Raw genomic sequence first — 57428 nt, forward strand, 5'->3', positions numbered from 1 at the left:
GCCCTACCACCACCCGCTGATGGTGGCCGACCGGTGGGTCCTGCTAGACCATTTGACCCGCGGCAGAACGATTTTCGGCACCGGGCCGGGCGCGCTGCCGTCGGATGCCTACATGATGGGCATCGACCCGGTGGAACAGCGTCGGATGATGCAAGAGTCGCTCGAGGCCATCCTCGCCCTGTTCCGGGCTGCACCCGGCGAGCGGGTCGACAGGCACTCCGACTGGTTCACCCTGCGCGACGCCCAGCTGCACATCCGGCCGTACACCTGGCCGTATCCCGAGATCTCCACCGCCGCAATGATTTCCCCCTCAGGGCCGCGGCTGGCGGGTCAGCTCGGCACATCACTGCTGTCACTGTCGATGTCGGTGCCGGGCGGCTACGCGGCCATCGAGGACGCCTGGGCCTTGGTGGCCGATCAAGCCGAGAAGGCCGGCCGTGCCGAGCCCGACCGGCGCGGCTGGCGGGTACTGGGCATCATGCATCTGGCCGACACCCGCGAGCAGGCTCTGGACGACTGCACATACGGACTCGAAGACTTCGTCAACTACTTCGGTGCCGCCGGATTCGTGCCGCTGGCCGAAAGCGTCGAGGGCGCGCGCAGCTCGCGCGAGTTCGTCGAGGAGTACGCGGCCAAGGGCAGCGGCTGCATCGGCACACCCCACGACGCGATCGCCTACATCGAGGATCTGCTGGACCGCTCGGGGGGATTCGGCACGTTCTTGATGCTCGGCCACGACTGGGCGTCACCGCAGGCGACTCACCACTGCTATGAGCTGTTCGCACGCAAGGTCATTCCGCACTTCAAAGGTCAGCTCGAAGCGCCGCGCGCATCGCACGAGTGGGCCAAAGGCATGCGCGACAAGCTGTTCGGCCGCGCAGGCGAGGCGATCGCCAAGGCGATCGGCGAACACGCCGGCGAAATGGAAAATTAGAAGACCTGATGCGCGCCGCTGTACTGCACGACGGCACGATGGTGTGCCGCGACGACGTCGCCGATCCGGTTCCGGGTCCGGGCCAAGTGCTGGTCGACGTTGTGGCGTGCGGAATATGCGGGTCTGACTTGCACTTCGCCAAGCACGGCCGCGAGCTGCTGGGCCTCGCCGGCCAAGTGCGTGGCCTGCCGGTGGAGGGCAACGTCGACCTGTCCCGCGACGTCTACATGGGCCACGAATTCTCGGCCGAAGTGCTCGAGGCCGGACCGCAGACGCAGGCGCCGCCCGTTGGCACGGTCGTCACGTCGCTGCCTGTTCTGCTGTCGCCCAACAGAATCGAGCCGATAGTGTTCAGCAACTCGGTCATCGGCGGATACGCCGAACGCATGCTGCTGTCGGCGGCGCTCCTGTTGCCGGTGCCCAATGGCCTCGATCCCCGCCACGCCGCGCTCACCGAGCCACTGTCCGTCGGTTTGCATGCGGTGAACAAGTCCGGCGTGCAGCCCGGTGAAGCTGCTCTTGTGGTGGGCTGCGGACCCGTGGGCGTGGCCGTCGTCGCCGCGCTGAAACACCGCGGCGTTGGGCACATCACGGCAGCGGACTTCTCGCCCAGACGCCGGGAATTGGCCGAAACCATGGGCGCGCACTTCACCGTCGACCCCGCGCAGGAATCGCCGTACGACGTGGTGACACCCGCGGTGATCTTCGAAGCCGTCGGCATGCCGGGCATCCTCGACGAGGTGCTGCGCATGGCGCCGATGAACAGCCGCGTGGTGTCGATTGGCATGTGCATGCAGCCCGACCCTATCCGGCCGGCCTTCGCGTCGATGAAGGAACTCAGCGTGCAGTTCGTGTTCGGACAGACGCCCGACGAATTCGGCGCCACGCTCCGCGCGATAGCCGAAGGCGACATCGACGTCGCGCCGCTGATCACAGGCTTCGTGGGTCTCGACGACGTGGCTTCGGCGTTCGACGAGCTGGCATCCCCGAACGAGCATTGCAAGATTCTGGTCACTCCGTAACGGGTCGGACCGTAAGGTGCCAGCTATGCCGATGACCGCAAAGATACTGCTGCGCAACGGGATAGTGGCGCTGGCCGCCGCGCTCGCGATGGCCGGGATCTCGGCGTGCGACAGCGATGCCGGCGATTCGCCGCCCGGCGCCAGCCCGAACAGCAGGCAGGTCACCGTCGTCGGCGCCGGAAAGGTGCAAGGGACGCCGGACACGCTGACCGTGAACGCGTCGATCGAGGCCACCGCACCGGACGTCACCGCGGCCTTGAACCAGACCAGCGACCGCACCCGCGCCGTCGTCGACGCGCTGGTGAACAACGCGAAGGTGGACCGCAAGGACATCGCCACCACTTCGGTCAACCTGCAACCGCAATACGGGCCTGATCCGTCGGTGATCACGGGATACCGGGCCGGCAACTCGATCCAGGTGAAGATCCGCGACACCGCGACGGCGTCGCAAACGCTGGCGCTGATCGTCAGCACCGGAGGGGACGCGACCCGGATCAACGGGGTCAACTATTCGATCGACGACGACTCCCAGCTGGTGAAGGACGCCCGGGCGCGGGCGTTCAACGACGCGAAGGCACGCGCCGAGCAGTACGCGCAGCTGTCGGGAGTGAAGCTGGGCAACGTGATCTCGATCTCGGAGACGAGCGGGGCCACGCCGCCGACACCCACGCCGATGCCGCGCGCCATGGCCGAACCCGTGGCATTAGAACCGGGCCAGCAGACCGTCAGCTTCTCGGTGACGGTGATCTGGCAGCTGATCTGACCCAGCGCGGCTAGAGCTCGTAGACGCGGGGGTCCAGCGTCCCGATGTACGGCAGGTCGCGGTAGCGCTCGGCGTAGTCCAGCCCGTAGCCGACGACGAACTCGTTGGGGATGTCGAAGCCGACGAAGTCGATCTGCACGTCCGAGCGCACCGCATCTGGCTTGCGCAGCAGGGTGCACACACTCAGGGAGCGCGGATGCCGGGCAGCGAGGTTGCGCAGCAGCCACGACAGCGTCAGCCCGGAGTCCACGATGTCCTCGACGATCAGCACGTCGCGGTCCTGGATGTCGCGGTCGAGGTCCTTGAGAATGCGGACCACCCCCGACGACGACGTCGCCGAGCCGTACGAACTGACGGCCATGAATTCCAGCTGCGTGGGCAGCGGGATTGCCCGCGCGAGGTCGGTGACGAACATGACCGCGCCTTTGAGCACGGTCACCAGCAGCAGATCGTCACCGCCCTCGCCGATCAGGCCCCGATAGCGCTCCGCGATGGCAGCACCCAACTCGGCCGTGCGGGTATGAATCTGAGTTTCGGTGAGCAACACCGACTTGATGTCGCCCGGATACATGTCGGCTGCCGCTTGCGCTGCCACGCCATCAGGGTGCCATGCCCGCCTCGCGGCGACCACCGCAGTCCGTCACACGGGTTCGCGGTGTAGCCGCAGCCGGCCGTCGCGGCGCGCCGCCACCAGGCGCTGACCGCGCAGTGCTGAACCGACGGCCACGCCACCCTGCCCCCGCCAATTCACCACGAGTTCGTCGACCCGCCGGATCTGACTGTCTGTGAGGTCGGTGGCCCCTCTGGCCAACAGCCATCCGCGAATCACCCTGCGCCGCAATGCATCCGGAAGACAGATCAGCCGCCTGACATCCAGCCCCTGCTCAGTCGAAAGCGCCTCGACTTCGGCGTCGGCCAGATCGTCGAGCAGGTCGCAGTCTTCGCGCAGCGCCGCCGCAGTGCGAGCCAGCGCCTCAGCGACCCCGCCGCCGAGCACCTGCTCAAGCAGCGGCAATACGTCGAGACGCAGCCGCGTGCGGGTGTAGGACCGGTCAGTGTTGTGCGGATCGTGCCACGGCCGCAGCCCGAGTTCGTCGCACGCGGTATGGGTGACAGACCGACGCAGGCCCAGCAGCGGCCGGCCCCACGGCGGTTGATACGGCCGCATGCCGGCCAGCGATCGCGCCCCCGAGCCGCGGCCGAGTCCCAGCAACACCGTCTCGGCCTGGTCGTCCAATGTGTGGCCGAGCAATACCGGCGCCCCCTGGCTGGCTTCCTGCAGAGCCGCGTAGCGCGCCGCGCGGGCCGCGCCTTCCGGTCCGCCGCGCCGTCCCACCACAACCGTCAGCACCTGCGCGTGCGCACAGCCCAACTCCAGGGCCTGAATCTTGGCCGTGTCGGCCACCGCGGCAGAGTCCTCCTGCAAACCGTGGTCGACGATCAGGGCCGTCGTGGGGCGCAGCCTCGCCGCCACGGCTGTCAGCGCCAGCGAGTCAGGTCCGCCGGAAAGACCTACGCACCAACGGGTTTCATCGAGCGGATAACGTTTCACGAAACCCACTACCGCGTTGCGCAGCGCGGCTACAGCACCCGATCGATCCATCGCTGTGGCTCGTCGATCTCGTCGGGCAGCGGCAAGGTGTCCGGTCCCGACCAGATCGCGTTGAACCGTTCCATGCCGACCCGAGACACCACCGCGTCGACGAACGCCTTACCGCGGGTGTACTGACTGATCTTCGCGTCGAAGCCCAGAAGCGCCCGGATCAGCCGCTGCAGCGGCGGCTGGCGGCGCCGGCGGCGTTCGTCGAAGCGGGACCGGATCGTCGCCACCGACGGAACCACCGCCGGACCGACCGCGTCCATCACATGGTCGGCGTGGCCTTCGAGAAGCGTGCCGAGCACCAGCAGTTGGTCCAGTGCGCGGCGCTGGGGCTCCGACTGCAACGCTCGTAGCACCCCGATGATGCCGTCGGAGTTCGGCTCGGCCGGTGTGCCGGCGCGACGGCCACGCACGTAATCGGCGAGCCGCCCCAGTAGGGCGCTCAAGTCGTCGCCGGCCTCCTCGGTGATCAGCGACAGCGCTGAGGACATGTAGTCGGCCAGCCACGGGTTTGCGGTGAACTGCACCCGATGCGTCACCTCGTGCAGGCACACCCATAGCCTGAAATCGCTTGGCACTACCCGCAATTGGCGCTCGACGGCGATGATGTTCGGGTAGATCAGCAGCAGCTTGCCGCTCTGGGCGCCGCCAGTTTCGCTTCCTCCAACAGGTTCGTCCGCAAAGGGGTCGTACTGGCCGAGAATCCCTGAGGCGACGAACGCCAGCACCGCGCCGGTCTGCGCGCCGGTGATCCGCCCACGCAACAGCCCGCTGGGCTTGTCGGTGCCGCCCGTCATCACCCGCATCGACCCCGCCGCCAGCCGGACCCAGTGCGGCCGGTCGACGATCAGCGCGTCGGGCACGTCGCCGTCGGGTGCCAAGCCGGTGACATCGCGCACCGGCACCTCGGCACGCCGCGACGACTCGGCCAGCTCGTCGACGATCTGACGCTGCGTGTAGCCGCTCGCGGGCGGGCCAGGCCGAGCCAGCCATGCCCCGGTGGTGGCCGCGAAGTCCCAGTCGACGACGCGGCCGACGGTCAACTTGTTGTCCGGCCGGGTGGACGTCACGATCCGCATCCGCAGCTGCGTAGCGTCGCCGCCACCGCGTCGATGGCAATGCGCCCGGTCGGGCCGGCGTTGTTGGACATCAACGCAAATGTCAGTACCCGGCCGCTGAGATCGGTGACGATGCCGGCGAGCGTGTTGGTTCCGGTCAGCGAACCGGTCTTGGCGCGCAGCCAGCCGGCTGCGTCGGCGGTCTGGTCGTCGATGTAGCGGTTGGACAGTGTGCCGCTGCCGCCGGCGATGGGCAGCACGTCCAGCAGCGGGCGCATGCCGGGCTGCAGGGGGCCGGCGGCAGTGCCGATCACGTCGTCGAGGGTTTTGGCGGTGAGACGGTCGTCGGCCGAGAGCCCGCTGCCGTCCATGAGCCTGGCTCCGGTCAGGTCGACACCGGCCGATGCGAGCCGGCTGGTGACGGCCTCCACCGCGCCGGCGAAGCTGGCCGGCCGACCCGTCGCGACCGCGACCTCCCGGGCGATGCACTCGGCCATCACGTTGTCGGAATGGTTCATCATCTCGTTGAGCCGGTCCATCAGAGGAGCCGACTGTACGGCGGCGATCTGCCGGGCGTCGCGCGCCGGAACCGTGGCCAACGTGACGGCCTGCGGGTCGACGTTCAGCGCGAGCGCCAGCGCCCGGCCGGCATCGAGCGCCGGGGTGAAGGACCGCACGGATTCCGGGGTCAGCGGCTGGGTGCGCCCACCGTCGACCATCACGGCCTCGATGGGAGCGACGTCGCCGCCCAGGATGTCGGCGGGGTCCCAGCCGGGAGCAAGCGAGGGCCCGCTGAACGCGCTGGTGTCTACCTGGATCGCGCTCACCTTGATCCCGCTGGCCCGCACCTGCGCGGCCAAGTCGGAGATGCGAGCAGCGTTGCGGTACAAGGTTTCCTGGCCGGGCGGTGCCGACGACAGCGTCGGGTCGCCGCCGCCGACGAGCACCACGAGGCCGGGCTCGCGGGTCTGGTCGGGTGCAACCACGGCCGTGGTTTGGCGCGCCTCGCGGTCGAGGGCCAACAACGCGGCTCCGGCGGTCAGCAGCTTGTTCGTGGAGGCCGGGATCATCGGTGTGGTCGCACTCTGCTGCCACAGCTCGGTGCCGGTCTGCGCGTCGGTGACGCGACCGGTGAACGTACCGAGGTCGGGGTTGGCCAGCGGCTGCTTCAACGCGGCAGCCAAGCCGGCCGGCGTGGGCATGGGCGCTACGTCTGACACCGGCTGCACCGCCGGGTTGGCGGTCACGGCGGGTGGGGTGGCCGCCACCGCCGTCGCGCTGCGGCTGGATCCGCCGGTGCCCAGGACCGCAGCCACGGCGACCACCACCACCACCGTCACCAGCACGGCCGCGGCAATCAGCAGATGGAGGCCCCTTCTACTACGGGACCACCGCGCCGGACGCATGTAGTGCAGAGTAGCCCTTGGCTATGGTTATCCCCCGACGTCCGAAACGAAGGGAGCCCCGCGCGTGGAATTCGATGTGACCATCGAGATCCCGAAGGGTCAGCGCAACAAATACGAGGTGGACCACGAGACAGGGCGGGTGCGCCTCGACCGCTACCTCTACACGTCGATGGCTTATCCGACGGACTACGGCTTCATCGAGGACACGCTGGGCGAGGACGGCGATCCGCTGGACGCGCTGGTGTTGCTGCCGCAGTCGGTGTTTCCCGGCGTGATCGTCGAGGCGAGGCCCGTGGGGATGTTCCGGATGACCGACGAGGCCGGCGGCGACGACAAGGTGTTGTGCGTGCCGGCCGGTGACGGCCGCTGGGACCACATCAAGGACATCGGCGACGTGCCGTCCTACGAACTCGAGGCGATCAAGCACTTCTTCGTCCACTACAAGGATCTGGAGCCGGGCAAGTACGTCAAGGCGGCCGACTGGGTGGGGCGCGAGGAAGCCGAAGCCGAAGTGCAGCGGTCGCTGGAGCGGTTCCGCACCGACGGGCACTGATCTTCCCGTTCGCCGGCGCTGCTGCAACCGCCGCGTTAAAGCGTGTTACACGCAAGTCAATTCTCGCGGTTTCTCGTGGCGAGCGGCCTTCGCCGGAGCCGATCATTGGCGGTGACAGCCGCCGGTGAAGGGATTCAAAGATGTTGTTGCATCAGGGAATCGGCCTCGAGGCGTTCAACGAACTGCCCACGCAGAAAGCCGTGCACGCGCTGTACGAGTGCTGCGGCAGCGTGGTGTTGGCGCGCGACCTCGCCGACGGTCGCCCCTACCGCAGCCGCGACGAATTGTTCCGCCGCGCCGACGCTTTGCTCTTCGCGCTCTCCGAGCAGTCGGTGGACATGATTCTGCAGGCCTATCCGCACATCGGCCGACGGCCGCGGAGCGCCAAGTCGCATGCCGAGCAGTGTTCGGTCTGGGACCCGCGGCCCGAGGTGATGGCCGCGCTCGACGATGCGGCACACCGTTACGCGGACCGGTTCGGGTTTGGCTTCGTGATGTTCGTCGACGGCACCGACGCAGAGGGCGTCCTGGCCGTGATCAACGAGCGGCTGCACCACGAGATAGAGACCGAGCGCAAAGTGGTGCGCAACGAGTTGGCCAAGATCAACCGGACCCGGTTGGAGCGCATGCTCGGCCCTGAGGGCGGCTACCAGAACTGGTGACCCCGGCTAGGCGACTTCGTCGGCCGCCTCGTCGTCGCCCTGCTCGGCGTTCACCCGGCGGGTTTTCATCAAGCTCGCGACAGTCGTGACCGTCAGGGTCACGACGATGAACCCGAGGCTGAACAACGTCGGAATCTCCGGCACGTCGAAGGGTTCGCCGTTGTTGAGGAACGGGACGGCGTTCTCGTGCAACGCATGCAGCAGCAGCTTCACGCCGATGAACGTCAGGATCACCGCAAGCCCCGCCGACAGGTACACCAGCCGGTTCAGCATGTCTCCGAGCAAGAAGTACAGCTGTCGCAGGCCCATCAACGCGAACACGTTCGCGGTGAACACCAGATACGGCTCCCGGGTCAGGCCGTAGATCGCCGGAATCGAGTCCAGCGCGAACATGATGTCGGTGGTGCCGAGCGCCACGATGACCAAGAACATCGGGGTCATCAGGCGTTTGTCGCCCTCTTTGACGTAGAGCTTCAGGCCTTCCCAGCGGTCGGTGATGCTGAAGTGCGTCTTGGCGAACCGGACGACGAAGTTGTCGGCGTCGTCGTCGCGGTCCTTGTTCTGGGCAAGGTGGAAGCCGGTGTAGATGAGGAAGGCGCCGAACAGGTAGAAGATCCACGAGAACTTTTCGATGGCGACCGCGCCGAGCGCGATGAACACGCCACGGAACACCAGCGCAAGCACGATGCCGACCAGCAGCGCTTCCTGCTGGTTCTTCTTGGGCACGTTGAAGCTGGCCATGATGAGCAAGAACAAGAACAGGTTGTCGACGGACAGGCTGTACTCGGTGAGCCACCCCGCGAAGAACTCGACCCCGAACTGGCCGCCGTGCACCGCCCAGACGAAGCCGCCGAACGCGACAGCCAGCCCGATGTAGATGGCCAGATAGATGCTGCACTCGAGCGTGCTGGGCTCGTGCGGTCGGCGCGCAACGTAGACGACGTCGAACAACAACACGGCCACCGTCACTGCCAAGGTGATGGCCCACTCGAGCTGACTGACGTTCATGGAATCCTCCGGTCGTCGCGGTCGTCGCGAATTCACCGGAGGTCTCTTCCGCCGCTGCCGCGGCCCACGGGGCCGGTCGTCCAATCATTGGTCGACGTGATGACGACACCGCGGCGAAGGAATACTCCCCTCCGAATCCAGTCTCTCATGCCGAGAAGGCTCGGCCACGGGCCGTATGGTCACTGTGGCTGAGGAGAGGGACTGACCAGCGGATGGAGCGCAGATGAGCCAGGGCCAGCTGCCGGGGGTGTTCGGTGATGTGCAGCCGCTGCTGGAGCACTACGGCTACCTGGCGCTCGGCGGGTTCGTGTTGCTCGAGGACTTCGGTGTGCCGGTGCCGGGCGAGGCCATCCTGATCGCGGCGGCCATCTTCGCCGGCAGCGGCCACATGAACATCGCGCTGGTGATCTTGGTCGCGGTGCTCGGTGCGATTGTCGGTGACAACATCGGCTTCGCGCTCGGCCACTTCGGAGGCCGGCCACTTGTCGAGCGGTTCGGCCGCTTGGTGTTCCTTACCCCTGAGCGGCTGGACCGCGCCGAAGCCTACTTCGACCGGCACGGCGGAAAGATCGTCGTCGTCGCCCGGTTCGTCGAAGGGCTGCGCCAGGTGAACGGCATCTTGGCCGGCACCGCCGGGATGCACTGGTTGAAGTTCTTGGGATTCAATGCCATTGGGGCAGTGCTGTGGGTGTGCATGTGGGCGCTGCTCGGCTTCTTCGCCGGCGAGAACATCAGCGAAATCTATGCCGGCTTCGAACGCTACAAGTGGTATGTGATCGGCGCGGTCGTGGTGGCCGTCGTCGGCTACGCCGCATTCCGTGTCCGACGACGACGGGCCGCCGCGTGACCGACGCAGGCACACCGACGGGGCCGATCACCCGGGGCAGCGTCGCGCGGGTGGGCGTGGCCACGGCGGTGACGGCGCTGTGCGGATATCTGGTGCTGTACCTGGCCGCGAGAGACCTTGACCCGTCCGGGTTTTCGGTGTTCGGGGTGTTCTGGGGTGCCTTCGGGCTTGTCACTGGCGCGGCCAACGGCTTGCTGCAGGAAGCGACACGCGAGGTGAGATCGGCCCGCTACACGGTGATGTCGCCGGGTCCGCAGACGCATCCGCTGCGCGTCGCGGCGGTGCTCGGTGTGGTGGCCGGGCTGGTGATCGCGATGACCGCGCCGCTGTGGGCCGCCCATGTGTTCGCCTCGGAACGGCTGCTCAGTGTGGTGCTGTTGAGCGTCGGTCTGGCGGGGTTCTGTCTGCACGCGACGCTGCTGGGCATGCTGGCCGGCGCTGGTCACTGGACCCAGTACGGCGCGCTGATGGTGACCGACGCATCGATGCGAGTTGTGCTGGCGGCGTTGACATTTGTCCTCAGCTGGGGACTGGTGGGCTACCTGTGGGCGACAGTATGCGGGGCGGTGGCGTGGCTGGTGATGCTGGTGGCGTCGCCGTCGACTCGTGCTGCTGGCGCGCTGGCCGCCTACGGCGACACCGCGACGTTTCTGCGCGGGGCCGCACACGCTATTGCCGCAGCCGGCGCCAGCGCCATCCTGGTCATGGGTTTTCCCGTGCTGCTGAAGGCGACATCGGAAGAGTTGGGCGCGACCGGCGGCGTGGTGATCCTTGCGGTGACGCTGACGCGGGCGCCGTTGTTGGTGCCGCTGACGGCGATGCAGGGCAATCTCATCGCTCACTTCGTCGATCGGCACACCGACCGGTTGCGCGCACTCGCCGGCCCAGCGGTGGTGGTGCTTGCGATCGGATCGGTCGGTGTGGCGGCGGCCGGGCTGGCCGGGCCGTGGCTGCTGCGCGCGGGGTTCGGCGCGGAATACGACGCCGACGGCGCTCTGCTGGCCTGGCTGACGGCGGGTGCGGTGTCGATTGCATTGCTGACGCTGACGGGCGCGGCGGCGGTGGCGGCGGCGCTTCACCGGGCGTACTCGCTGGGCTGGATCGGCGCGACGGTGGCGTCGACGCTGCTGCTGTTGCTGCCGCTGGAGCTGCAGACGCGCACGGTGGTCGCGTTGCTGTGCGGGCCGGTGGTGGGAATGGCGGTGCATCTGGCGGCGCTGCGCATGGTGCCTTCCACCGGCCCGGCACCGCTGCCGCCAACGCTCTGACGTGTATTTTGTGGGCATCGACAGTGGCTACCCGGACGTTTGGATCATCGTCCCCGCGTACAACGAAGCCGCCGTCATCGGCGAAGTGATCGCCGATGTGCGCGCGGTCTTCGACCATGTCGTCTGCGTGGACGACGGCAGCAGCGACGACACCGGCCAGCTGGCGCTGCGGGCCGGGGCCCATCTTGTGCGGCACCCGGTGAATCTCGGCCAGGGCGCGGCGATCCAGACCGGCGTCGAGTACGCGCGTCGGCAGCCCGGGGCCGAGGTGTTCGTCACGTTCGACGCCGACGGCCAGCACCGCGTCAAGGATGTGCTGCGGATGATCGACAAGCTGGCCGCCGAGAACGTCGACATCGTCATCGGCACCCGCTTCGCTGATCACGGAGTGCGCAGTGACGTGCCGTTTCTCAAGCGCGTCGTGTTACGCACCGCGGTGCGGCTGAGTCCGCGCGGCCGACGGCTCAAGCTCACCGACACCCACAACGGGCTGCGAGTCTTCAACCGGAAGGTGGCCGAAGGTTTGGACATCACCATGAGCGGCATGGGGCACGCCAGCGAGATCATGGCGCTGATCGACGAAAACCATTGGCGCGTAACCGAAGAGCCGGTCGAAATTCTGTACACCGATTATTCGAAGTCGAAGGGTCAGCCCCTGTTGAACGGCATCAACATCGTCTTCGACGGACTTCTTGGCGGAAAGAGGCGCCGATGAACTGGATTCAGGTACTGGTGATCGCGGCGGTGATCTCGCTGCTGGTGTTCTTGCTGCGCGCACGCGGGTCGGTGCAAGCGCGGGCGTGGGTGAAGGTGGGTTACGTGGCGTTCGTCGTCGCGGGCATCTATGCGGTGCTGCGGCCCAACGACACGACCGTGCTGGCGCACTGGCTTGGCGTCGGCCGCGGTACCGACTTGATGCTGTACGCGCTCGTCGTTGCCTTCGCGTTCACGTCGTTGACCACCTACCTGCACTTTCGTGACGTCGAGCTGCGCTACACGCGGCTGGCGCGGGCCATCGCGTTGTCGAGCGCACAGCGGCCGCCGGACGCGTCGTAGCTCGCGTTCAAGCGGTCGGCTGGTGGCGGAAGTACTCGACCGTGCGGCGGACACCCTCGTCGATCTTGACGGTGGGACGCCAGCCCAACACCATCTCGGCGAGCCGCACGTCTAGGCAGGACCGCTTGAGGTCGCCGAGCCGTGGCGGGGCGAATTCGGGTTCGTCGGGCGCACCGACCGCCGCCGCCACCAATGAATGCAATTGGCGGTCAGAGGTTTCCACGCCGGTGCCGATGTTGAAGCGCTGGCCACCGCCCTTGGAGCCGGACGCCTTGACGAACGCTTCCACGACGTCGTCGACGTACACGTAGTCGCGAGTGTTGGAGCCGTCGCCGAACACCCTCGTCGGCTTACCGGAGAGCAGGGCCTGGGCGAAAATCGCGACCACTCCGGCTTCGCCGTGCGGGTCTTGACGCGGCCCGTAGACGTTTGCGGGCGCGATGTGCGAGCAGTCAAGGCCGTACAGGTGGCGGAACGTGTTGAGATAGATTTCGCCGGCGACTTTGCCGGCGGCGTACGGCGAGGCCGGGTCGGTGTGGACCGACTCGTTGGTGGGGTACTTGGTGGGTGTGCCGTAGATGGAACCACCCGACGATGTGTGGACGACCTTGCGCGCCTTCGCTTTACGAGCGGCTTCGGCGAGGCGGATGGTGCCGATGACATTTACCTCGGCGTCGTGCTGAGGGTCCGCCACGGAGCGGCGGACGTCGATCTGGGCGGCCAGGTGGAACACGACCTCGGGCTGGTGGCTGGACAGCAAGCTGTCGAGGTCAGCGGTGACGATGTCGTCCTCGACGAATGTGAAGTTTGGGTTCTGTTTGGCCGACTCCAGGTTGCTGACGCGACCCGAGCTCAGATTGTCTAACCCGACGACGTCGTGTCCGTCGGCAAGTAGCCGATCGACGAGCGTCGATCCGATGAAACCGGCAGCCCCGGTGACCAGTGCGCGCACCGGTTCACCATACCGATGGCCGGTTAGGCATCTCGGACGTCTGTGCCACCGGACTCGGGGTAGACGCGAGCGATCGAGTAGGCATTCTCCTGCTCAGTGGCCTTCAGCATGTTCACAGCGGTCTCGGACTCGGCGCGCTGCTCGGGGACGGTGGCCGAGACAGCCGCGGCCCAGGCGTCGGCTTGGCGCTTCTGGGCTTCGGCGACCTTGGCGAGCGCGAGGTCGATCGGCGTGTCTCCGGAGGCCACCGGGACAGGGCCGGGTTTCGCGACACTCTTCACTGTGTCAGCGATGTGCCGGATCTCTTTGAGGGTTTCTTCGGGATCTACCTTGATGTTGCGGTTGTCCACAGCTGAGCCTCCTTGGTGACTTGCCTTGCGGCATAGACGATGTCGGCGTAGTCAGGCAATTCTTGGCGCCACAACGACAGGGCCTCGACAGCGCGGTCGATGTTGTGGTGGGCGCGGTAGAGCTCCGTCGCGCCCGATGTGGCGGAAGGTTCCGTATCGAGGTAGCCGGGCCGCATCCACAGCGACTTGCGGTCGCGCTGAACGTGATTCAGGGCGGTCCATTGCGCGTCGGTCACATCGGTGCCGCCGGCGAGGGCGCCGAAGATTTCGCGGATCACTGGGGCGACCTGGATGAACAGCGGTTCGGCGCCGGCCATCGCTACGCCGACGGCTTCGGCGGTGGCGTCCCAGGCTTGGCGACGCGCCTCATTGGTGTGGTTGGCGAGTTGCTGGTAGGCGTTCGGGTCGATGACGGCGAGGCGGTGGATACGGGATTGGTCGAGTGGCGGAACCGGCTCGTCAGGCGAGAAGGGCGATTGCGTGGAGTCGCAATCCTGGTAGTGCGGGACGCCGGCGCGTCGGGCAGGTAGAACGGTCGAGCCGCCGGGATCGGTGGTGGCGGCGAGTGCGTAGAGGTCATAGTTAGGGTCTTGCGCGAAGCGGTGCGCGGCGTAGGCGACCATCGTGGCGGACGGGTTGACCCAGCCGAACCACTTGGCTTGAAACTCTTTGTCCAGCAATGGATCTGCGAATATGTTCGTGAGTTTGCGAGGCAGGTACACGCCAGGCGGGATGTAGCCGGCGCCGTCGTTGCTGGTGACGAACGTTTCAGTTCCGGACCCGGTCTTGAAGACGGCGACGCACCAGTGCACGCCGGGGTGCAGGCGTGAAGCGTGAAGCAGTTCGTAGGCCTGGCGGACGGCTTGGTCGAGCAACGGGTCCTTGGTCTGGGAGCTGACGATCGCCGCGCCGCTGCCGGTAGCTGCGACGCCGGAAGTGGCGAGCACACCAGGCGATACCGGTCCGGCGCTCGACGAACTCGAGGCGGCCGCGGTCGCCGTGCCGGGCGGCAAGGGGGTGCCGGGGCCGGAAGTCGTGATCGTCGGTGCAGAGGGTGGCGGAGGCGGAGGTGGAGGCGGCGGCGTGGGTGAGCGCGGGACGTCGGAGCCGTAGGGGGTCAGGCTGGCGGGCGGAATCGGAGGCGGGGCGATGAAAGGTGCTGCTTGGGCGGCAGAGGCTTGCGGGGGTGCTGGCGCGACTGGTTGCACTGGTGCGGCTGGTGCGGCGGCCGGGGCGGCCGAGCTCGACGGCGGTGCGGTTGCCGCGGCGGCGTCGGTGACGACGGGCGGTGGGGTGGGTTGGTGAAGCATCGGCTGCGCCGGTGGGACTGGCGGTGTGGCATTGCTGTTGAGGGCCTGGCTTAGGCCACGTGACAAGTCAGAGGTGGGGGCGGTTGGTTGGGGATTCCCGGATATGGGAGCCGGCCCCGCGGAAGTGCCCGCAGCCGGAGTTGGAACAGTTCCGGTCGAGGGCGCTGGTGGCGATGCACCCAACAGCGGTCCCGAGACTTGGCTCACGAAAGGTGATGCGCTCGAAGAAGGTGTTCCGGTAGAAGCCGTCGATCTGGATTGGCCCGGAGAACTACTTGGTGACCAGACCCCCCTCGGGGCCATGCCGGTCAGTTGCTCGGGAGTATCACGCCGATCACCGCTCTTTCCCTGATTGCCCGGAGCTCCGTTGCCGGCAAGGCTTTCGTCTGGATTTCGGGGATTGTGCGGTGAATTCGCTGGTTTGCTAGCTTCTCCCTGGGATCCGGCGGCAGCCGACATCTGTCCTTCGCCTTCACGCGGATCGCCAATTACGGGCCGCTCGTATTCCCCTATTCCTGACGTCGCCGGTGCCTGCCGTATCCCCGAAGAAACAGCCGAATACCGGCGGGGCCCCGTCGCCCCGGTATTGCGATGTTTTTCACCGGTACCGACAGGTTGTTCACCGTAAGATTCCATCTGCGGTGGATGCTCGGATGGCGATAGATCCGTTTGAGACTCAATCTGTAGAGCTGCAGCATTTGACGAATTGCGGGCATCGGTCTTGGCGTTTTCTAGAGCCTTATCGATAGCTTCGTCTCGCAATTCATGCAAGCGTTTGACGATCTCATCGTGCTTTGAGCCAGGAGGAACTGCTGCCTCTAGGGCGGCCGTGAAGCGACGGATCTCTTCAATTTGAGAATGAGCTTTTGCATCAACCGTATCTAACGATCTCTTCAACGTGCTTAGGGCATCACCACAGCACTTCGTGCGTATCGAACTAGCTTCGTAGTACGAGGCGCAGTCCCTTAGCAGATCGCTGGTCCTAAGGTACGTCACATGCATAGCTTCCGCCCACTGACCGTCATTGTGTTCGATCAATGTCCTGGCATGACGCTCGACATCATCAGCGGATCGTCCGACTCGTGTAGCAAAAGTCGATTGACGGTCCGCAACGTCGTACCAATCTGCCGCCTTGGCATGCGGCCAATATTGACCCACAATCGTTCGCGAATACTCGCGCGACGGCATATCGCTTGGAAATTGATTGGAGAGAAAGACAGTATTTGCTGCTACCAAGGAACACCTAACTTTTCACACCTAAATTGTGGACCACTGTAGTCACTGGACGACAGTCGAAAAGTCCACACGCCGACCTCGTCACTAACGGTGTCGCGTTCGACATACAAAACCATGTCGTCTATGAAGCGCTGCACCGTGCGCGTTAAATACCGAGGTGGTTCGGAGTACTTGTTCAACTCGGTTTGCATCCGTCGTGCCCATTGTTCAGTAAAGGTGCGAAAATCGGGAAGCGCAGCAGCCTGCTCCGGCGAGCCTCGTTGATGCTGGCCAAATGACCTAGTTCGGTCATCACCCTCTCTCATCAGTGGGCCGATCGCCTGACACAGCGCACGATCAGCGTCGTCAACGAAGACTTGCTGGGCAGGCGCCGCTGACGCTGGCGGCGGAGGGGGCGGCGACGACGATGCCTCCGGTTTCCGAACTACGGATACCACCAGCGCTGCGCCTGATAGCAGTACGGCGATTACCCCTAAGACGAGGCCGAGACGAGAAGTGCGCCTAAGAGGCGGCGGGTATGGACCCGGTGGCGGAATAGATGGCGCGCTGTGGGTACTAGCGTGCGGAGGCATCTGGTAAGGCCCGTAGCCCGCGCCCGGCGGATTCTGCTGCATTCCGTTAGCTTAAGCGGCGCCCTTGGCCGCCCGTGTCACCAAACGAACCAGAGACTGGCGGCAGGAGGCTCGTACAGTCGAGGAGACTTACTTGCCCGGCGATGGAAGGACCCACAGCAGTCCGTCCGCATCCCCGGGTTGCCGTCGTCGCCGAGCTTCTGATCGCGTCGCAACTCGCCGTGCCATGCCCGCTTTCGGCGGCTATTTCACCAGCATACGGTCCAGCCGCTCAGGAGCTATCACCAAACGGCCTTCACGACCAAGTGATACCTAATTCACTGCAAGTACCAAGTGGACCTCCGGCGTCGATTGACGCCTGAGTCCAGGTGGGCTCATCAAAAGGGTCGACATGACCTGGCTGCACTAGCTTCACATACAGCAGCTTGTCATCGATATAGGCCTGAAGCGTTCGCGTCAGATACCTTGGTGGATTCGCATGTGAATTGAGCACTACTTGCGTTCGCTTCGTCCAATCTTCAATGAATGCGCGATAGCCTGCAATTGCGGAGCCCTGCTCTGGCGAGCCAGGCGCCAGTTTGGCGAACGCTCGGTTCTGGTCCCCAACTTCTCTCATCAGTGGCTGAATCGCTTGGCACAGTGCTCGGTCGGCGTCCGCAACGAAGAGCTGCTGAGCAGGCGCCGCTGGTGGCGGCGGCGCAGGTGGGGGCGACGATGAAACTTCCGGTTTGCGTACGAGCGATACCACTAACGCCGCAGCGGCCAGTGCTACAGCGATTGCACCCAAGACAACGCCTAGCCAAGAAGTGCGCCTCGGCGGCGGTGAGTAAGGCGCAGCAGACATAGGCGCTGACGCCGTGACATACCGACCAAACTGCTGCGACATCTGGTGCGGCCCATAGCCCATTTCCGGTGAGTTTCCATGCATTTCGCTAGCTTAAGCGGCCCACATGCGGCGCCGTACTACCAAACAATCCCGGCGACTTCCCACTCGTCCAGTCGAAGAAATCTGCATGTCCCGCGATTGAAGGACCTACCGCCCTGGCGGTCACGTACAACATTTAGGAACATTTAGGAGCGCACCGGATCGGCCATAGCCAACGTCATAGACAACTACTGCTTCGCTAGGAGGCATCACCGTCAACGCGCCACCGAGAGCTCTCAACCGAGATACCAGCACCCAACGCAGATTCTTGGCCGACCTCAACATCCCCGATCCGGGGCACTAAGCCGAAGGTCCTAACTCGGGTGAGAAGACGGTTTAGCCGGTCGAGAGCTGCTACTAACGGCCTTCATTACCAAGTAATACCTAGCCGTCTACACGTACCTAGCGGACCACCGCCGTCGATCGATGCTTGATTCCAAGTGATCTGATCACCCGGATCAACCCTTCCAGGCTCGGCGAGCTCTACGTACAGCAATTTGTCATCGATATACGCCTGCAGGGTTCTCGTTAAATACCGCGGCGGATTCGCATTCGAGTTAAGGGCTTCCTCAACCCGATCAGCCCACTTTTCGATGAACGACTTATACCCGGGAATCGCAACTCCCTGTTCTGGAGAGCCGGGGGAAAGTTTTGCAAAGGAGTTATTCTGTTCTCCTATTTCTCTCATCAGTGGCTGAATCGCTTGGCACAGCGCTCGGTCGGCGTCCGCAACGAAGACTTGCTGGGCAGGCGCCGCTGGTGGCGGCGGCGCGGGTGGCGGCGACGATGAAACCTCCGGTTTGCGTACGAGCGATACCACTAACGCCGCAGCGGCCAGTGCTACAGCGATTACACCCAAGACAACGCCCAGCCAAGAAGTGCGCCTCGGCGGCGGTGAATAAGGCGCTGCAGCAGACATAGGCGCTGACGGCGTGACATGCCCACCAAACTGCTGCGACATCTGGTGCGGCCCATAACCCATTCCCGGTGAGTTTCCATGCATTTCGCTAGCTTAAGCGGCCCGCACGACCAAACAACCCCGGCGACTTCCGACTCGTCCAGTCGAGGAAGTCTGATTGCACGGCGACGATCACGGCTCAGCTCACCGTCCGGGCCGTCCTGCCTTCCCGCGGCTCCTCCCACACCCGTGGGGCATGGCCTCAGGCGCGGTGGCAGTACAAAGTGTGTAGACATCGAGGTCAACCAACCATCCTGGCGCAGCCTCTTGCCCTTGGTCGAGGGAGGGGAGCCGATTCATGACACGTTCTACGTCGTCGGCTGCAGCACTGGATGCGCGCCCCTTTCGAACGATTGTGATTCCGACACTTCTGACCAGTACTGCAATTGATTCACGCCAAAGTTCGGCGAAGGACCTGCCGAAAGTAGTCGCTGGACTTGGGTGCGTCAGGTTTAACAATCATCTCCAAGTTATTCCCAAATTCCTGCAAGTCCCGAGCGGACCACCGATATCGATTGACGATTGGGCCCACGTATCTCTATCGAACGCATCAACATATCCGGGTTGTACCATTTCCACATACAGGAGTTTGTCATCGATAAATGCTTGTAGCGTCCTCGTGAGATATCTCGGTGGTTCGGCATGCGCATTGAGTAGACCTTGGATCTGCTTGGCCCAATTCTCAATATAATTCTTGTATTGAGGTATGGCGGCACCCTGCTCTGGCGAGCCTGGCGCCAATCTAGCGAATTGCCTATTCTGCTCAATCACACCATTCATCAACGGAGTTATCGCCTGACACAGCGCACGATCAGCGTCGTCAACGAAGACTTGCTGTGCAGGCACCGCTGGCGGCGCCGGCGCAGGCGACGGCGCCGACGACGCCTCCGGTTTACGAACCAGGGAGATCACTAGCGCTGTGCCCGATTAGGAGTGCGCGATGACCGCTAAGACGAGGCTGAGACGAGAAGTGCGTTTCGGAGGCGGCGGGTATGGACCTGGTGGCGAAATATTTGGCGCGGTGTCACCTCCAGCTTGCGGAGGTATCTGATACGGCCCGTAGCCTGCTCCCGGCGGATTCTCCTGCATTTCGTCAGCCTAAGCGGCCCCCTTGCCCTCCCGTATCACCAAACGAGACCCGTGGCACCAGGCTCGTACAGTCGAGGAAGTCCGCATGCCCCGGCGATGAAAGGACCCATGGCAGCCCCCACGGCCCGCATTCCCTGGGTCGCCGTTGTCGCCGGGCTCCTGATCACGGGCCAGCTCATCGTCCGGGCCGTTCTCGCTTTCCGCGGCTACTTCTACTGGGACGACCTCATCCTCATCGGGCGCGCGGGCACGCAGAACATCCTCTCGCCGTCCTACCTGTTCGACGACCACGACGGCCACGTCATGCCTGCGGCGTTCCTCCTCGCCGGCGTCATTACTCGCCTGGCCCCACTTAACTGGACCGGCCCGGCGATCAGCCTCTTCGTGCTGCAACTGCTCGCTTCCCTTGCCCTGCTACGCGCCCTTCACGTCACCCTCGGGTGGCGCCCCGTGCTACTCGTTCCGCTCACGTTCGCGCTGTTCTGCCCTCTCGCCGTCCCGGGCTTCGCGTGGTGGGCCGCCGCGCTCAACTCCCTCCCGATGCTTGCGGCCATGGCATGGGTGTGCGCAGACGCCATCCTCCTCGTCCGGACCGGCAATCAGCGCTACGCCGTCACCGCGCTGCTCGCCTACTTCGGCGGCCTGCTTTTCTTCGAGAAGGCGGCTGTCATACCGTTCGTCGCCTTCACGGTCACTGCCCTCCTGGTGCATGTCACCGGCGGCCGAACGCCCGTCCGCACCGTGTGGCAAAGGGGCAAACGCTTGTGGATCGGCAGTCTCGCGCTGACCGCTGCGTGGGTAATGCTCTACCTCGTCGTCGTAGACCAACAGCGCTGGAGTTCCGACTTACGTATGACGTGGGATCTGCTGCGCCGCTCCATCACTCACGGGATCGTGCCGGGCCTGGTCGGCGGCCCGTGGTCGTGGGCACGCTGGGCACCGGCCTCGCCATGGGCCACACCGTCGACAATCGTCATGGCGATCGGCTGGCTAGCGCTTGCCGCGGTCCTCGCAATCTCGCTGATCCGCAAGCAACGCATAGTCGCCGTCTGGATCGTCGTCGCCGGGTACGCCGTTGCCTGCCAAGTCCCGATCTACCTCATGCGGTCATCCCGTTTCACCGCTCTCGAACTCGCCCAAACACTACGGTATTTCCCCGATCTCGTCGTCGTGATCGTGCTTTGCGCAGCCGTCGCTTTCTGTGCGCCCAACCGCGCGACGTCGACCTGGCTCGACGTATCCCGCACGCGCACAACAGCGGTCGCGGGCATCGGTGCCGCGTTCGTCGGCTCCAGCCTCTACTCCACCGCCACCTTCATGACCAGCTGGCGCGACAACCCCGTCCAGCCCTATATCGAGAACGCGAAAAGCACTCTGGCACAAGCATCTGACGCGCCACTGCTCGACCAGGAAGTCGACCCGTTCATCCTCCAGCGGGTGGCATGGCCGGAAAACCTGGCCAGCCACATGTTCGCACTCCTGAAGCAGCGCCCTGAATTCTCCTCGAGCACAAGTCAATTGAGGATGCTCGACCGGACCGGACGCCTCGTCGGCGCCCGAGTGACCTGGGTGCGGATCATCACCCCCGGCCCAGTCCCGCAGTGCGGATATTTCGCGCAGACCGACGCGCCGGTTCGGATGGCTCTCGACGGTCCACTGCTGCCGGAAAACTGGACAGTCGAGATCAACTACCTCGCCAACACTGAAGGCTCGATGACGATGTCGCTGTCCGAAGGACCGCAAACAAAGGTGCCAATTCATCCAGGTCTCAACCGAGTGTTCGTCCGCCTTCCCGGCGCCGGAGACGCGATCAATGTGCGTATCAACACCGCCGCGACGTCGATGTGCATTTCCTCAGGGCCGGTGGGATTCGTCGCACCTTCGTGAGGGGCTGAGCGGGCGCTGACGTACGGAGTTACCGGCGTGTCGCCGCACAGACACGCACGCTCGCCCAAACAAGTGGAGCCACCTAGGAGAATCGAACTCCTGACCTGCTCATTACGAGTGAGCCGCTCTGCCGACTGAGCTAAGGTGGCGTGCCTTACGGGCGGCCCGAGTCTACGGCAGCGGCCGCGACCGGCCCAAGTCAGTCGCGCAGCGCCTGCCCCAGCGCAGCGACCATCCCGTCAACCGCGAACTTCGGCTTGACGTTGGTGGCCAACGCCTCCCGACACGCCAGCACCGCTTCGATGCACACCAGCAGCCGCTCCGGAGCCGCATGGTCGGCCAACGCTCGCACCCGCTCGGCCATGTCGGGGTGATTCGCCCGCACCTGCGCAGCGCCGCTTGCCACCAACAGCGCATCCCGGAAGTAGTTCGCGAGGTCGATCAATGCGCGGTCCAGGGCGTCACGGGAGGCGCGGGTCTGCCGAGACTTCTGCCGCCGCTCCAAATCTCTGATGGCGCCCGTGGCGCCCCGCAGCGTCGCGGCCGTTCCCTTGCCGGTCCCCCCTGCGCCGAGCGCTGTTCGAAGCTCTTCGGCCTCGGTCTCGTCGCGCTCGGCGGTCAGTGCGCGCGCCTCGGCCTCGGCCGTCGCAACCAGCTCCTCAGCCGCCGCAAAGGCCCGCGACGGCTTCACCGCATCGCGCACCAGCCCCAATGCCCGTTCCCGCCGCTCACGTGCCGCCGGATCCGTCGCCAACCGCCGCGCGCGGCCCACGTGACCGCCGCTCACCGAAGCCGCCCACCGCGCCTCTTCGACGGGCAGCCCGTCGGTGTCGACGAGCACCTGTGCGATCGCGTCGACGCTCGGGGTCAGCAGCGCCACATGCCGGCAGCGCGACCGCAGCGTGATCGCGATGTCCTCCGGATCGACCGACGGCGCGCAAAGCAGAAAGACGGTCGACGGCGGCGGCTCCTCGACCACCTTCAGCAGCGCGTTGGCCGCTCCTTCGGTGAGCCGGTCGGCGTCTTCGATCACGACCACCTGCCAGCGCCCGGTGCTCGGCCGCCGGGAGGCGATCTGCACGATCGAGCGCATCTCGTCGACGCCGATGGAAAGCCCTTCCGGCACGATCCGGCGGACGTCGGCGTGCGTGCCGGCCATGGTGGTGACACAGGCCTTGCACTGGCCGCACCCGGGTTCACCGTCCGCGGTGCACTGCAGCGCGGCAGCAAAGCACAGCGCCGCGATTGACCGGCCCGAACCCGGTGGCCCGGTGATCAGCCACGCGTGTGTCATGGTCCCGGTGCTCGACGCGCTGTGAGCCGAATCACCGCGTGCCGCGCGCGCGGCGGCGATCAGCTCGGCCTCGACGGGCCCCTGACCCACCAACCGCGAAAAAACGCCGCTCATCACCGCCAACCCTAGTGACACGGGCCGACACGACCGGCGAGCTAGCGCTACTCCCTGCCTGCTGGGACCGATACGGTAGTTCCGTGGGAAAAACGGCCAGGACAATCGGGCGGATCAGGGCATTCGCTCGGTGGGTGATCCGTACCCCCTGGCCGGTGTTCACCTTGGGAATGCTTCAAGCCGACATCATCGGCGCGCTGTTTGTCTTGGGATTCCTGCGATTCGGGCTGCCTCCCGAAGACCGCGTGGTGATTCAGGATCTGCCGCAAGCGAATCTGGCGTTGTTCGCGGCAGTTCTGTTCCTGGCCTTCACATTTGGATCACTTATCAGCCTCCGGCTGCTCATGCCGGTGTTCCGCTGGCAACGTCGCGACCGCGACGGCCGGTTGTCCGAAGCCGATCCCGTCGCCACCGAGCAGGCACGTACCCGTGCGCTGAAAATGCCGTTCTATCGGTCGGTCATAAGCGCGATCAACTGGTGCCTGGGCGGCACGATCTTCATGATCGCAATCTGGCCGGTCGCAAGCCACTCCGCGCCGGTGGTGGCCGTCGCCACCGCGCTGGGCGCCACGGCAACGTCGATCATCGGCTACCTGCAAGCCGAGCGGGTACTGCGGCCGGTCGCCGTAGCGGCGCTGCGACAGGGCGTGCCGGAGCAGATTCACGCTCCGGGCGTGATCCTGCGGACGCTGCTGACGTGGGTGCTGTCCACCGCGGTGCCGATTATCGCGATCATCGCCGCGATTGTGGCGACCAAGCTGTCGATCCTGCACGCGTCCGCCGACGAACTGTTCATGCCGATCCTCCTGCTCGCGGTCGCCGCGCTGGTGATCGGGCTGGCGGGCACCGTACTCACGGCGATGTCCATCGCCGACCCGCTGCGCCAGTTGCGCTGGGCGCTCGGAGAGGTGCAGCGCGGCAACTACAACGCTCACGTCCAGATCTATGACGCCAGCGAACTCGGCCTGTTGCAGGCCGGATTCAACGACATGGTCCGCGACCTGTCGGAGCGGCAGCGACTGCGCGATCTGTTCGGCCGCTACGTCGGCGAGGACGTCGCCCGCCGCGCCTTGGAGAGCCGCCCCGAGCTCGGCGGCGAAGAGCGTGACGTCGCAGTGTTGTTCGTCGATCTGGTCGGCTCCACGCAGCTGGCGGCGACCCGTCCGCCCGCCGAGGTCGTCGGCCTGCTCAACGAGTTCTTCCGCATCGTCGTCGAAACGGTCAACCGCCACGGCGGCTTCGTCAACAAGTTCCAGGGCGATGCGGCGCTGGCGATCTTCGGCGCGCCGCTGGAGCACCCGGACGCCTACGGAGCCGCGCTGGCCGCCGCGCGGTCATTGCACGACGAACTGATAAAAGTGTTGGGCGCCAACGAATTCGGCATCGGGGTGTCCGCCGGCCGCGCGATCGCCGGGCACATCGGCGCGCAGGCCCGCTTCGAGTACACGGTCATCGGCGACCCGGTCAACGAAGCCGCTCGGCTCACCGAGCTCGCCAAGCTCGAGGAGGGCCACGTGCTCGCGTCTGCGATCGCGGTGAGCGGAGCCTTGGACTCCGAGGCGTTGTGCTGGGACGTCGGTGAGATCGTCGAACTCCGCGGGCGCACGGCGCCGACACAGCTGGCCCGCCCGGTCAAGCTCAACGTGCCGTCCAAGGTGTAGGTCTTCACCGCCGAGACGGTAACTACCGCGGCGAAGTGCGAGAAAGGCCCGCGCGGAGTACCGTTTCGGCGTCTGGCGCGGAGGCGCCTAGGCCTTTTTAGCAGCCGACTTGCGGGCGCCCTTCTTGGCGGCGCTCTTGCGTGTGGCCTTGCGCTTCACCGGCCCGCGGGCGCGGCGTTCGGCAAGCAGCTCGGCGGCGCGCTCGTCGGTGATCGTCAACACGTCGTCGCCCTTGCGCAGGCTGGCGTTCGTCTCACCGTCGGTCACGTAGGGGCCGAACCGCCCGTCCTTGATCACCATCGGCTTGCCCGTCGCGGGATCGTTACCGAGCTCACGCAGTGGCGGCAGCGAAGCTGCTTGTCGCCCACGGCGTTTCGGCTCCGCATAGATCTTCAGCGCCTCGTCGAGCGTGATCGTGAACAGCTGCTCTTCAGAGGCCAGCGAGCGAGAGTCGTTGCCGCGCTTGAGGTATGGCCCATAGCGGCCGTTCTGCGCGGTGATCTCCTCGCCGGTCGACGGGTCGACGCCCACCACCCGCGGCAGCGACAGCAGCTTCAGCGCATCCTCCAGGGTGACCGTCTCCAGATCCATCGACCGCAGCAGCGACGCGGTACGCGGCTTGGGGCCGGTCGGCTTCTTGCGGGACTTCGCATTGGTGCCGTCGCCATCGTCGTCTTCGTCGTCGGAGGATGGCAGCACCTCGGTGACGTATGGCCCGTATCGGCCGTCCTTGGCGACGATCTCGTGCCCGGTCTGCGGGTCCACACCCAGCGAGCGGCCCTCTTGTGGTGTCGCGAAGAGCTTTTCGGCCAACTCCAACGTCAGCTCGTCGGGTGTGATCGCATCAGACAGGTTGGCTCGCTGCGGTGTCGGCTCCCCGTCGGGGCCTTCGACCATGCGCTCCAAATAGGGCCCATTCTTACCCACCCGCACATAGATCGGGCGGCCCTGCTCGTCGTCAAAAAGCTTGATGGAGTTGACTTCTCGTGCGTCGATGCCCTCGAGATTGACACCGACCAGCTTCTTCAGGCCGCCGGCGCGGGCAATCGACTCCGGCACTCCGTGCTCGCCGCCGAAGTAGAAGTTGCTCAGCCAGGTGGTGCGCTGCTCTTGGCCGTTGGCGATCTCGTCGAGCTCGTCTTCCATCGCGGCCGTAAAGTCGTAGTCGACGAGCCGGCCGAAGTGCTGCTCCAAAAGCCCCGTCACCGCGAACGCCACCCACGACGGCACCAACGCGCTGCCCTTCTTCTGGACGTAGCCGCGGTCCTGGATGGTCTTGATGATCGACGAGTACGTCGACGGCCGGCCGATGCCGAGGTCTTCGAGCGCCTTGATCAGCGACGCCTCGGTGTAGCGCGGCGGCGGGTTGGTGGTGTGCCCGTCGGCGGTGAGCTCGTTGGCGGTGACGTGCTGGCCCTGCACAAGCTGCGGCAGGCGGCTCTCCGCGTCGTCGGCCTCTCCGCCGGCCAGTTCGTCGATGCTCTCGACGTAGGCGGCCAGGAAGCCCGGGAAGGTGATCGTGCGGCCGCTGGCCGTGAAGACGACGCGCCGGCCGTCGTCAGCCGCGCCGGTGATGCGCAGGCTCAGCGTGGTGCCGCGCGCGTCTGCCATCTGCGAGGCCACCGTGCGCTGCCAGATCAGCTCGTAGAGCCGGAACTCGTCGTTGTCGAGCACACCGTGCAGCTGACCGGGGGTGGCGAACGAGTCACCGGCGGGCCGGATCGCCTCGTGGGCCTCCTGCGCGTTCTTGACCTTGCGGTTGTATTGGCGCGGGCTGGGGTGGACGTACTCGTCGCCGTACAGTTCGCGGGCCTGGCGGCGCGCCGCGTCGATGGCCGACTGCGACAGCGTGGTCGAGTCGGTACGCATATAGGTGATGTAGCCGTTCTCGTACAGCCGCTGGGCGACGCTCATCGTGCGCTCCGAGCTGAATCGCAGCTTGCGGGCGGCCTCCTGCTGCAGCGTCGACGTCATGAACGGCGCGTAGGGCCTGCGCGTATAGGGCTTCTGCTCGACCGACGAGACCGTCAGCTCCGCGCCACGCAACCCCCGCGCCAGCGACTGTGCCTGCTCGGCATCGAGCACCAGCACGTCGTCGTTGCGCAGCTGACCCAGCGAGTCGAAGTCACGGCCGGTGGCGACGCGGCGGTCGTCGACGTTGACCAGCCGGGCGCTGAATGTGCGCGGGGTGGCCTCGGCGCCGGCATCCAGCTCGGCGACGACGTCCCAGTAGCTGGCGCTGCGGAACGCCATCCGGTCGCGTTCCCGCTGGACGATGATCCGGGTGGCCACCGACTGCACGCGGCCCGCCGAAAGCTTGGGCGCGACCTTCTTCCACAGCACCGGGCTGACTTCGTAGCCGTACAGCCGGTCCAGGATGCGGCGGGTCTCCTGCGCGTCGACCAGGTCGTTGTCCAGATCCCGCGGATGCTCGGCGGCCGCGCGGATGGCCGGTTCGGTGATCTCGTGGAAGACCATCCGCTTCACGGGGATGCGCGGCTTGAGGGTCTCGAGCAGGTGCCAGGCGATGGCCTCACCCTCGCGGTCGCCGTCAGTGGCCAGGTACAGCTCGTCGACGTCTTTGAGCTTGCTCTTGAGCTCGCTGACCGTGCTCTTCTTGTCCGGGCTGATGATGTACAGCGGCTCGAAATTGTGTTCGACGTTGACGCCCAGCCGCGCCCACGGCTCGGATTTGTACTTGGCCGGCACGTCTGCGGCGTTTCTCGGCAGGTCGCGGATGTGGCCGCGGGACGACTCGACGATGTAGTTCGACCCGAGGTAACCCGCTAGTTTGCGCGCTTTGGTCGGCGACTCGACGATGACGAGCCGCCGCACTTTCTTGTTTCCGTTGCCGCCGGTGCGACCGTCGTCAGCCAACTGCGCTTTTGCTCCACTTCTTCCTGCCGATCGGCGCCCTGCGGCCCTGTCAGCAATTGACAAGATGACACCCCGGACCGCACCTGCGCAAACCGACTTCCCCGTCGACTCCCCTCAGACGTGGGGCCATTGCGACAACGCCTCCACGTCGGCGGGTGGTTCCCCCACGTTCTCTACCAGCCGCGATAGCCGACGACGGCCGCTTATCCGTAGCGCCGGGCGGGCTCCGCGGGTCCCGATCAGAGTCGGCGCGATTCCGACTCTCATCAGGGCCGACGCCAGCGGTGAATGGGTATCCGGCGCGCGGGGGTCCAAGCCGAGCAGGTAGCGGTCGGCTTCCCGACTGCCTGCCGCGAGCACCCAGGCCCGCAGTTCACGGGGGCCTGGCAGCCAGTTGCGCGGTACGGTCTTGACCGCCCCGCGGGTCCACTCGTCGGCGATGATTCGCAGACGCGGGTCCACCGCTGTGCGCACCAGAGGCGTGTCTTCGTCGGTGCGGGTGATTTCGGCGTCCAATCCGGCCTCGTCGATCATCTCGGCCAGTGCCTGCGCCCGCCACGGCCGATCGACGACCACGGACAGCCGCGCACCTGTGCCGACCACGACGACCTGGCCGGGGGCAGCCAGCACGCCGGTCAAGTCGGTGACCGCGGGCGGCACCGACTCGGCCGAGAAGAACGACAGCTGGCTCACGACACGACAGTAAGCCCGCTCGGAACGGCGCGAGAGTGCACTCTTGTGCGGTTCCGTCGGCGTGTCGGTGCGCAGACACGCACGTTCGCGGGGAGAGAAACGAAAACCCCCGCCGTCGCGAACGACTGCGGGGGTTCCGTAAGTTCGGTTACTCAGATGGAACGCACACCTGTGGCCTGCGGCCCCTTGGGGCTCTGCCCGACCTCGAACTCGACTCGTTGGTTCTCTTCCAGGGTGCGAAACCCGCTGCCTTGAATCTCCGTGTAGTGGACGAACACGTCAGCAGAGCCGTCCTCCGGCGCGATGAAGCCGAAGCCCTTTTCTGCGTTGAACCACTTCACAGTTCCCTGTGGCATTTCCTGCTTACTTCCTTCTCTGTTACAGGGTTGCGGTGCACCGTCTTTCGATACACCGGGCCTGTCACGACCGCCATCCTTCGTGGTGCCACCGGGGTGAAACCGGCCTCTCATCCTCGCAGGAACTGCGATCGCAACGTCGATCCTGCGAGTGCAAACACACGAACACAGAAGCTGCGACCGTGGTTAGTCAATCACGTTCGCCGCGAATGCGACAGTCTTGGCCGCCGAGACTCGTGAAGAATTCATTTCGACGGCAGCGTCAAACGAGCGAATCGGAGGAAGCGATGGCCAGTTTCGGCCGTGAGCTACTCAGCAGTGCGCTCGCCGGCACCGACCCACATGAGCAACCGCTGCGGCACGTCGCCGAATTGCCCGCCAATGCTGGTGCCCCTGTGGCTTGGCCGGATTGGGCCGCCGACGACGTGGTCGGCGCGTTCGCCGCTCGCGGCGTGACGGCGCCGTGGGCGCATCAGGCGCGCGCCGCGACGCTGGCACACCAGGGCCGGCATGTGGTGATCAGCACCGGAACCGCGTCGGGCAAATCGTTGGCCTACCAACTGCCGATCATGTGCGCGCTGGCTGACGACCGCCGGGCCCGGGCGCTGTATCTGTCGCCCACCAAGGCGTTGGGTCATGACCAGTTGCGAACCGCGACGTCACTCACCGAGGCCGTCGGCCGGCTCGCCGACGTCGCGCCGGCCTCGTTCGACGGCGACAGTCCTGCCGAAGTGCGCCGGTTCGCGCGAGAGCAGTCCCGGTGGGTGTTCTCCAATCCGGACATGATCCATCTGGCGATGCTGCGCAACCACGCCCGCTGGGCGGTTTTCCTGCGAAACCTCAAGTTCGTCGTCATCGACGAATGCCATTACTACCGCGGCGTTTTCGGGTCCAACGTGGCGTTGGTGCTGCGCCGGCTGCTGCGGCTGTGCGGCCGGTACACCGCGACACCGACCGTCGTGTTCGCCAGCGCCACCACCGCGTCGCCGGGCGCGACGGCGGCACAGCTCATCGGTGCGCCCGTCGACGAGGTCACCGACGACGAATCTCCGCACGGCGCAAGGACAGTCGCATTGTGGGAGCCGGCGCTTCGCACCGATGTCACCGGCGAGCACGGAGCGCCGGTGCGCCGCTCAGCCGGGGCGGAGGCCGCCCGTGTGATGGCCAACCTGGTGGCGGAAGGCGCGCGCACGCTGACCTTCGTGCGGTCACGCCGCGGCGCGGAACTCACCGCGCTCGCCGCCCGCGCTCGACTGGCCGAGACCGCGCCGCAGCTCGTGCACCGGGTCGCGTCGTACCGCGCCGGCTATCTGGCCGAAGACCGTCGTGCACTCGAACGTGCGTTCGCGACAGGGGATCTCGTCGGACTGGCCACCACCAACGCGCTGGAACTCGGTGTGGACATCGCCGGACTGGACGCGGTGGTGCTGGCCGGCTTTCCGGGCAGCGTCACGTCGTTCTGGCAGCAGGCAGGACGGTCGGGGCGACGGGGGCAGAGCGCATTGGTGGTGCTGATCGCGCGTGACGATCCGCTGGACACCTACCTGGTACACCACCCGGCGGCATTGCTCGAGAAGCCAATCGAGATGGTGGTGATCGACCCATCCAACCCGTATGTTGTCGGGCCTCAATTACTCTGCGCTGCAACCGAATTGCCGCTGACCGAAGCGGAGGTGCGGACATGGGGCGCGGCGAGCGTCGCCGAAACGTTGGTCGACGAGGGTCTGTTGCGTCGGCGCGGCAGCGGCTATTTCGCTGCGCCGGGTGTCGACCCGCACCCGGCAGTGAACATCCGCGGTGCCAGCGGTGAGCAGATCGCGATCCTGGAGGCCGATACGGGCCGGCTGCTCGGCGGTGTCGAGGCGGGCCGCGCGGCGTTGTCGGTGCATCCCGGCGCGGTGTATCTGCATCAGGGCGAGACCTACGTCGTCGACACGCTGGACTTCACCGAGGGCATCGCACTCGTCCACGCCGAAGACCCCGGCTACGCGACGTACGCGCGCGAGGTCACTGACATCAACGTCACCGGCGAGGACGAACGGTCAACATTCGGGGACGTCACGCTCGGGCTCGTGCCGGTCACCGTCACCAACCAGGTGATCGGTTATCTGCGCCGCACGGCCGCCGGCGAGGTGATCGACTTCGTCGAGCTCGACATGCCTGCGCGCACCTTGGAAACGGTGGCCGTGATGTACACCGTCACGCCAGAAGCATTGGAGCGCAACGGCATCGAGTGGATGCAGGTTCCAGGCGCGCTGCACGCCGCCGAACACGCCGCGATAGGGCTGCTGCCGCTGGTTGCCAGTTGCGATCGCGGCGACATCGGCGGGTTGTCGATCGCCGTCGGCCCTGACACAGGATTGCCCACGGTGTTCGTGTACGACGGACATCCGGGCGGCGCCGGGTTCGCAGAACGGGGGTTCCGTCAGGCGGCCACATGGCTGTCGGCCACGGCCGACGCCATCGACGCATGCGAATGCCCGGAAGGTTGCCCGTCGTGCGTGCAATCACCTAAGTGCGGCAACGGAAATGACCCGCTCGACAAGAAGGCCGCGGTACGGGTGCTTCGGCTGGTGCTGACCGAATTGACCGCGCGGGCCTCCCGACCCACCCGCCGATGACGACCGACCCCTCGACAGTCGTCTCCACGGGTTGACTTCATGTCAGCCGGTGAGACGCTCTCCTCGCTGCTGAAGACAGCCGTCATGCCGTACGACAGACGCGGTGAACGCAATGACTGCGCATTCCGTTTCACGATCCGATTGCTCGGATGAACGCGAAAAGTACCGCCTCCGAAGGATATGCGCAAGCTCCGTTGCGCAGCGAAGATTCGTTTGCTGATGCGAATCAGCGTTTGCGCGACGAATTCCGCAGGAGTTGTAACGCGCCGACAGGTCCGGCGCGCGCGATGGCACGTGCCGAGCCGACGCCCCACGCGGTCAACGCCGAGCGTGCCTCGACCGCAACGAGGACGTCGAGCCCCTCGGCGCTGCACATGCTCACCGACGTACCCATGAACCGCGCGACCGCAGAAGCCTTCTCGCATGCGGCAGAGGCGCCGGCGGGCATGGCGGTGGCAGCCGCCAATGCCGCCATGTCAGCTGCGGCCTGCGCGCGATGGCGTGCGATCACTGCCGAACCGATCTGCAGCGCGCCGACGCTGACGGCGAGCAGCACCGCGATCATGGTCGCGGCGACGATGCTGGCCGACCCGTTCTCACGTGCCCGTCGGTTCGGCCATCGACACCGCTTCAGCCGCGATCGTGATCCCCGGCAGCAGGATCGAATCGGCGGTGACGCGTGCAACGGTGAATTCGCCGTCGCGACGCAGTTGCACCGCTGCATCAGATGGAGCGATGCGCCGTGCGACGCCCTGCGCGTTGGCATCGTCGCCGCGGGCCGCCAGCCGCGCCGCTTCGCGGGCCGCGTCGATGCAGCGGATCTGCATCGAGACGGCGGTGACGCCGGCGACGCAGAGCACGAGCACGGCCACCAGCGCCGCGATACCGAAAGCGGCCTCCACCGTGACGGACCCACGATCGCCCGCTGTCAGACGTTGGTGGTCAACGCCCGGCTGATGATCTTGGTCAGCGCGCCGACGATCGAGTCGCCCGTCACCACGGTGTACAGGATTGCGCCGAACGCCGCTGCAGCGATCGTGCCGATCGCGTACTCGACCGTCGACATCCCGTCGTCGGCTACCAAGAGCAGCGTCATCCTTGCTTTCAGATGCTGCCATCGCGTCACCCTCGTCCCCTTCCAATCGAAAACTGTTCTGCTCCAACGCATTTCGTCACAGCAACCCTGACCCCAACACCTCACCGGCCAAGCCGGCGACCACCGGCACGATTCCGAGGCACACGAACGCGGGCAGGAAACACAAACCCAGCGGGCCGGCGATCAGCACCGCGGCGCGCTCCGCGGCGGCCCTGGCGGCCTCGGCGGCCTGATGGCGCACAGCTGTCGCCAGCTCGGCGACCCCGTCGGCGAGTGCGGCACCTGACGAGGCCGAGCGGCGGGCCAACCGCAGCAGTGCCTCGCAGTGACGGTCGAGTTTGCCGGCCGGCGCCGACCACGCCGCCGACGGATCGGCGCCCAACGCCAGCATGTCGGCGGCGCGGCGCAACGTCGCGGCCAATGCCGGCGGCGCCGTCGGTGCGGCCGCTGCGGCAGCCGCTGGTACGGCCATTCCGGCGGTCAGGCACACCGCGAAAATGTCGAGGCTGGCCGCGACCGCGAGCGGATCGGTCTTGGTCTGGCTTCTCCGGCGGCCCGGCGCGGGCGGTATCAGCCCGGCGCGGCGGCGCACGGCCGCCGGACCCGGCGCCAGGATCACGGCAGCGGCCAGCAGTAGCGCGGCAGATGTCACGACAGCGCCCTCCCGGTGATCCGGTCCGACCACAGCAGCCCGCAACAGACCAGCGCCACGCCGATCGCCAGCAGCCAGCCGCCGGCCCCGCCGGACAACAGAAACCGCACCGGATGGGCGTGCAGCAATTCACCGAGTGCGACGCCGGCGAGCGGCAGCGCCGCCAGCACCGTCGCGGTGGCCCGTGCACCGGCCATTCCGGCGATCACCTGTGCGTTGAACCGGGAACGTTCGACGACGTCACGCTGCGCCGCACGCACCAGCGACGCCATGGTGAGGCCGTGTGCGTGGGCGAGCTGCCAGCACACCGCGAGCCGTTCCCAGTAGCCGGGCGTTGCGGCATGCTGAGCCACGCTGTGCAGCCCGGCGGACACGTCGGCGCCCAGCAGCGCCCGTGCGCCGACCGCGCGGAAGGACGTCGCAACAGTGCCGTGTGACTCCGCTGCGGCGACCTGGACCGCGGCCACGGGATGGGCGCCGGCGCGTAGTTCGCCGACCAGGACGTCGAGTGCCGCTTCCAGCGCGTGCGACTCCTCGTCGACGCGCCGCCGCCGCGCTCGTCTTCGGCGGCGCAAAAACAGCGTGCCGCCGAGCATCGCTGCCGCCAGCACCACGGCGGCCGGCAGCACCACCGCGGCCGTCACACCAGCCGCACAGACGCCGACCGGCCGAAGATGTGCGGTGTTGGCGCGTCGGGGTGCCACCAGACCTGCCGCGACGATGCGGTGCCGTGACGAGACGGGCAGTGCGATCAGTGCAGCGGCTAAGGACAGCGCCGCTGCAGCGACGCCGGTCACCGAGCGCCCCTAGCCGCCAGCAGCTGACTCAACATGCCCGCGCCGGGGCCGGGTCCGGTATCCGCGTGCCAAGCGGTCACCACATCGACCGGGTCGTTACCGCTGCGTGCCAGCACCCCGATCTCGTCGAGCCGCCGGGCACCGTCGCGGTCGCGGCGCACATGCAGCACCGCCTGCACCGCGGCGGCGAGCTGGCTGTGGAGGGCAGCGCGATCGAGGCCGCCGAGTGCGGCAAGCGCCTCCAGCCGGGCCGGCACCTCCGCGGGCCGATTGGCGTGGACAGTGCCGGCGCCACCGTCGTGGCCGGTGTTCAAGGCGGCAAGCAGATCCACCACCTCAGCACCACGGACCTCGCCGACCACGATGCGGTCCGGCCGCATCCGCAACGCCTGCTTGACGAGATCGCGCACAGTCACCTCGCCGACGCCCTCCACGTTGGCCGCACGGGCCACCAACTTCACAAAGTGCAGGTGACGAGGCGCCAGTTCGTCGGCGTCCTCCACGCACACAATCCGTTCGTCGGCCGACACCGCGCCGAGCGTCGCGGCCAGCAGGGTGGTCTTGCCGGCGCCGGTGCCGCCGGTCACCAAAAACGCGAGCCGCGCGGCGATGATCCGCTCCACCAGGTCCACGGCGTCGTGCGTGATGGTGCCGGCCCGCACCAGCGCCGGCAGATCCTGCGTGGCGGGGCGCAGCACACGCAGCGACAAGCAGGTGCCACCCGCGGCCAGCGGCGGCAGGACCGCATGCAGCCGGACCGCGAACTCCCGATTGCCGATCCCGGTTAGGTGGCCGTCGATCCACGGCTGAGCGTCGTCGAGGCGGCGACCTGCGGCAAGCGCCAGCCGTTGAGCGAGCCGACGCACGGCAGCCTCGTCCGAAAACCGAACATCGCTGCGGCGCAACCCTTTTCCGTCGTCAACCCACACCGCATCGGGACCGGTGACCAGTACGTCGGTGGCGCCGTCGGCACACAGCAGCGGCTCGAGAATTCCGGCGCCGGTCAGTTCGGTCTGCAGCGCGCGCAAGTTGGTGAGCACCTCGGTGTCGCCCAGCACGCCGCCGGACTCGGCCCGGATCGCGGCGGCGACAACGCTCGGCCGCAGCGGCGCGGCTTCCGCGGCCAGCCGCTCACGCACCCGGTCGATCAGTGACGTGGTCATGCCGCCGCCGCTACCCGACGACGCTCCACCACCGCCAGCACACGGCGCGCGGCCATCGACAGCGGTGAGCGGCGGCGCACCCGCAAGCCACCCCGTTCCAGGCGCTCGGACAAGTTGGGCTCTGGACGCATGGTCGCCAGCAATGGCAGATCGGCCGCTCGGGCGATGTCCGCGGCGCGCAATCCGCCCGGAGCCGGCCCACGCACGACGAGCCCGACGTTCGGATTGATACCGAGCAGCGCCGACGCCATCACCGACACCGCCGCGCACGACCGCACATCACATGCCGTCACGAGTGCGACCAAGTCGGCCGTGTCCAAGGCGGCCTCCGCGGCCTGCGTGAGACGTCTGGGGACGTCGCACACCACCGTGGCACCACCGCGACGGCCCGCGTCGACGATCGCCAGCAAAGCTGCGGCGGTGATCTCGCTTCCGCGGCGCGCACCCGACAGCACACCGACGCCATCCCGTGACGGCAACGCGTCACGCACCGCGCCGAGACTGAGCCGCCCGTTCTCGACCGCGATGTCGGGCCACCGCAGCCCCGGCCGGCCTTCCAAGCCGAGCAACAAGTCCGCCCCACCGCTCCACGGGTCGACATCGACTAGCAAACTCTCGTTCGCCGCAATCGCCAACGCTGCACTGAAAATCGAGGCTCCCCCACCGCCTCGGCCGCTGACGACAGCGACCACGTTTCCACGCGCCGAGTGGTCGCTTTCGCCCGCGTCGGCCAGCACGTCGACAAGCTCTGCTTCTTGTTGCGGCAATCGCAGAACATGTTGTGCCCCAAGCGATAACGCTGTCTGCCACGTTGCCGGTTGCGGCTCGTCGCTGACGACCAAGATCACCCGCGGCCGTCGCGGGAGCCCGCTGACGGCGCGACGCACCACGGCGGCCCGGTCGACAATGACCGCACCCGCCGCAGACCACTCGCGGCGGCTGATGGCATCGGTGTAGTAAACAATCCGAACGCCGACTGCTGCGCCCACGCGGTCGACGTCGTCGCGCAACATGGGGTCGTCGACGATTCCCAGAACGCCCGCTGTCGATGTCATCGGCTCAGCCTGCGCCGCACAGCACGCGCGCTTCCAGTGCCTTCACCGAATCTGTGGATGAATGCGAAGGTGTGGACAACGGCTGTGATCCCGGGCACTACAGCGAATTTCGACGGTGACGCCGAGAAGACGGGCCGCGGAGAAGATGGATCGTGTGACTTCCCCGCCAAAAGGGACGACCCCCGCCAGGGGGGGAGGAGGCGAGGGTCGTCGTGTATCAGCCCCGGGGGGTCGGGCTGATGCACACCCGGCATAAGCCGAGTAATGCTCACTATACACACGTGGCGTGACAATGGCGCAAGAGCCGAAAACATCGATAACCCTGAGCCAACACGGGATTGCAGCCCCCGCCACGTGACTCGAACTGACATTTGACAGGAACAAATGCGCTGCGATCGACCGCCCTATGCTGAAGCCGTGACCGTCTCAGATCAGGCCTCCACACCGCTGACCACGACGCAGTTCACCCCTTCGGCCGACGCTATCCCCAACGGGCGCACCAAGACCGCGGCGTTCTTCGACCTCGACAAGACCGTCATCGCCAAGTCCAGCACGCTGGCGTTCAGCAAACCGTTCTTCGACCAAGGGTTGATCAATCGACGCGCTGTTCTGAAGTCCAGCTATGCGCAGTTCCTGTTCTTGATGTCAGGCGCTGACCACGACCAGATGGACCGGATGCGGTCCTACCTGATGAACATGTGCACCGGCTGGGACGTCGAGCAGGTGAAATCGATTGTGGCAGAGACGTTGCACGACATCGTCGATCCGCTGGTGTTCGCCGAAGCCGCCGATCTGATCGCCGACCACAAGCTGTGCGGGCGCGACGTGGTGGTGGTGTCGGCGTCCGGTGAGGAGATCGTCGCGCCGATCGCCCGCGCACTGGGCGCCACTCACGCGATGGCGACGCGGATGGTGGTCAAGGACGGCAAATACACCGGCGAGGTCGCGTTCTACTGCTACGGCGAAGGCAAGGCACAGGCCGTCCGCGAGCTGGCCGCCCGCGAGGGCTACCTGCTGGAACACTGCTACGCATATTCCGACTCGATCACCGACCTACCGATGCTGGAGGCGGTCGGTCATCCGACGGCCGTCAACCCAGACCGCGCGCTGCGCAAGGAGGCGGCGGCGCGGGGCTGGCCGGTGCTGACGTTCTCCAAGCCGGTGTCACTGCGCGACCGCATTCCGGCACCGTCGACCGCCGCGGTGGCCACCACTGCCGCCGTGGGCGTCAGCGCGCTGGCGGCCGGTGCGTTGACGTACTCGCTGCTGCGGCGCTTCGTTCTCTGACCTGGAGTCTCGCAGCGGCGTTGGTTGCCGCAGACCGGTGGTTTTGCGTCGACGGCGTTACGACGACGCGCACGCCCTTGATGTGACGATGGTCACGTAGTACAAAGGAACCACGGCAGCCCGGCGAGGCCAAGATCGGATCGGAAGAGAAGATCCCGATCTCCCGAGCCGGACTACCCAGCGCGGATCCCGGTACCCACGCGGAGCACGCCGCATAAAGGCAGAAGTGTTGCGGGCCTGCGTGATTGCGGAAAGCGGACAACACGACAGCCCCTTGGGTGGGGCAGCAGTTGAAGCGCATCGCAAGACGCCGAGGCCACCCACGCAACCCACGTTGCACGCTTGGTAACCGGAGGTCCGCGCTAGCGGGCGGCGCGCCGAAGCGATTCGGATCGCCGCCCGCTTCACGTCTGTCTCGAGACCGCCTGGGCGATCGCCAGTGCTTCGCTGGCGCCTTTCTCGAATGCCCGGCAGCACAACAGAATCCACTGCCGCAGCCCCTCGGGTGTGCCGGTGGCGAATTGTTCGGCAGCCGACCGGTATTCGGCAACATGGCGCATCCAATAGACCTCCGGCACGCCGAGGCCGTGCGGATCCAGCCCGCTGGCCTGGGTCACCAGCCGCGAGACTCCGCGAGCCACCACTCCGTCGGCGCTGCCGAACGGGGCCAGCGTCAGCATCTCGCCGTGCGCGACCGCCGCGAGCACCGGGGCCGGCGCTGTGCTGCCGCCGGTCATCAGCTTGGCCAGCAGTTCCAGCCGTCCCGCCGCGCCCTCGCGGGGGCGACCCAATGCGTCGGCCTCCACCAAATCCGCCGCGGCCAGTGCGTGCAGCCGTGCCAGCGCCTGCAGCGGTGCGCGCTGCCAAACGTTCACCAACGCGGTCTGCCCGCCCTGCAACGCCTCAGCCACCCGCAGTGCGCCGGCCAGGATCGGACCGCCGCCCAGCCCGTCGGCCGGGAACCGGGGCGCGCCGCCGTCGAGCATCGACGACGCCCGAGCCGCCCGCACGGCGGCCTCCGCCGCACTCGCCGGCCAGCCGCGCAGATTGACGCGGTGCCGGTGCGCCTTGCCGAGGGCTTCGCGAACGCGTTCGCTCGCGTCGGCAACACCGGGCAGCTCGGCGAGCGGAGCCAGTGGATCGGTCACGCCCGTGACGCTAACCGCGCGGGGGCGTTTCGGGTAAACCGGTGCGGCGCGCACCCAATCCGCAGCGCTGCACCAGGCAACGTCGAGTGACTAGGCTCACAGCTATGACCGAGACGCAAGCCGAAGCCCCCGCCACCTACCCGCCGTCAGAGGAATTCGCCCAGCGCGCCAACGCCACTGCCGAGCTGTACAAGGCTGCTGAATCGGACCGATTGGCGTTCTGGGCCGAGCAAGCGAACCGGCTCGCGTGGGAGACGCCGTTCACCGACGTGCTGGACTGGTCCGATGCGCCGTTCGCGAAGTGGTTCGTCGGCGGCAAGCTCAACGTCGCCTACAACTGCGTCGACCGCCACGTGGAGGCCGGAAACGGGGACCGGGTCGCGATCTACTGGGAGGGCGAGCCCGTCGGCGACAGCCGCACACTGACGTACGCCCAACTCAAAGACGAGGTGTGCAAGGCCGCCAACGCGCTGACTGATCTGGGCGTCAAAGCCGGTGACCGCGTGGCGATTTACATGCCGATGGTGCCTGAGGCGATCGTCGCGATGCTGGCCTGCGCCCGCCTCGGTGCCATGCACAGTGTCGTGTTCGCGGGCTTCTCCGCGTCTGCGCTGCGGGCACGCATCGAAGACGCCCAGGCCAAACTCTTGATCACCACCGACGGCCAATACCGTCGCGGTAAGGCGGTGTCGCTGAAGGAATCGGCGGACGAGGCCGTCGACGGACAGGACAGTATCGAGCACGTTCTTGTGGTGCGGCGCACCGGGATTGACGTACCGTGGACGGCGGGCCGCGACCTGTGGTGGCACGAGACCGTCGACTCCGCTGCACCCGAACACACACCGGAGGCGTTCGACTCCGAGCACCCGTTGTTCTTGCTCTACACGTCCGGTACCACCGGCAAGCCCAAAGGCATCATGCACACCAGCGGCGGCTACCTCACCCAAGCCGCGTACACCCACTACTACGTGTTCGACGTCAAGCCCGACGAAGACGTGTACTGGTGCACCGCCGACATCGGCTGGGTGACCGGCCACACCTACATCACCTACGGTCCGCTGGCCAACGGCGTCAGCCAGGTGGTCTACGAGGGCACGCCCGCCTCGCCCGACGAGCACCGGCACTTCCAGGTCATCGAAAAGTACGGCGTGACAATCTATTACACCGCGCCGACGCTGATCCGCATGTTCATGAAGTGGGGCCGCGAATACCCGGACGCACACGACCTGTCCAGCCTGCGGCTGTTGGGCTCGGTCGGCGAACCGATCAATCCGGAGGCATGGCGCTGGTACCGCAAAGTGTTCGGCGGCGACCGCACTCCGGTCGTCGACACCTGGTGGCAGACCGAAACGGGGGCGGCCATGATCTCGCCGCTGCCCGGCGTGACCGCCTGCAAGCCGGGCTCCGCCATGGCGCCGCTGCCGGGAATCTGCGCGCAAATCGTCGACGACGACGGCAACCGCATCGAACCCAGTCCGGACTGGGGCGAGCACTCGACCGGATATCTGGTGCTCGATCAGCCGTGGCCCGCGATGCTGCGCGGCATCTGGGGTGACCCCGAGCGGTTCAAGGAGACCTACTGGTCACGCTTCGAGAAGCAGGGCTGGTATTTCGCCGGCGACGGCGCCCGCTACGACCCGGACGGCAACATCTGGGTGCTGGGCCGTATCGACGATGTGATGAACGTGTCGGGGCACCGCATCTCCACCGCGGAGGTGGAGTCGGCGCTGGTGGGTCATTCACACGTGGCCGAAGCCGCGGTGGTCGGCGCCAGCGACGAGCAGACCGGCCAGGCGATCATCGCGTTCGTGATCCTGGAAGCCAGCGCCGCCGACAAACCCCGCGACAACATGTGCGAGGAATTGCGCGCCGAGGTGGCCAAGGAGATCTCGCCGATCGCCCGGCCGAAGGAGATCCACGTGGTGCCCGAGCTGCCCAAGACTCGCAGCGGCAAGATCATGCGCCGGTTGCTGCGCGACGTCGCCGAAGGCCGCGAACTCGGCGACACCTCGACGCTGGTGGATCCCGGGGTGTTCGAAGCGATTCGCAACAGTAGGGCGGAGAACTAGCGGACCGGGACGAACCCCGCGCCGGGACGGTTCTTCGCGGCGAGATCGGCCAGCACCGCGTTGATGGACTCCGCGACCGCCGGGGTGTGCAGCGGGATGTACTTGACGACGCAGGTGGGCAGTTCTTCGCTGAACGCACCGTGGATCATCCCGACCAACTGATTGCCGACGGTCACCGGCGCTCCGGAATCGCCCGGGCGGCCGCACACCTGGCTGAGGATGGTGCCGGGCTGCTCGCCCGGTCCCCACGTGACTCCGCATGAGTAGCCGGTGGTGCGGCCCAGCTTGCACGCGACCTGCCCGAACGTCGGGTCGGGCCCGATACCGCTGATCACGAATCCCTTGTAGTTGTTCACCGGCGTCACTTTGGCCGGGTCGAACTTGATGACCGCGTAATCGAGCGCATCGTTGCCGGCGACCATCACACCCAGCGTGCCGGCGCCCTCGAGGCCCTCGGCGGCTACCTGGGCGCCCGGCCCGCCGCAATGCGCGGACGTGAATCCGACCAAGTTGCCTTTGTTGTCGGTGCCGATCGCGGTGAGTGTGCACAGCGTGTTGCCGTCGACGACGATGCCCGCGCCGCCGCCGAGCGGAACCTTGCCGTCGGCCGCCGCGATCCCTGCCGCCGACATCCAGAGCAAGACGACCGCCAGCACCAGCCCGCAGCGGTGCCCGATCTTCAACAATTGCTCCTCGACCTCGTGGCCTTGCGGCCCGCGTGGCAACATAACCCATCGACAAGCGAGCGCTTCGGATACCGAGGCTACGGTGTCGGCCAGATCCGGCAGAAGCAACCAGCGGGAGGACAGTCCGTGAGCAACGGCGATCGCAGAAACGCAGTCCCGAGCACCATCACGTCGATCCCGTTGACGGATCCGCATGTCCTGCCGCCCAACCCGTCGCTCGGCGAGTTGGTCAAAGAGGCCAGCGCCCAGGTGTCCACCCTGGTGCGCGCCGAAGTGGAGCTGGCCCGTGCGGAGATCACCCGCGACGTCAAACGCGGCCTGACGGGCAGCGTGTTCTTCATTGCCGCGCTGGTGGTGCTGTTCTACTCGACGTTCTTCTTCTTCTTTTTCGTCGCGACCCTGCTCGACGAATGGCTGACCCGCTGGGCGTCGTATTTGATCGTGTTCGGCGTCATGCTGATCACGACGGCCGTGCTGGCGCTGCTGGGCTACCTGAAGGTGCGACGTATCCGGGGACCGCGCGACACGATCGAGTCGGTCAAAGAGACGCGTGAGGTGTTCACGTCGCACGACCACCGCGGCGTGGCCCAGGCCAACGGAAGGCCGCCGGCCTCGCCTTCGCGGTCTGACTCCTCGGGCGCTTAGTGCCGGCGCCTGCGCCGTCGGTCGTCAGGATCGACGGGCCATGGCGGCATATGGAGGTGCACGCCAACGGGATCCGGTTCCACGTCGTGGAGGCCGACCCGGGCCCGTCGGACACCCCGGTGTCGGCCCGGCCGCTGGTGGTGCTGCTGCACGGGTTTGGATCGTTCTGGTGGTCGTGGCGCCATCAGCTCACGGGGTTGCGCGGAGCCCGCGTGGTGGCCGTCGACTTGAGGGGCTACGGAGCCAGCGACAAGCCGCCGCGCGGCTACGACGGGTGGACACTGGCCGGCGACACGGCCGGGCTGATCCGGGCGTTGGGTCATTCGTCGGCCACGCTCGTCGGTCACGCCGACGGCGGGCTGGTCTGCTGGGCGACCTCGACGCTGCACCCGCGGCTGGTGCGCGCCATCGCGGTGGTCAGCTCACCTCACCCCGCGGCGCTGCGCGCGTCGGCGCTGACCCGTCGCGACCAGGGCCGTGCGCTGCTGCCGTCGCTGCTGAAATACCAGGTCCCGATGTGGCCCGAACACTGGCTCACCCGCCGCGACGGCGCAGCGCTGGAAACGCTGGTAGGTTCCCGTAGTGGCGCGAAATGGCTTGATACAGAAGACTTTTCGGTTTCCATGCGCCATTTGCGCCAGGCCATCCAGATTCCCGGCGCCGCACACTGTGCGCTCGAGTACCAACGCTGGGCGGTACGCAGTCAACTGCGCACCGAAGGCCACCGCTTCATGCGGTCGATGAATCGTCAGCTGGCAGTGCCGCTGCTGCACCTGCGCGGCGACGCGGACCCCTACGTGCTCGCCGACCCGGTACACCGCACCGAACGCTATGCGCCACACGGTCGCTTCGTATCAGTCTCGGGCGCAGGGCATTTCAGCCACGAAGAGGCACCGGGCGTGGTCAACGAGCAGCTGACGCGGTTCCTCGCCCACGTCTACGGCCGACGGCTCACGTAATACACGCGCCGGTGGGCACCGGGTCGGCGTTGTCCACTTTGGCCATCTGCCGGGCCACCTCTTTGGCGGTCAACACGAAGCCGGTCTCGGGGTCGTCGACCGCGGCGCCGAACACGACGCCGAGCACCCGACCGTCCAGATCGATCAGCGGTCCCCCCGAATCACCCTGGCGCACAGTGCCTCTGATGGTGTACACCTCACGGGCCACCGTCGTGGTGCGGTAGATGTCCGGGCCGTTGAGTTCGATGATCTCGCGGATACGCGCCGGCGTGGCGACGAACGTGCCGCCGCCTGGATAGCCCAGCACCACCGCGTCGGTGCCGGACTTGGCCTGCCCGTCGGCGAACGACAGCGGCTGCGCCGGGAGATGGGGCACCTCGAGGATCGAGATGTCGGCGTTGGGGTCGTAGGAGACCACTTTGGCGTCGTAGGTGGTGCCGTCGGACTCCACGGTGACGCTGTCCGCGCCTGCGACCACGTGTGCATTGGACATCACGCGGCCCTCTTTGACCACGAAGCCGGTGCCCTCCAGTACCTTCTGGCAGCCGTTGGCCAGGCCCCGGATCTTGACGACGCTCGGCCGGGTGGCCGTCACCACCGCGCTGTTGACCAAGCCGGCATCCGGTGCGTCCACCGGCACGATCGGGGTGCGGCCGAACGGCTGCCACACGTCGGAGATGCCCGAGGTGTTCAGCAACGCCGACAACCGGTTGGGTACCGTCTGCAGCCAACTCGGCGCGACCCGGTCGACCTCCTTGCGAATCATCGACCCGTCGAACGCCTGGGCCAGCATCTGCTGATCCGACGACCGCAGCGGCGAGGCCAACAGCCACGCCGCCACCAGAACCGCGACCACCTGCAGCGCCACGCCGACGATCGAGTCGACCGTGCGCAGCGAGCGGCTGCGGATCGCGGCGCGCACCGCCCGGCCCAGCACCACACCGGCGACCTCGCCGATCACCACGAGCCCGAGGATCAAGAACAGCGCGACGGAAAGTTTGGTGCGCGGTCCGGCGATGTGCTCGACGATGTGCGGCGCCAGCAACACACCCGCGACCGCGCCCAGCACCACGCCGACGAACGACATCAGCGACCCGAGCGCGCCCGACCGCCAGCCCGAGATCGCCGCGATGAACGCGACCGCGATCACCGCGAGGTCGAACCACTGCGATGCCGTCACCGCCGCGCCTCCAGGTAGTCCTCCCCGGTGTCGCCCCTACCGCCCACCAAGGCCATCGCCTCGTCGAGTTCGCGCACGTCGTCGGTGTTCCACGGCACCGACCACCCTGCGCAGTCCAACAACGCCGCGATCACCTGCCCGGTGAACCCCCAGACCAGCATCTCGTTGAGCAGAAACGCCGGACCCGCGAACCGCCGGGTCAGCGTCTTGCGGTACACCATCAGTCGATTCTGCGGATTCACGAACGCGCGCAAGGGAACTCGCGCGACGATCGCGGTCTCCGCAGGGTCCATCACCGCGACGGGGCCGGGATCGCGGGAGTAGGCCAGCACGGGCACCACGTGGAAACCCGAGGGCGGGATGAACGTCTTCTCCAGCGTGGCCAGCGGTGTCAGCCGCGACGGGTCGATGCCCGTCTCCTCCTGCGCTTCGCGCAGCGCAGTGTGAACCGGCCCGGTGTCGCCGGGATCGGCGGCTCCGCCCGGGAACGCGGCTTGGCCGGCGTGGTGGCGCAGCGACGAGGCGCGCACAGTCAGCAGCAGGTCGGCGTCGTGCGGGAAGCTGCCCGGCGGCGCGTCGTCGGGTCCGGAGAACAGCGCGAGCACCGCAGCGTCGCGCGGCTTGCCCGCGAGTTTGGCGGTCGCGTTGGCCGCGGTGACCATCGCGAGCACCTCGGCCGGCAGGCGGCGCCGGTAGGCAGCCGGCAGGCAACCGACGTTCTCAACGAGCGGCTGCAGCCACGGTGGTGCAGCATCCGGGGTCAGCACCTGCGTCTGGCCCGCTGAAGATCCATGTCGCCGGCCCTGCGGCTCCAGACTCACCGCGGCGCTCCCATCGTCTGATCGACCGCGTCGGCGATTTCGTCGGCGCTGGCGAACGCCCGCGGCAGGATGCGGGCAACGCTACCGTCCGCACGCACCACCACAGAGGTAGGCATCACATTCGGCACGCCGAGTGCGGCGGCCACCTGCCGGCGGCCGTCCTGCCACGTCGGCAGCCGTACTCCCCAGTCGGCCAACCGAGACAGGGCCGCCGCGGCGTCGTCGTCCTGGTGCACGGTGATCACGGTCAGCCGGTCACCGACGCGGCGCTGGTACTCGGCCATCGCGGGCATCTCCTGCGCGCACGGTCCGCACCAATACGCCCACAGATTCAGCAGCACCGCCCGCCCCGCGACGACGCGTCCGGTGTCCACCGCGGTGCCGTCCGCCAGGCACTGCACGGTCACCCCGCGCAGCGCCTGCGGACCCGCCCCCATGCCGTCGGGCGGGCACGGCGGCAGCGCGGCGCGCCGGCGCAACGCGGCGAGGTCGGCGGAGTTGGGCGACGCGACCGTCGGCCTGCCTGGCGCCGTGCGGGGCGCGGCGGTCTCGCGCAGCTGCAATGCCAGCGCGGTGACAATTGCCGCCACCACAATCAGCACCGCAATCGTCCAGCGGGTGGACCTGCTCATCGCGGCAAGCTACAACCCAGCCAACGCAAGAAGGTGCTCGGTTTCGGGCCCCTTCACCAACGCGGCGGCGATCGGCGGCTCGGTGGGGCCCAGCCCGAACGACGGGCAGTCGTTGGCCAGGACGCACACGCCGCAGGCCGGCCGCCGGGCGTGACACACCCGTCGGCCGTGGAAGATCACCCGGTGGCTCAGCAGCGTCCACTCGCTGCGCTCGATCAGCTCACCGACTGCCTTCTCGATCTTCACCGGGTCGGTCTCCTCGGTCCACCGCCACCGCCGCACCAGCCGCTGGAAGTGCGTGTCCACAGTGATGCCGGGGATGCCGAACGCGTTGCCGAGGATCACGTTGGCCGTCTTGCGGCCCACCCCGGGAAGCGTGACGAGCTCCTCCATGGTCGACGGCACCTGGCCATCGAAACGTTCCTCGAGCGCTTGGCCGAGCTTGATCAACGCGCTGGCCTTGTTGCGGTAGAAGCCCGTGGGCCGGATCAGCTCTTCGAGTTCGGCGCGGTTGGCCTGGGCGTAGTCGCGGGCGGTGCGGTAGCGGGCGAACAGCGCGGGCGTGGTGAGGTTCACACGCTTGTCGGTGCTCTGCGCCGACAAGATCGTCGCGACGGTGAGCTCGAGCGGGTTGGTGAAGTCAAGTTCGCAGTAGACGTGGGGAAACGCTTGCGCCAGTTTGCGATTCATCCGCCGAGCCCGACGAACCAGGCCGAGCCGCGTCTCGGTGGCCCACCGCCGCTCCGATGGCGCGGCTCGCCTGCTCGCAGTCACCAGGCAAGCGTACTGACCGGTGAGATTTCGTGATCGTGCTGAGACCTTGGACGTGTTTACTTTGTGCCTGTGTCTTGGCTCTTCGTTGCTCTCATCCCTGGGTTGCTGATGTTGGCGACCTTTGGGCTGCAGCGGCTGGAAAGCCACCTGGATTGCGGAAGTGTGGGAGCCGCCGACGTCGCCGAGTTCCTAGCGCAAGCCCGGGCCGGGGACATGCGGACGCTAGCTCGCGACGGCATGCCGGAGGCACTGGATTCCTTCCAGGCCCGGCGCACCCACGGCGTCGAACATTATTCGAGTGCTCACGCCCGGCTTGTGCATGCGATGGCAAATCCGCAATTTCGACCGACTCGACGTGCGGATTCTGTGTAGCGTCGAAGTGTCGAAACCGTGCCGATCCGACGGGTCGGCGCTTGTTGACTTAACACCTGACAGCTTAAGAGGGGCAACGTGGACGAGATCCTGGCCAGGGCCGGAATCTTCCAGGGCGTCGAGCCCAGCGCCGTCGCCGCGCTCACCAAACAACTCCAGCCGGTCGACTTCCCGCGCGGGCACACCGTGTTCGCGGAAGGCGAGCCGGGCGACCGCCTGTACATCATCATCTCCGGCAAAGTGAAGATCGGCCGTCGCTCTCCCGACGGCCGTGAGAACTTGCTGACGATCATGGGTCCGTCGGACATGTTCGGGGAGCTGTCGATCTTCGACCCGGGGCCGCGTACCTCCAGTGCGACGACGATCACCGAGGTGCGAGCGGTGTCGATGGACCGCGACGCGCTGCGCGCCTGGATCGCCGACCGGCCCGAGATCGCCGAGCAGCTGCTGCGAGTGCTGGCCCGCCGACTGCGCCGCACCAACAACAACCTCGCCGACCTGATCTTCACCGACGTGCCCGGGCGCGTGGCCAAACAGCTGCTGCAGCTGGCCCAGCGGTTCGGCACGCAAGAAGGCGGAGCGCTGCGGGTGACCCATGACCTGACGCAAGAGGAGATCGCGCAGCTGGTCGGCGCGTCGCGCGAGACGGTCAACAAGGCGCTGGCCGACTTCGCCCACCGCGGCTGGATCCGGCTGGAGGGCAAAAGCGTCCTGATCTCGGACTCCGAACGACTCGCCCGTCGCGCTAGGTAGCGATTTCGGGGCGTTTTCGTGCGCTGACCGCATGTTTGCGCACCGAATTCACCCGCGGAGGTAGTCGAGTTGGGCTTGGACGCTGGATTCGGCCGCGTCCCAGAGCTTTTCGTCGACGTCCGTGTAGACGTGCTCGACGATCTGGCGCGCGGTGGCATCGCCGCCGAGCTCGTCCAGCGCGTCGCGCACCTGGTTCAGCCGCTCGTCGCGGTGTGCCAAATACATGTCGGCGACGGCGGCGAGGTCGCTCAACTCCGGTCCGTGCCCGGGTAGCACGACCCGCCGGCCAAGACCGCGCAGCCGGCGCAGCGACTCCAGGTAGTCGCCGAGGCTGCCGTCTTCGCCGTCGATCACGGTGGTGCCGCGGCCCAGCACGGTGTCGGCGGTCAGCACCGCATCGTCGAGAAGAAACGACAGCGAATCCGCCGTGTGTCCCGGCGTGGCCATCACCGTGATGCGCACGCCCGCTGCGTCGATCACCTCAGCATCGCTGAGCGGTCCGCCGAGACCGCGCAGAAACCCGCTGCCAACCGAACGCACCACGGCACCGGTCAGCTCGACGATGGTGTCGATGCCGCCGGTGTGGTCCTCGTGGCGGTGGCTGATCAACACCAGCGCCACCTTGGCCACGTCGGCCACCCGGTGCAGGTGCTCGACGTCGTCAGGACCGGGGTCGACGACCACCACCTCGTCGCTACCCGGGCCGCGCAGCACCCAGGTGTTGGTGCCCTCGAGCGTCATGACACCCGGGTTGTCGCACAGCAGCACCGACGCGGTGTCGGTGACCGGCCGCAGCACGCCATACGCCGGATGCTGGTCGCTCACGCGACCCACGCCCGATCGTCGCTCACGCGACCTCCACAATCACTTCCACTTCCACCGGCGCGTTCAACGGCAACTCCGCAACGCCGACCGCCGACCGCGCATGCACCCCGGCCTCACCGAATACCTCGGCGAACAGCTCTGATGCGCCGTTGATCACCCCGGGCTGGCCGGTGAACCCCGGTGTGGATGCGACGTACCCGACGACCTTGACCACGCGAGTCACCGCGTCGATGCCCACCAGCGCGTCGACCGCTGCCAGCGCATTGAGCGCACACTGGCGCGCCAGCGCCCGACCGTCCTCGGCGGATACCTCCCCGCCCACCTTCCCACTGCGCACCAGGTTGCCGCCGGCCAACGGCAGCTGACCCGCGGTGTAGACCAGATTTCCGGTACGCACGGCCGGAACGTAGGCGGCCAGCGGCTGGGCGACCGTCGGCAGCTCGATGCCCAGTTCCGCCAGCCGCGCCGACGCCGTCACTTCGGCTTCTTGAGGTAGGCCACGTGCTGCTCCCCGGTGGGGCCCGGCAGCACCGTGACCAACTCCCAACCCTGCTCGCCCCAGTTGTCGAGAATCTGCTTGGTCGCATGGATCAGCAGCGGGACCGTGACGTACTCCCATTGGGTCGGTTCGCTCATGAAAGCCAACCCTAGCGGTCGCGACCAGGCCGTTGGATAGGCTGCAAAGGTGGCAATCATAGGCGAGGCGGGACCGGAGGTCGGTTGGCCCGCGCGGCTGCGCGATGCGCGCCTGCACTTCGTGACCGGCAAAGGCGGCACCGGCAAGTCGACCATCGCAGCGTCGCTGGCCCTCGCGATGGCAGCCGGTGGCCGCAAGGTGCTCCTCGTGGAAGTCGAAGGGCGCCAAGGGATTGCGCAGCTGTTCGACGTACCGCCGCTGCCCTACCAAGAAGTCAAGATCGCCACCGCGGAACGTGGCGGGCAGGTCAACGCGCTGGCCATCGACATCGAGGCGGCGTTCCTGGAATACCTCGACATGTTCTACAACCTCGGCCTCGCCGGCCGGGCCATGCGCCGGATCGGTGCGGTCGAATTCGCGACGACGATCGCGCCGGGACTTCGCGACGTGCTGCTCACCGGCAAGATCAAAGAGACCGTGGTGCGGTCCGACAAAGCGCGGCAGCCCGCTTACGACGCGGTCGTCGTCGACTCGCCGCCGACCGGCCGGATCACCCGGTTCCTCGACGTCACCAAGGCAGTCTCGGATCTGGCCAAGGGCGGTCCCGTGCACTCGCAAGCGGAAGGTGTTGTGCAACTGCTGCATTCACCGCAGACCGCGATTCACATCGTCACGCTGCTGGAGGCGTTGCCCATGCAGGAGACCGTCGAGGCGATCGACGACCTGCAGAAGATGGACCTGCCGGTGGGCAGCGTGATCGTGAACCGGACACTGCCGGTCTACCTTCAGCCGGACGATCTGGCCAAGGCAGCCGAAGGCGACATCGACGCCGACACGGTCCGGGCCGACCTCGCCAAGGTGGGGGTGAACCTGCCCGACGCGGATTTCGCGGGCCTGCTCACCGAGACCATCGAACACGCCACCCGGCTCAAGGCCCGTGCCGAAGCCGCCGAGCAACTCGACCAGATCCACATGCCGCGTCTGGAGTTGCCTCAGCTCGCCGACGGCATCGATTTGGGCAGCCTCTACGAATTGGCCGAAGAGCTTGGGCGACAGGGGGTTCGATGAGTACGAAGCGACGCGTGCGGAGCGACCATTGAGTAACGCACCCACTTTGGACATGGCCTCGATCCTGGCCGACAGAGCCAACCGCGTGGTGGTCTGCTGCGGGGCCGGCGGTGTCGGCAAGACCACCACGGCCGCGGCGATGGCGTTGCGAGCGGCCGAATACGGCCGCACCGTCGTGGTGCTGACCATCGACCCGGCCCGCCGGCTCGCACAGGCACTGGGCATCGCGGATTTGGGCAACTCGCCGCAGCGAGTGCCGCTGGGCCCGGAGGTGCAAGGCGAGCTGCACGCCATGATGCTCGACATGCGCCGCACATTCGACGAGATGGTGGTCGAGTACTCCGGATCCGAACGCGCGCAAGCGATTCTGGACAACCAGTTCTATCAGACCGTTGCCACGTCGCTGGCCGGCACGCAGGAATACATGGCGATGGAGAAGCTGGGACAGCTTGTGTCACAAGACAAGTGGGACCTGGTGGTGGTGGACACCCCGCCATCGCGTAACGCGCTGGATTTCCTCGACGCGCCAAAACGGTTGGGCAGCTTCATGGACAGCCGGCTGTGGCGGATGCTGCTGGCACCCGGACGCGGCATCGGCCGGCTGGTCACCGGCGCCGTCGGACTGGCCATGCGCGCCATATCGACGATCCTGGGTTCGCAGATGCTGTCCGACGCGGCGGCGTTCGTGCAGTCGCTGGATTCCACGTTCGGCGGTTTCCGGCAGAAGGCCGAGCGGACCTATGCGCTGCTGAAGCGCCGCGGCACGCAGTTCGTCGTGGTGTCGGCGGCCGAACCCGACGCACTGCGCGAGGCGTCCTTCTTCGTCGACCGGCTCTCAGCCGAAGCGATGCCGCTTGCGGGGCTGATCCTCAACCGCACCCATCCGACGTTGTCCAGCCTGCACATCGAGCGGGCGGTCGACGCCGCCGAGGAACTGGAAGCCGACGATCCCGAGTCGCTGGCCGCTGCGGTGCTGCGCATCCATGCCGACCGGGCACAGACCGCTAAGCGCGAGGTGCGGCTGCTGTCACGGTTCACCGGCGCGAACCCCCACGTGCCGATCGTCGGGGTGCCGTCACTGCCGTTCGACGTGTCCGACCTCGACGCACTGCGCGCGATCGCGGATCAGCTGACCGCGTCGAAGGCCGCCAGCTGACGTCAGCCGGCGGTGCGGTGCTTGCGCTGGGCGGCGAAGAAGTCGGCCCAGGACACCACCTCGGGGTGCTGCTTGAGCAGCGCCCGGCGCTGACGTTCGGTCATCCCTCCCCAGACACCGAACTCGACGCGGTTGTCCAGCGCGTCGGCGCCGCACTCGGCAATGACGGGGCAATGCCGGCAAATCACCGCGGCCTTGCGCTGCGCCGCCCCGCGAACGAAGAGTTCGTCGGGGTCGGTATTACGGCACCGAGCCTTGGACACCCAGGCAATGCGGGCCTCGGCCGCAGCCGCGGCTGACGAACTGTACATCGAGTTTCCCCCTGTGGTCCTCCGCGCGACGGGCCGATTACCTGACACCAGCGTCCCCTTCGTCCTGGCCGTCGTCTCGGCGGCGCCACGGCGGCGCCACGGCGGTGATCTCGTCATGCGATCTACGCCACACTGCGTGGTTTGTTGTTACCTAGATCGCACTAGGAGTACAAAGTAGGTGGTCAGGTGTCGTTTGCGCAACAGTTTGGTACCGGTTTTTTTGGGACGACCGTGCCGACAACCCCCACCCGCGCGACAGATCCGTTACTGCGCGTCTCCCTCGCGCCAGCAAAAACTTGACGCGGATGCCAATTATGCTGCGCAAATACCGCAGGGCCAAGAATGGACGGGTGTCAGCCGTCGGGCGGCACCCCCGAATCCGAACAGTAATCTGTACCCATGCCGCAGCGCCCTTCGACCGGTCAGACGGTCGTCAAGTTGGCTTGGTGCTGCCTTCTCGCCGGCGTTTTGTGCGCCGCGCTGATGTTTCCGTTCGCCGGTGGCCTCGGCTTGATGTCGAACCGGGCATCCGACGTGGTGGCCAACGGTTCCGCACAGCTGGTAGAGGGCGACGTCCCTCAGGTGTCGACGATGGTCGACGCCGCGGGCAACCCGATCGCTTGGCTGTACAGCCAGCGCCGCTTCGAGGTGCCCAGCGACCAGATCGCCGACACCATGAAGCTGGCCATCGTCTCGATCGAGGACAAGCGGTTCGCCGAGCACAACGGCGTCGACTGGCAGGGCACGCTGACCGGGCTGGCGGGCTATGTCGGCGGTGACTCGGATACCCGCGGCGGCTCGACCATCGAGCAGCAGTACGTCAAGAATTACCAGCTGCTGGTGACCGCGCAGAGCGACGCTGAGCGACGCGCGGCGGTGGCGACGACGCCAGCGCGCAAGCTGCGCGAGATCCGGATGGCGCTGACGCTCGACAAGACGTTCTCCAAGCCGGAGATCCTGACCCGCTACCTGAACCTGGTGTCGTTCGGCAACGGCGCTTTCGGCGTGCAGGACGCGGCGCAGACGTACTTCGGCATCAACGCCTCGGAGTTGAACTGGCAGCAGGCTGCGCTGCTGGCCGGTTTGGTGCAGTCCACCACCTCGCTGGATCCCTACACCAACCCCGACGGCGCACTGCAGCGGCGAAACGTGGTGCTGGACACCATGATCGAAAACTATCCCGCCCAGGCCGACGCGCTGCGCGCCGCCAAAGCCGAGCCGCTGGGTATCTTGCCGCAGCCTCAGGCCCTGCCCCGCGGCTGCATCGCGGCGGGCAACAGGGCGTTCTTCTGCGACTACGTGCTCGACTATCTGGCGCGTGCCGGTATCAGCAAGGACCAGGTGGCTCGCGGCGGTTATCTGATCCGCACCACGTTGGACCCGAAGGTGCAGGACTCGGTCAAGCAGGCCATCGACGGCATCGCGAGCCCGACGCTCGACGGTGTAGCCGACGTGATGAGCGTGATCAAGCCGGGCAAAGACTCGCACCAGGTGATGGCGATGGCCAGCAACCGGACGTACGGGCTGAACACCGACGCGGGCGAAACCGTGCAGCCGCAACCGTTTTCCCTCGTCGGCGACGGCGCCGGATCGATCTTCAAGATCTTCACCACGGCCGCCGCACTCGACATGGGCATGGGCATCAACGCTCAACTCGAGGTGCCCGGCCGGTTCGAGGCCAAGGGCATGGGCTCCGGCGGCGCGCGCGGCTGCCCCAAGGACACCTGGTGCGTGCAGAACGACGGTGCATACAAGGGGTCGATGAACGTCACCGAGGCGCTCGCCACGTCACCCAACACCGCGTTCGCCCGGCTGATCCAGCTGATCGGCGTGCCGCGTGCGGTCGACATGGCGGTCAAGCTCGGCTTGCGCTCCTATGCCCAGCCCGGCACCGCGCGGGCATACGACCCGCAGAGCAACGAGAGCCTGGCCGACTTCGTCAAGCGCCAGAACCTCGGCTCGTTCACGCTGGGACCGCTGGAGCTGAATCCTCTGGAGTTGTCGAACGTGGCGGCGACGCTGGCGTCGGGCGGCATGTGGTGCCCGCCCAGCCCGGTCGCCGAGATTATCGATCGGCACGGCAAGCCGGTTCCGCTGACCACCGAGGCGTGCGAACAGGTGGTCCCTGAGGGGCTGGCGAACACGCTCGCCAACGCGATGAGTCACGACTCGCAGGGCAACGGCACCGCGGCCGGGTCGGCGGCCGCCGCCGGGTGGACCTTGCCGATGTCCGGCAAGACCGGGACCACCGAGGCGCACCGCTCGTCGGGGTTCCTCGGGTTCACCAACAACTACGCCGGTGCGGTGTACATCTTCGACGACTCGGCAGAGCCCACCGACCTCTGTTCGTCGCCGCTGCGCCGCTGCGGATCGGGAAACCTCTACGGCGGCAACGAACCTGCGCGCACCTGGTTCCAGGCGATGAAGCCGATCGCCAACGACTTCGGCGAGGTGAAGCTGCCGCCCACCGATCCCCGCTACGTCGACGGCGGCCCGGGCTCTCGGGTACCGAGCGTGTCCGGCCTGACGGTGGAGACCGCCAAACAGCGGCTGCGCGACGCCGGCTTCGGCGTCGCGGACCAGCCCGCCCCGGTCAACAGCACGGCCTCCTACGGCACGGTCGTCGGCACCACACCGAGCGGACAGACCGTTCCGGGTGCGATCGTCACGATCAACATCAGCAACGGCATTCCACCGGCCCCGCCTCCGCCGCCGCCCGGCGCACCGCCGCCGATTCCGGTGGTCGGCTCGACCGTCGTGCAGATTCCGGGCCTTCCGCCGATCACAGTGCCGGTGCTGGGGCCGCCACCTCCTCCGGCGGGTGAGCCACCGCCGTAACGCTGTGCGAGCCCGACGCAGGCGTTTCATAGAAGCGCAGGACGTGCGGGCACTGCAGCGGGCAGTACGCTGCTGGTATGGCCTTTTCGCCCTTGCAGAAGACAGCTGCCGCCGTGACGGGCGGCTCGGCGCTCGCGTGGCTGGGCTACGCCTCGGTGATCGAGCGCAACGCGTTCGTGGTCCGCGAGGTGACCGTGCCGGTGCTGACGCCGGGGTCGACCCCGCTTCGGGTCCTGCACATCAGCGACATCCACATGCGTCCCGCTCAGCGCTACAAGCAGGCATGGCTGCGCGAGTTGGCGCGCTGGGAGCCGGATCTGGTGGTCAATACGGGCGACAACCTGGCCCATCCCAAAGCGGTCCCGGCGGTGGTGCAGACGCTCGGTGAGCTCCTCAGCGTGCCTGGGTTGTTCGTCTTCGGCAGCAACGACTACTTCGGGCCGCGGCTGAAGAACCCGATCAACTACGTGATCGAGCCCGGCCACCGCACCCACGGCAAGCCGCTGCCGTGGCAGGACCTGCGCGCCGCGTTCACCGAACGAGGCTGGCTCGACATGACGCACACCCGCCGCGAACTCGAGGTCGCAGGCCTCAGAATCGCCGCCGCCGGCGTCGACGACCCGCACATCGACCGCGACCGCTACGACACCATCGCTGGGCCGGCCAACCCTGTGGCCAACCTGAAGCTGGGGCTGACGCATTCGCCCGAACCGCGGGTGCTGGACCGCTTCGCGGCCGACGGCTATCAACTGGTGCTGGCCGGACACACGCACGGCGGCCAGTTGTGCCTGCCGTTCTATGGAGCGCTGGTGACCAACTGCGGCTTGGACCGGTCGCGGGCCAAGGGCACGTCGCGCTGGGGCGCGAACATGCAGCTGCACGTGTCGGCGGGTATCGGCACTTCGCCGTTCCATCCGGTGCGGTTCTGCTGCCGCCCGGAGGCCACCTTGCTGACCTTGGTGGCCGCACCCACCGGCGGCCCGCAGACCACAGCGGTGTCCCAGCGCTCGGATCCGACCGCCGCCCTGCGGTGACGAGGTCGGCCGCGCGGGCCCGGCCGCGGGAGTGGGTCGACAACGCGGTCCGGCTGATCGAAGCCGACGCTCGGCGCAGCGCGGACACGCACCTGCTGCGGTATCCGCTGCCGTCGGCGTGGTCGTCGCGCGTGGACGTCGCGCTGTACCTCAAAGACGAGAGCACCCACATCACCGGCAGCCTCAAGCATCGGCTGGCGCGATCGCTGTTCCTGTACGCGCTATGCAACGGCTGGATCACCGAGCAGACCACGGTCGTGGAGGCCTCGTCCGGATCGACCGCGGTGTCGGAGGCGTATTTCGCGCAGCTGCTCGGTCTGCCGTTCATCGCGGTGATGCCGACGTCGACGAGCGCGGCGAAGATCGCGCTGATCGAAGCGCAGGGCGGCCGTTGCCATTTCGTCGAGGAATCAAGCCAGGTGTACGCCGAGGCCGAGCGGCTGGCCCGCGAGACCGGCGGCCACTATCTCGACCAGTTCACCAACGCCGAACGCGCCACCGACTGGCGCGGCAACAACAACATCGCCGAGTCGATCTTCACGCAGCTGTCGCTGGAGCAGCATCCGGTTCCGGAGTGGGTGGTCGTCGGCGCCGGGACCGGCGGCACCAGCGCGACGATCGGCCGGTACATCCGCTACCGCCGCTACGCGACCCGGCTGTGCGTGGTCGACCCGGAGAACTCGGCGTTTTTTGCCGCCTATGAGACGGGTGACAGCCACGTCACCACCGGTACGTCGTCGCGCATCGAGGGGATCGGCAGGCCGCGAGTGGAGCCGTCGTTCTTGCCCGACGTCGTGGATCGGATGATCGCCGTCGCCGACAATGCGTCGATCGCCGCCGCCCGGCACGCGAGCGATGTGCTCGGCAGGCGGGTGGGTCCGTCCACCGGCACCAATCTGTGGGGCGCGTTCTGCCTGCTGTCAGAGATGGTGGCAGACGGGCGCAGCGGATCGGTGGTGACGCTGCTGGCCGACAACGGCGATCGCTACGCGGAAACCTACTTCTGCGACGACTGGCTGGCGCAGCACGGGCTCGACCCCACCAATGCGGCGTCGGCGTTGCGGGAGTTCGAACGGTCCGGCATGTTCGGCTGATCGCTTTCCGGCGGCGACTCCGCACGGTCGGCCGTCAGAAACAGCCACAGCGCCGCCAACCCGAAGAAACCGCCGTAGACAGCCGCGCCCAAGCTCGTCATGGTCGACCACTCCTTCGTCGCTGTTGGTCAGTGTGCACAACACCTCCGACAATCCGCTCCATCCCACGCCCAGGGGTGATGCACATCTCGTCGTCGAAGGCACACGGCCGGCGCCGAGAAGCGTTTGGCCAGCCGGCACACCGGTGCGATACTCTGGCCTGGCTTCTGCGGGGTGTGGCGCAGCTTGGTAGCGCGCTTCGTTCGGGACGAAGAGGCCGTGGGTTCAAATCCCGCCACCCCGACTCATCGGCTGTCATGCCGGCCAATGGGCGCGTGCCCAGTTGGTCAGGCGTTCCAACAAGTCGCCACTGGTGACCAGGTTGACCCGGTCGCCGTTCGCGGTGGCTTCCTTGGCGACGACGCCCACGACCCGCGGATCCAGCCCCGACCCCACCCGGATGAACGTCCAAAACGGTCCGCCGGAGTTTCCCTGCGTCAGGTCAGCGTGCGTGGTCACCAGCACTGCATCCTTTTCGCTATCGAATTCCTCACCGGCGCAAGAGGTTTGGAAGAATGGCCGCAGACCTCCGAAGGAACCTGGGTAGCCGATGGTGGCGAAGTGCGCGACGCCATCCCAGTCGTCGTCCCATTCCTGGACGCCGAAGTAGCCGATGCGCTGCCCCAGCGGTTCGTAAAGGCGGCACACCATCTGATCGAAGTGCGGCCCGTCCGGCGAGGGGCGATGCAGATCGCTGACGAACGACGACCCGAATGGTTCGGTGTCGTCGAATCCGTGAGGTACGAACTTCATCCACCACGAGCCCTGGGCGATGCTGCGATCGGGCCGCATGTGCCGGGCGGTCAGCAGCACCCGGTCACCGACGAGTGTGCCGGAGCCTGCTTTGCCGTCGCTGTTGGTCACTCGCCCGGCACACCGCCAGGGGAAACTGGTGTCGGTCAACAGCTGGCGCTCCTCCGGCGGAAACGAGTAGAGGTCGGTGACTTTCCAGCGCCGCCCGGCCAACGTGTGTTCGGCGGTGGCCGGTGACTCGTAGTCGGCGTAGGCCGGATAGGCCACCATCGGAGTGCCCGCAGGGCGGTACCCCTCGAGGCCGCCTTCGGGCACCGTTTCGAGTTCGGTCGGGTCTATCGCTGTCTCACGCCTGCCGAGGTTTTCCCGTGCCACTTCCTCCGCCGGCTCGGGGGATAGCTGCCGGCCGGGCTTCGACCCGAGAATTTCTTGCGCCTCGTCGAAGGAGACTG

Annotated in this window: 54 protein-coding genes and 2 tRNA genes (2 of these 56 cut by a window edge); 25 read left to right on the forward strand and 31 right to left on the reverse strand. The window is 67.0% G+C overall.

The features are described 5' to 3' along the window. The 3 genes in view from AC5Y4C_RS12235 to AC5Y4C_RS12245 are tightly spaced (at most 25 nt apart) and all read left to right on the forward strand, a layout consistent with a single transcriptional unit that may run on beyond the window. Positions 1-934, forward strand: partial view of an LLM class flavin-dependent oxidoreductase gene (locus AC5Y4C_RS12235; protein ID WP_499961481.1) — the 3' portion only. 245 nt of this gene lie to the left of the window's left edge; 934 of the gene's 1179 nt are visible here — the last part of the coding sequence; its start codon lies off the left edge, out of view; it ends in the stop codon at positions 932-934. An 8-nt stretch (positions 935-942) separates the two neighbouring features. Then, on the forward strand, positions 943-1956 hold the full coding sequence (locus AC5Y4C_RS12240; RefSeq protein WP_499961479.1) for a zinc-binding dehydrogenase: 1014 nt from the start codon (positions 943-945) through the stop codon (positions 1954-1956). Positions 1957-1981: 25 nt separating this feature from the next. Continuing rightward, entirely contained in the window at positions 1982-2719 is a 738-nt protein-coding gene (locus AC5Y4C_RS12245; RefSeq protein WP_499961478.1) for an SIMPL domain-containing protein, read from the forward strand. A gap of 10 nt (positions 2720-2729) precedes the next feature. Here AC5Y4C_RS12245 and hpt read toward each other — a convergent pair whose 3' ends face one another. The 4 genes from hpt to dacB form a co-directional block, all read right to left on the reverse strand. Beyond that, positions 2730-3290: a hypoxanthine phosphoribosyltransferase gene (gene hpt / locus AC5Y4C_RS12250; protein ID WP_499907499.1), complete on the reverse strand. Its 561-nt coding sequence runs from the start codon at positions 3288-3290 to the stop codon at positions 2730-2732. A 69-nt stretch (positions 3291-3359) separates the two neighbouring features. Continuing rightward, positions 3360-4322 carry a tRNA lysidine(34) synthetase TilS gene (tilS, locus tag AC5Y4C_RS12255; protein WP_499961476.1) on the reverse strand — a complete coding sequence of 321 codons (963 nt, stop codon included), beginning with the start codon at positions 4320-4322 and terminating at the stop codon, positions 3360-3362. Continuing rightward, complete coding sequence (locus AC5Y4C_RS12260; RefSeq protein ID WP_499961474.1) at positions 4301-5398, reverse strand: zinc-dependent metalloprotease; 1098 nt, start codon at positions 5396-5398, stop codon at positions 4301-4303. The genes tilS and AC5Y4C_RS12260 overlap by 22 nt, the downstream gene beginning before the upstream one ends. After that, a complete protein-coding gene (gene dacB / locus AC5Y4C_RS12265; RefSeq protein WP_499961473.1) occupies positions 5386-6783 on the reverse strand; it encodes a D-alanyl-D-alanine carboxypeptidase/D-alanyl-D-alanine endopeptidase in 1398 nt (465 codons plus the stop codon). Before dacB ends, AC5Y4C_RS12260 begins: the two co-directional genes overlap by 13 nt. A gap of 64 nt (positions 6784-6847) precedes the next feature. On the opposite strand from dacB, the gene AC5Y4C_RS12270 reads away from it, so the two are divergent. Then, the gene (locus AC5Y4C_RS12270; protein WP_499907262.1) at positions 6848-7336 is read left to right on the forward strand and encodes an inorganic diphosphatase; all 489 of its coding nucleotides are present in this window, start codon (positions 6848-6850) and stop codon (positions 7334-7336) included. Between the two features lie 140 nt (positions 7337-7476). Next, complete coding sequence (locus AC5Y4C_RS12275; protein WP_499907264.1) at positions 7477-7998, forward strand: 2-oxo-4-hydroxy-4-carboxy-5-ureidoimidazoline decarboxylase; 522 nt, start codon at positions 7477-7479, stop codon at positions 7996-7998. Positions 7999-8004: 6 nt separating this feature from the next. On the opposite strand, the gene AC5Y4C_RS12280 is transcribed toward AC5Y4C_RS12275, so the two are convergent. Further along, positions 8005-9006: a TerC family protein gene (locus AC5Y4C_RS12280; protein WP_499907266.1), complete on the reverse strand. Its 1002-nt coding sequence runs from the start codon at positions 9004-9006 to the stop codon at positions 8005-8007. Positions 9007-9229: 223 nt separating this feature from the next. Here AC5Y4C_RS12280 and AC5Y4C_RS12285 point away from each other — a divergent pair, with 223 nt between their 5' ends. The 4 genes from AC5Y4C_RS12285 to AC5Y4C_RS12300 are packed head-to-tail and all read left to right on the forward strand — an operon-like array spanning position 9230 to position 12177. Then, the gene (locus AC5Y4C_RS12285; protein WP_499961472.1) at positions 9230-9853 is read left to right on the forward strand and encodes a DedA family protein; all 624 of its coding nucleotides are present in this window, start codon (positions 9230-9232) and stop codon (positions 9851-9853) included. Continuing rightward, the gene (locus tag AC5Y4C_RS12290; protein WP_499961471.1) at positions 9850-11121 is read left to right on the forward strand and encodes an MATE family efflux transporter; all 1272 of its coding nucleotides are present in this window, start codon (positions 9850-9852) and stop codon (positions 11119-11121) included. Before AC5Y4C_RS12285 ends, AC5Y4C_RS12290 begins: the two co-directional genes overlap by 4 nt. Positions 11122-11131: 10 nt before the next feature. Then, complete coding sequence (gene ppgS / locus AC5Y4C_RS12295) at positions 11132-11836, forward strand: polyprenyl-phospho-N-acetylgalactosaminyl synthase PpgS (RefSeq protein ID WP_499961469.1); 705 nt, start codon at positions 11132-11134, stop codon at positions 11834-11836. After that, the gene (locus AC5Y4C_RS12300; protein WP_499907276.1) at positions 11833-12177 is read left to right on the forward strand and encodes a DUF2304 domain-containing protein; all 345 of its coding nucleotides are present in this window, start codon (positions 11833-11835) and stop codon (positions 12175-12177) included. Before ppgS ends, AC5Y4C_RS12300 begins: the two co-directional genes overlap by 4 nt. 7 nt (positions 12178-12184) lie before the next feature. On the opposite strand, the gene AC5Y4C_RS12305 is transcribed toward AC5Y4C_RS12300, so the two are convergent. From AC5Y4C_RS12305 to AC5Y4C_RS12315, 3 genes are read right to left on the reverse strand one after another with little or no spacing between them, the layout of a single operon-like run. After that, complete coding sequence (locus tag AC5Y4C_RS12305; protein ID WP_499961468.1) at positions 12185-13129, reverse strand: GDP-mannose 4,6-dehydratase; 945 nt, start codon at positions 13127-13129, stop codon at positions 12185-12187. A 23-nt stretch (positions 13130-13152) separates the two neighbouring features. After that, positions 13153-13479 carry a hypothetical protein gene (locus AC5Y4C_RS12310; RefSeq protein ID WP_499961466.1) on the reverse strand — a complete coding sequence of 109 codons (327 nt, stop codon included), beginning with the start codon at positions 13477-13479 and terminating at the stop codon, positions 13153-13155. Continuing rightward, on the reverse strand, positions 13455-14426 hold the full coding sequence (locus AC5Y4C_RS12315; RefSeq protein WP_499961465.1) for an EspK C-terminal domain-containing protein: 972 nt from the start codon (positions 14424-14426) through the stop codon (positions 13455-13457). Before AC5Y4C_RS12315 ends, AC5Y4C_RS12310 begins: the two co-directional genes overlap by 25 nt. Here AC5Y4C_RS12315 and AC5Y4C_RS12320 point away from each other — a divergent pair. Both AC5Y4C_RS12320 and AC5Y4C_RS12325 read left to right on the forward strand, forming a co-directional pair. After that, positions 14416-14592 carry a hypothetical protein gene (locus tag AC5Y4C_RS12320; protein ID WP_499961463.1) on the forward strand — a complete coding sequence of 59 codons (177 nt, stop codon included), beginning with the start codon at positions 14416-14418 and terminating at the stop codon, positions 14590-14592. The genes AC5Y4C_RS12315 and AC5Y4C_RS12320 overlap by 11 nt on opposite strands. Positions 14593-19677: 5085 nt before the next feature. Further along, the gene (locus tag AC5Y4C_RS12325; RefSeq protein WP_499961462.1) at positions 19678-21456 is read left to right on the forward strand and encodes a hypothetical protein; all 1779 of its coding nucleotides are present in this window, start codon (positions 19678-19680) and stop codon (positions 21454-21456) included. A gap of 73 nt (positions 21457-21529) precedes the next feature. Here the strand turns inward: AC5Y4C_RS12325 and AC5Y4C_RS12330 are convergent. Together AC5Y4C_RS12330 and AC5Y4C_RS12335 are read right to left on the reverse strand one after the other, a co-directional pair. Beyond that, positions 21530-21605, reverse strand: a tRNA-Thr gene (locus tag AC5Y4C_RS12330). 50 nt (positions 21606-21655) lie between these two features. Then, positions 21656-22864: a DNA polymerase III subunit delta' gene (locus tag AC5Y4C_RS12335; RefSeq protein ID WP_499961460.1), complete on the reverse strand. Its 1209-nt coding sequence runs from the start codon at positions 22862-22864 to the stop codon at positions 21656-21658. Between the two features lie 14 nt (positions 22865-22878). Between AC5Y4C_RS12335 and AC5Y4C_RS12340 the strand changes: the two genes are divergently transcribed. After that, positions 22879-24525, forward strand: a complete 1647-nt coding sequence (locus tag AC5Y4C_RS12340; RefSeq protein WP_499907291.1) for an adenylate/guanylate cyclase domain-containing protein — start codon at positions 22879-22881, stop codon at positions 24523-24525. An 87-nt stretch (positions 24526-24612) separates the two neighbouring features. On the opposite strand, the gene topA is transcribed toward AC5Y4C_RS12340, so the two are convergent. The 3 genes from topA to AC5Y4C_RS12355 form a co-directional block, all read right to left on the reverse strand. Next, positions 24613-27402, reverse strand: a complete 2790-nt coding sequence (gene topA / locus AC5Y4C_RS12345) for a type I DNA topoisomerase (RefSeq protein ID WP_499907293.1) — start codon at positions 27400-27402, stop codon at positions 24613-24615. Between the two features lie 114 nt (positions 27403-27516). Further along, positions 27517-28095 (reverse strand): hypothetical protein, encoded by a 579-nt coding sequence (locus tag AC5Y4C_RS12350; protein ID WP_499961458.1) that lies wholly within the window; start codon positions 28093-28095, stop codon positions 27517-27519. 152 nt (positions 28096-28247) lie between these two features. Next, positions 28248-28451: a cold-shock protein gene (locus tag AC5Y4C_RS12355; RefSeq protein WP_003925183.1), complete on the reverse strand. Its 204-nt coding sequence runs from the start codon at positions 28449-28451 to the stop codon at positions 28248-28250. A 287-nt stretch (positions 28452-28738) separates the two neighbouring features. Between AC5Y4C_RS12355 and AC5Y4C_RS12360 the strand changes: the two genes are divergently transcribed. Beyond that, a complete protein-coding gene (locus AC5Y4C_RS12360; protein ID WP_499961457.1) occupies positions 28739-31072 on the forward strand; it encodes a DEAD/DEAH box helicase in 2334 nt (777 codons plus the stop codon). Between the two features lie 226 nt (positions 31073-31298). Here AC5Y4C_RS12360 and AC5Y4C_RS12365 read toward each other — a convergent pair whose 3' ends face one another. The 7 genes from AC5Y4C_RS12365 to ssd all read right to left on the reverse strand — a co-directional run bounded on the left by AC5Y4C_RS12365 (position 31299) and on the right by ssd (position 35835). Continuing rightward, positions 31299-31739 carry an Rv3654c family TadE-like protein gene (locus AC5Y4C_RS12365; RefSeq protein ID WP_499907501.1) on the reverse strand — a complete coding sequence of 147 codons (441 nt, stop codon included), beginning with the start codon at positions 31737-31739 and terminating at the stop codon, positions 31299-31301. After that, positions 31669-31974: a TadE family type IV pilus minor pilin gene (locus AC5Y4C_RS12370; RefSeq protein ID WP_499961456.1), complete on the reverse strand. Its 306-nt coding sequence runs from the start codon at positions 31972-31974 to the stop codon at positions 31669-31671. The genes AC5Y4C_RS12365 and AC5Y4C_RS12370 overlap by 71 nt, the downstream gene beginning before the upstream one ends. Positions 31975-32000: 26 nt before the next feature. Then, complete coding sequence (locus tag AC5Y4C_RS12375; RefSeq protein ID WP_499913844.1) at positions 32001-32168, reverse strand: DUF4244 domain-containing protein; 168 nt, start codon at positions 32166-32168, stop codon at positions 32001-32003. 76 nt (positions 32169-32244) lie between these two features. Beyond that, positions 32245-32820 (reverse strand): type II secretion system F family protein, encoded by a 576-nt coding sequence (locus AC5Y4C_RS12380; protein ID WP_499961455.1) that lies wholly within the window; start codon positions 32818-32820, stop codon positions 32245-32247. Continuing rightward, positions 32817-33617, reverse strand: coding sequence for a type II secretion system F family protein (locus AC5Y4C_RS12385; RefSeq protein ID WP_499907305.1), 801 nt, complete (start codon positions 33615-33617; stop codon positions 32817-32819). The genes AC5Y4C_RS12380 and AC5Y4C_RS12385 overlap by 4 nt, the downstream gene beginning before the upstream one ends. Then, positions 33614-34780 carry a TadA family conjugal transfer-associated ATPase gene (locus AC5Y4C_RS12390; RefSeq protein WP_499961453.1) on the reverse strand — a complete coding sequence of 389 codons (1167 nt, stop codon included), beginning with the start codon at positions 34778-34780 and terminating at the stop codon, positions 33614-33616. Before AC5Y4C_RS12390 ends, AC5Y4C_RS12385 begins: the two co-directional genes overlap by 4 nt. After that, the gene (gene ssd / locus AC5Y4C_RS12395; protein ID WP_499961452.1) at positions 34777-35835 is read right to left on the reverse strand and encodes a septum site-determining protein Ssd; all 1059 of its coding nucleotides are present in this window, start codon (positions 35833-35835) and stop codon (positions 34777-34779) included. The genes AC5Y4C_RS12390 and ssd overlap by 4 nt, the downstream gene beginning before the upstream one ends. 417 nt (positions 35836-36252) lie before the next feature. Here ssd and AC5Y4C_RS12400 point away from each other — a divergent pair, with 417 nt between their 5' ends. After that, entirely contained in the window at positions 36253-37122 is an 870-nt protein-coding gene (locus AC5Y4C_RS12400) for an HAD-IB family hydrolase (RefSeq protein ID WP_499907311.1), read from the forward strand. A 404-nt stretch (positions 37123-37526) separates the two neighbouring features. Here AC5Y4C_RS12400 and AC5Y4C_RS12405 read toward each other — a convergent pair whose 3' ends face one another. Then, a complete protein-coding gene (locus AC5Y4C_RS12405; protein ID WP_499961451.1) occupies positions 37527-38270 on the reverse strand; it encodes an oxidoreductase in 744 nt (247 codons plus the stop codon). Positions 38271-38374: 104 nt separating this feature from the next. On the opposite strand from AC5Y4C_RS12405, the gene acs reads away from it, so the two are divergent. Beyond that, positions 38375-40339, forward strand: a complete 1965-nt coding sequence (gene acs, locus AC5Y4C_RS12410; RefSeq protein WP_499907315.1) for an acetate--CoA ligase — start codon at positions 38375-38377, stop codon at positions 40337-40339. On the opposite strand, the gene AC5Y4C_RS12415 is transcribed toward acs, so the two are convergent. Beyond that, positions 40336-40971: a S1 family peptidase gene (locus tag AC5Y4C_RS12415; RefSeq protein ID WP_499961748.1), complete on the reverse strand. Its 636-nt coding sequence runs from the start codon at positions 40969-40971 to the stop codon at positions 40336-40338. The two genes, acs and AC5Y4C_RS12415, sit on opposite strands and share 4 nt — an antisense overlap. A gap of 180 nt (positions 40972-41151) precedes the next feature. On the opposite strand from AC5Y4C_RS12415, the gene AC5Y4C_RS12420 reads away from it, so the two are divergent. Together AC5Y4C_RS12420 and AC5Y4C_RS12425 are read left to right on the forward strand one after the other, a co-directional pair. Next, on the forward strand, positions 41152-41670 hold the full coding sequence (locus AC5Y4C_RS12420) for a phage holin family protein (protein WP_499961449.1): 519 nt from the start codon (positions 41152-41154) through the stop codon (positions 41668-41670). Beyond that, on the forward strand, positions 41670-42629 hold the full coding sequence (locus AC5Y4C_RS12425) for an alpha/beta fold hydrolase (protein WP_499961448.1): 960 nt from the start codon (positions 41670-41672) through the stop codon (positions 42627-42629). Before AC5Y4C_RS12420 ends, AC5Y4C_RS12425 begins: the two co-directional genes overlap by 1 nt. Here AC5Y4C_RS12425 and marP read toward each other — a convergent pair. From marP to nth, 4 genes are read right to left on the reverse strand one after another with little or no spacing between them, the layout of a single operon-like run. Next, the gene (marP, locus tag AC5Y4C_RS12430; RefSeq protein WP_499961447.1) at positions 42622-43809 is read right to left on the reverse strand and encodes an acid resistance serine protease MarP; all 1188 of its coding nucleotides are present in this window, start codon (positions 43807-43809) and stop codon (positions 42622-42624) included. The two genes, AC5Y4C_RS12425 and marP, sit on opposite strands and share 8 nt — an antisense overlap. Further along, positions 43806-44630 (reverse strand): NUDIX hydrolase, encoded by an 825-nt coding sequence (locus tag AC5Y4C_RS12435; protein WP_499961445.1) that lies wholly within the window; start codon positions 44628-44630, stop codon positions 43806-43808. Before AC5Y4C_RS12435 ends, marP begins: the two co-directional genes overlap by 4 nt. Beyond that, positions 44627-45262 (reverse strand): TlpA family protein disulfide reductase, encoded by a 636-nt coding sequence (locus AC5Y4C_RS12440; RefSeq protein WP_499961444.1) that lies wholly within the window; start codon positions 45260-45262, stop codon positions 44627-44629. Before AC5Y4C_RS12440 ends, AC5Y4C_RS12435 begins: the two co-directional genes overlap by 4 nt. 9 nt (positions 45263-45271) lie before the next feature. Then, positions 45272-45952 (reverse strand): endonuclease III, encoded by a 681-nt coding sequence (gene nth, locus AC5Y4C_RS12445; RefSeq protein ID WP_499907505.1) that lies wholly within the window; start codon positions 45950-45952, stop codon positions 45272-45274. Positions 45953-46144: 192 nt separating this feature from the next. Here nth and AC5Y4C_RS12450 point away from each other — a divergent pair, with 192 nt between their 5' ends. Both AC5Y4C_RS12450 and crp read left to right on the forward strand, forming a co-directional pair. Then, a complete protein-coding gene (locus tag AC5Y4C_RS12450; RefSeq protein WP_499961746.1) occupies positions 46145-46408 on the forward strand; it encodes a hypothetical protein in 264 nt (87 codons plus the stop codon). Between the two features lie 78 nt (positions 46409-46486). Next, positions 46487-47161, forward strand: a complete 675-nt coding sequence (crp, locus tag AC5Y4C_RS12455) for a cAMP-activated global transcriptional regulator CRP (protein ID WP_059101725.1) — start codon at positions 46487-46489, stop codon at positions 47159-47161. A 48-nt stretch (positions 47162-47209) separates the two neighbouring features. Here the strand turns inward: crp and AC5Y4C_RS12460 are convergent, their stop codons facing one another. The 3 genes from AC5Y4C_RS12460 to sp36 are packed head-to-tail and all read right to left on the reverse strand — an operon-like array spanning position 47210 to position 48622. Next, complete coding sequence (locus tag AC5Y4C_RS12460) at positions 47210-47986, reverse strand: MBL fold metallo-hydrolase (protein WP_499961442.1); 777 nt, start codon at positions 47984-47986, stop codon at positions 47210-47212. Positions 47987-48008: 22 nt separating this feature from the next. Then, positions 48009-48464 carry a RidA family protein gene (locus AC5Y4C_RS12465; RefSeq protein ID WP_499907330.1) on the reverse strand — a complete coding sequence of 152 codons (456 nt, stop codon included), beginning with the start codon at positions 48462-48464 and terminating at the stop codon, positions 48009-48011. Continuing rightward, on the reverse strand, positions 48461-48622 hold the full coding sequence (gene sp36 / locus AC5Y4C_RS12470; RefSeq protein WP_499907332.1) for a Sp36 family protein: 162 nt from the start codon (positions 48620-48622) through the stop codon (positions 48461-48463). Before sp36 ends, AC5Y4C_RS12465 begins: the two co-directional genes overlap by 4 nt. A gap of 49 nt (positions 48623-48671) precedes the next feature. Here sp36 and bagA point away from each other — a divergent pair, with 49 nt between their 5' ends. Both bagA and bagB read left to right on the forward strand, forming a co-directional pair. Further along, positions 48672-49691, forward strand: coding sequence for an ATPase BagA (gene bagA / locus AC5Y4C_RS12475; protein ID WP_499907335.1), 1020 nt, complete (start codon positions 48672-48674; stop codon positions 49689-49691). Between the two features lie 28 nt (positions 49692-49719). Next, complete coding sequence (bagB, locus tag AC5Y4C_RS12480) at positions 49720-50847, forward strand: ATPase BagB (RefSeq protein WP_499907337.1); 1128 nt, start codon at positions 49720-49722, stop codon at positions 50845-50847. A 2-nt stretch (positions 50848-50849) separates the two neighbouring features. Here the strand turns inward: bagB and AC5Y4C_RS12485 are convergent, their stop codons facing one another. After that, entirely contained in the window at positions 50850-51206 is a 357-nt protein-coding gene (locus AC5Y4C_RS12485) for a WhiB family transcriptional regulator (protein WP_499961744.1), read from the reverse strand. Positions 51207-51557: 351 nt separating this feature from the next. On the opposite strand from AC5Y4C_RS12485, the gene ponA2 reads away from it, so the two are divergent. The 4 genes from ponA2 (at position 51558) to AC5Y4C_RS12505 (ending at position 56467) form a co-directional block, all read left to right on the forward strand. After that, positions 51558-53996 (forward strand): transglycosylase/D,D-transpeptidase PonA2, encoded by a 2439-nt coding sequence (gene ponA2, locus AC5Y4C_RS12490; protein WP_499907341.1) that lies wholly within the window; start codon positions 51558-51560, stop codon positions 53994-53996. 77 nt (positions 53997-54073) lie between these two features. Next, positions 54074-55030 (forward strand): metallophosphoesterase, encoded by a 957-nt coding sequence (locus AC5Y4C_RS12495; RefSeq protein WP_499961440.1) that lies wholly within the window; start codon positions 54074-54076, stop codon positions 55028-55030. After that, complete coding sequence (gene cds1 / locus AC5Y4C_RS12500) at positions 55027-56124, forward strand: L-cysteine desulfhydrase Cds1 (protein ID WP_499961438.1); 1098 nt, start codon at positions 55027-55029, stop codon at positions 56122-56124. Before AC5Y4C_RS12495 ends, cds1 begins: the two co-directional genes overlap by 4 nt. 269 nt (positions 56125-56393) lie before the next feature. After that, a tRNA-Pro gene (locus tag AC5Y4C_RS12505) sits at positions 56394-56467 on the forward strand. An 11-nt stretch (positions 56468-56478) separates the two neighbouring features. Here the strand turns inward: AC5Y4C_RS12505 and AC5Y4C_RS12510 are convergent. Beyond that, positions 56479-57428 carry the 3' portion of a trypsin-like serine peptidase gene (locus AC5Y4C_RS12510; RefSeq protein WP_499961437.1) on the reverse strand. 28 nt of this gene lie beyond the right edge of the window, so only the last 950 of its 978 coding nucleotides appear in the window; the start codon falls outside the window, past its right edge; the stop codon is at positions 56479-56481.

This window comes from Mycobacterium sp. NGS35 (genome assembly GCF_059812855.1).

Bases quoted from the DNA above. Each gene is read 5' to 3' on its own strand.
- AC5Y4C_RS12440 (WP_499961444.1), bottom strand. From the start codon at position 45,262: ATGAGCAGGTCCACCCGCTGGACGATTGCGGTGCTGATTGTGGTGGCG.
- ssd (WP_499961452.1), bottom strand. From the start codon at position 35,835: ATGACATCGACAGCGGGCGTTCTGGGAATCGTCGACGACCCCATGTTG.
- nth (WP_499907505.1), bottom strand. From the start codon at position 45,952: ATGAATCGCAAACTGGCGCAAGCGTTTCCCCACGTCTACTGCGAACTT.
- AC5Y4C_RS12415 (WP_499961748.1), bottom strand. From the start codon at position 40,971: ATGTCGGCGGCAGGGATCGCGGCGGCCGACGGCAAGGTTCCGCTCGGC.
- AC5Y4C_RS12240 (WP_499961479.1), top strand. From the start codon at position 943: ATGCGCGCCGCTGTACTGCACGACGGCACGATGGTGTGCCGCGACGAC.
- sp36 (WP_499907332.1), bottom strand. From the start codon at position 48,622: ATGAGCGAACCGACCCAATGGGAGTACGTCACGGTCCCGCTGCTGATC.
- AC5Y4C_RS12300 (WP_499907276.1), top strand. From the start codon at position 11,833: ATGAACTGGATTCAGGTACTGGTGATCGCGGCGGTGATCTCGCTGCTG.
- AC5Y4C_RS12260 (WP_499961474.1), bottom strand. From the start codon at position 5,398: ATGCGGATCGTGACGTCCACCCGGCCGGACAACAAGTTGACCGTCGGC.
- hpt (WP_499907499.1), bottom strand. From the start codon at position 3,290: ATGTATCCGGGCGACATCAAGTCGGTGTTGCTCACCGAAACTCAGATT.
- AC5Y4C_RS12245 (WP_499961478.1), top strand. From the start codon at position 1,982: ATGCCGATGACCGCAAAGATACTGCTGCGCAACGGGATAGTGGCGCTG.
- AC5Y4C_RS12285 (WP_499961472.1), top strand. From the start codon at position 9,230: ATGAGCCAGGGCCAGCTGCCGGGGGTGTTCGGTGATGTGCAGCCGCTG.
- AC5Y4C_RS12360 (WP_499961457.1), top strand. From the start codon at position 28,739: ATGGCCAGTTTCGGCCGTGAGCTACTCAGCAGTGCGCTCGCCGGCACC.
- tilS (WP_499961476.1), bottom strand. From the start codon at position 4,322: ATGGATCGATCGGGTGCTGTAGCCGCGCTGCGCAACGCGGTAGTGGGT.
- acs (WP_499907315.1), top strand. From the start codon at position 38,375: ATGACCGAGACGCAAGCCGAAGCCCCCGCCACCTACCCGCCGTCAGAG.
- AC5Y4C_RS12335 (WP_499961460.1), bottom strand. From the start codon at position 22,864: ATGAGCGGCGTTTTTTCGCGGTTGGTGGGTCAGGGGCCCGTCGAGGCC.
- AC5Y4C_RS12275 (WP_499907264.1), top strand. From the start codon at position 7,477: ATGTTGTTGCATCAGGGAATCGGCCTCGAGGCGTTCAACGAACTGCCC.
- AC5Y4C_RS12450 (WP_499961746.1), top strand. From the start codon at position 46,145: ATGTTGGCGACCTTTGGGCTGCAGCGGCTGGAAAGCCACCTGGATTGC.
- ponA2 (WP_499907341.1), top strand. From the start codon at position 51,558: ATGCCGCAGCGCCCTTCGACCGGTCAGACGGTCGTCAAGTTGGCTTGG.
- AC5Y4C_RS12355 (WP_003925183.1), bottom strand. From the start codon at position 28,451: ATGCCACAGGGAACTGTGAAGTGGTTCAACGCAGAAAAGGGCTTCGGC.
- AC5Y4C_RS12375 (WP_499913844.1), bottom strand. From the start codon at position 32,168: ATGACGCTGCTCTTGGTAGCCGACGACGGGATGTCGACGGTCGAGTAC.
- AC5Y4C_RS12325 (WP_499961462.1), top strand. From the start codon at position 19,678: ATGGCAGCCCCCACGGCCCGCATTCCCTGGGTCGCCGTTGTCGCCGGG.
- AC5Y4C_RS12280 (WP_499907266.1), bottom strand. From the start codon at position 9,006: ATGAACGTCAGTCAGCTCGAGTGGGCCATCACCTTGGCAGTGACGGTG.
- AC5Y4C_RS12390 (WP_499961453.1), bottom strand. From the start codon at position 34,780: ATGACCACGTCACTGATCGACCGGGTGCGTGAGCGGCTGGCCGCGGAA.
- AC5Y4C_RS12495 (WP_499961440.1), top strand. From the start codon at position 54,074: ATGGCCTTTTCGCCCTTGCAGAAGACAGCTGCCGCCGTGACGGGCGGC.
- dacB (WP_499961473.1), bottom strand. From the start codon at position 6,783: ATGCGTCCGGCGCGGTGGTCCCGTAGTAGAAGGGGCCTCCATCTGCTG.